Genomic DNA, 53,851 nt, shown 5'->3' with positions numbered 1-53,851 from the left:
AGCCAGTGTGTCAATTTCCAAAGTGTCTTGCCTAACGTCTCCTTTAAGAAATCCGAAGTCACGAGAACGAATCCGAATAAGTAGAGACTGATCGTTCCAAATGCATTCCAAAGCGGTTCATAGGAAGCTTGTCCGGGAATCAAGACCTCGAAGATCGTCAGTGGTGCGTACGTATCGACGATGATGAGTGTCGCATGGAGGACGATTGCGAGCAATCCTGCCCAACCACTATATAAGTGCACGTGATGCAATCGTGCTTTTTGCTTTTTGAGAGCCGGGTAGGAACCAAGCAATCCTGCTAGGACAGAAATCGTCATGAAGAAGTGTCCGCTTAAGCCACTCAAGCGAATCATCGTCCATGTCGAGAACAACCATTTCATCCAGTCCATATCTCACTCACTCCTTTCTGTTCGCTTCGCCATTCTCCTGTAGTGTCTAAAATCAGTAATCGTCCTTTTGGAAACCAACGAAACAATTTTTCTTGACGTTCTGTCTCTGTCATCTGAAAGGCAAGCTTTGTCATGACTTCCGCTTCATAGAGTTGTGGCGCAGACGCCGTCGCTTGCAGAATCGGACTCCTCGTCGGATGCCCTGTTCGTCCATCCAATAAATGATGATGCGTCTGTCCGTCCGTCTTCCACGATCGATAGACACGGTTCGATGTCGCGACCGCGCCTTGTCGTAATTGCACATCAGCGACGCGTTGTTCGGTCTCGGGATGCGTAATTGTGATATTCCATGGTTCCTCATCGGACCAGACGATGACGTCACCTCCCGCTTCAATCAGTCCACGATTCCAGCTTTTTCGTAGGCGTTGTGCTGCAATCATCGCAGCAGCTCCTTTTCCGATGCCACCTAGGTCGATAAAACCGCCTCCAACTCGAGTCACGTCACATCCTTCAATGATGAATGGAGCGATTTCTGGTGGAGCCGTTTCTTCATAAGCGATGGCTTGCGTGAACGGAAACGATTGCCGGTAACCATTAGCTTGTTGTTGCGCCAGCAGGAATGGGGAAAAATAATGTTCCGTCTGTTCGAAGTATCGTGTAGCGCGGGCCAGCAAGCGGGCTAACGGTAAGGACACCGATAACGTGTCGCCAATCCGTAAGCGATTCAATCGACTGACCTCACTTTGATCATCAAAGCGTGACCACTGTCGATCGACGTAATGAAAGAAACGGATGAGTTCCTCCCACTCGGCTTCATCGATCGGCTGATCCGTCACGAACCGCACCTGATTATGCATCGCATACAATTGTCGCTCCATTTTCCTCCTCCTTACCTCGAATGACTGGACTGACCGTCACTCGACCCACCGGGTTGACTGAATCCAGACGATTCGTCGCCCTGCCATTGACCATCATCATCTTCGTAATATCCATCATCTTCTACATATTCGTCTTCATCATCGCTATATTGATTTCCTTGGGATGGTAATGTCGTATCATTCGAATACGTATCGCCTGTCGAAACAGGTGTCGTCGAGGAATCGCTCGAACTGACACTCAACTGACCAATCGCAAGTCCGATGAAGACGGAACTACTAAGCCCGACGAGCCATTTCGCAAATGGTTTTGGTTTCATCTGTTTCCTCTCCCTTCTTGTTACGTTTACTGTATCGAAAAAAACTGACAACTAACTGACGGCAACTATGGGATAATGAGAAAAAAAGAGGAGCGATGTGCATGCGCGTTTTGGTAGCAGAAGATGATCAGCGTCTTGCGAAGATGTTACGCCTCCATTTGGAGCGGGCAGGATATCAGGTAGATGTTGCACGGGATGGAGTGGAGGCGCTCCTCCAATGTCAGACGTATCGCTATGACTTACTCGTTCTCGATTGGATGATGCCTCGCAAGAGCGGAGTCGAAGTCGCCGCTACCTTACGCCAAGAACAGTTTGAAGGCGGCATCTTGATGCTGACTGCTCGCGATACGGAAATTGATCTCGTCCATGGTCTTGATAGTGGAGCAGATGACTATCTCGTCAAACCGTTTCAATCAAATGAACTTTTGGCACGACTGCGCGCGCTCAGTCGTCGTCAACAAAAGGCATTCGTGTCGACGGTCACCTTCAATGGACTAGTCCTTGATCTGTCCTCACAAACGATTTCCTATGAACACTATCCGATTGATTTAACACGACGTGAATTCGAATTCCTTTCTTTGCTCCTAAGACGACCTGAACAGGTGATGAGTCGCGAATTAATCATCGAAGTCGTCTGGGGCATCGGTGCGGATATTACGGATAACGCGCTCGATGCGCTCGTCCGACTTGTTCGAAAAAAATTAGATGCGGTCGGTGCTCCTAATTTGATCCGGACAGTTCGCGGATTCGGTTATCGATTAGGTGATCCACATGCTTGACTCGATTCGAAAACGACTGACGTTATTATTCAGTGGTTCGTTCTTTCTTGTACTAGTCCTCATCCTGATCGGAGTGTATGTCACGAACGCTCAATTGCTGAATCGAATGGAATTGAATCAATTGAAGGGCATATCTGATCGAGATATCTTCGAACGGATCGAGCACGGAGAAGATCAATTCATCCAAAATCCGATCTACTTTCAGTTACTCGATGATTCAGGAAACGAACGCTATGAAAGTCTGCCGCCAGACGTCGAGTCCAAAACACTGCGTCGTTTTTTAAGGTCAGATGATACGACGAAACAAGTGGACTGGGATGATCGACACTTCTTACTGTATCAACGGGGTACCGAAGAAGGACGACTACTGCTGATGAAGGACATCTCTCCGACAGAAGATACCTTACAGCGATTGATTGCCGTTCTTGCGGGGATTGCGGTTCTCGCAACGATTGTCCTGACACTAGTCGGATACATTCTTGCTGGTCGAGCCGTCATTCCGGTGCAACAAGCATTCGATCGCCAACGTCGTTTTACGTCCGATGCTTCACATGAACTACGGACACCTCTGACAATCGTCTATAGCGGAATTGAATTGCTAGAAGCGGAATCACTTTCGAATGAAGGGCGTACGATTCTAGAGGACATTAAAGCAGAAACGGCAGGCATGCAGTATTTAGTCTCTGATTTATTATTACTTGCGCGAGAAGGACAAACTTCACCGAAACAGGAAGTTGATCTTAGTTCACTCGTCCAAAAGACTGTCGAACGTTTTCAGCATGCCTACTCGGATCGTGTCATCCATGCTTCGATTGCGCCTAACTTACGCATGAAAGGGGATGCCCATCAATTGAACCGCTTATTGACGGTCTTTCTTGAGAATGCTCTCGTCTACAGTGATGACGTCATTGATGTCTCCCTCGAAGAAACTACTACAGAACGCCAGTTGATGATACAGGACCGTGGAATCGGTATCGCTTCCGATCAACAAACTAAAATATTCGAGCGTTTTTACCGGGGGGATCATTCACGACACGGAACAGGTACGGGCCTCGGCTTATCGATTGCTCAATCGATTGTCGATCAACATAGCGGTACGATTTCTATTGATTCAACATTAGGTGAGGGCACACGGTTCATCATTCATTTCCCCACTCCTTAAAACGATGTCAGTTAACTGTCAGATAAGCAGGGTAAAGTGAAATTATGCTTTACCATACTTATCCAAGGAGGTTTTTGATATGTTGGGGAACGTACCGCTTCATCCACTTCTTGTCCATGCACCGATTGCACTTTTATTATTTGCGACGATCCTATTACTCATCAGTCTGAAGTGGACACAATTCAAACTGTTTGCCCTTTTTACGCTAGTCGTCGGTCTGATTTCTGGAGTTGCTGCCTATTTGTCTGGAGACGGGGCAGAGGAGTATGCGGAAGCGAACTTAAGCAGCGTTACCCATGCTGCCATCGAAAATCATGAGCATTTCGCGTTGTTCAGTCTTGTTGCCTTTGGTGTCTCGCTGTTATTTTTGTTATTGGGTTACCGCTCAAACAAAAAAATGTTTTTATTACTCAGTTTTGTCGTTGCCATCGTCGGTAGTGGATTACTTGCTTATACCGGTCATCTTGGTGGTCAGATGGTATATGCTAAATAAAAAAGAGCCGGTTCATTTTCTCTTTTTCAGAGAAAATGGACCGGCTCTTTTATCTTGTTTCTGTTTATTTACGATGTGCGCGTCCCGGGCGACGGTTATTCGAACGACGTGTGTTTCCACGTCCTTCTGTCGTCTTCCGTGATCCTTTACTCTGGTCGTGCTGTGCGCGAATCGCCTCTTCAGACAATTCGACGACGATTGGCGTGACCGAGATGTTCAATTCACGTTCCATATCACGGAACGTCCGACCATCTTTCGGCGTCACGATCGAGACGGCAATTCCATCGTTCCCAGCACGTCCTGTCCGACCGATCCGGTGAACATAACTTTCGGCATCGTCCGGTAAATCGTAGTTGAAGACGTGTGTCACACCTGTCACATCGAGTCCACGCGAAGCGACGTCTGTTGCAATCAGGAATTGTGTTTTTCCTTGATAGAACTTCGCCATTGCCTTTTCTCGTTTCCCTTGCGTCAACCCACCATGCAGTTCATCCGTCGGATACCCTTGCATCTGCATTTCTTCGTTTAATTTACTGACACGACGTTGCGTACGGCAGAAAATGATGGCTGCATATGGACGCATCTCGTCAAGCATCGTCCGTAGTGTCGCCTGCTTGCGACGATCCGTCGTCTCGACGACGAACTGCTCGATCGCTTCTACAGTGATGCTTTCCGCTTCTACCTGTACTTCGACTGGGTTACGCAAATACGTTTTCGCGAGTTCCTCTACTTTAGGTGGCATCGTTGCTGATAACATGACGAACTGGCGATCAACAGGTGCCGCCTCGATGATATCTTCAATTTCTGGCAAGAAACCGATTTGAAGCATTTGGTCCGCCTCATCTAAGACGAGTGTACGTAATTCGCTTAAGTCTAGTGTGCCGCGACCGACATGATCGAGAATCCGCCCTGGTGTTCCGATGATGATTTGTGGCATCCGTCCGAGTCGTTGAATCTGTTTAAAAACGTCTTGTCCGCCATATACTGCGAGAGCACGGTACTGTTCCGTATTGCGAATCAGCTTATGGGTCTCATCTGCGATTTGACGCGCGAGTTCGCGAGTCGGTGCGACGATCAATGCTTGGACCGTTTGCGATTCGACATCGATTTGCTCAAGAATCGGTAAGAGGAACGCTAGTGTCTTTCCTGTTCCGGTTTGCGCCTGTCCAATCAAGTCGCGTCCGTCAAGTAATGATGGAATCGCCTGTTCTTGAATCGGTGTCGGCTCCTTAATGCCTTGTTTTTGTAATTTTTTTATCCACAGATCACTGATGTGTAATGTTTCAAATGTTGACATAATATATCCTCCTAAAAATTATCCACAGAAAAAAGCTGTGGATAACCTGCTTCGCATAGACAAAAACAGTTATCCACAGCCGTGCTCTATTCAGTATACACAATTTACGCGTTTGTTGCTTCCTGTTTTAACTTCCGATCGAGTATGAACGTGCCGAACGGGATGAATGATGCGATGAACGCAATCCCCGCCTTGATGATCGACCAATCGTATTTGAATTTCACAACGGCGAGCCAGATCGCGTACATGACGAATAAGACACCGTGAAGTGCACCAACGACCGAAACTGCTTGTGGAATGTCCGCCATATATTTCAACGGCATCGCAATCAACAGTAAGACTAAAAACGAAATTCCTTCTAATATCGCAATCATCCGGAATTGCCCAAGCGTAGTTCTTAACATCCCGTCACTCCTTTTTCCTGATTCCTGCTCTTAGTATACGGGATGGACGATCCATCTGTGACCTGTGTCACAGGATTGTCAGATTTCGAGTGGTCGTAACCGAGCTTCGATGGCAGCTCGTTTTGGCTCAAGAAACGGAGGTAACGCAAGTGTCTCCCCTAATGTTTCAACCGACTCATCCGTCGCAAATCCTGGTGTATCTGTCGAGAGTTCAAATAAGATATGATTCGGTTCCCGGAAGTAAAGGGCTTGGAAATAGTGACGATCGACTTTACCGGAGTTCGGTAAGTGATAAGCATTCAGACGTTCGACCCACTTCTCGTACTCCTCACTATTCGGTACACGGAACGCGACATGGTGCACACCACCACGACCTAAACGTTCCCGATCAAGGTCTGGACGCGCTTCGACGTGGACTTCTGCTCCGATTCCCCCTTCTCCTGTCGCATAGACTTCGATTGGAGCAAAGTCACCTGCTAGTGAAGGATAGCGACCAACGTTCCGGAAACCCATCACTTCCGTCAGCACGCGGACCGTTAGTGTCGGATCGTTAACCGTCAATGTCACGGCTCCAAGTCCAACGATGGCATGTTCAGAAGGAATCTCTTCTTGCGGCCATGGGACACCGCCTGCGACACCTACTTCGCCATCTTCCGCGACAAGAATCAAACGCGTTCCTTCCTGATCACGAAACGCCAGTGTCTGTCGTCCAGCACGCTCAATGATTTCGTCATGCTCAACGTCCTTTTCCTCAAACCGTTTTTTCCAAAATTGAAGAGCGGCTGTTGTTTTGACACGAAGAGATGTCGAAGAAATACTCGATGCTCCTGGTACACCCGTTCCAAGATGTGGAATATCGAAAAACGTCAAATCTGTTCCAGGATTCCCTTCCGCATCTCCATAAAACAAATGATACGATGTCGTGTCATCTTGATTTACTGTCTTTTTAATCAAACGCATTCCGAGTACTTTCGTATAAAATTGATAATTTCGCTCTGCCATGCCTGTTAAGATTGATACATGATGAATTCCAAGTAGCTCCATCTTCGTCACTCCCTGTAAATGATTTGGTAATTGAAGTATAACGCACTAATATCTTGAATTCAAGATATTAGTCTAATAAAAAACCGCCCCTCCGAAAAGGGACGATTGAATAGTTGAAATTAAAGTTTTACGACGTTAGCAGCTTGTGCTCCACGTGCGCCTTCAGTGATTTCGAACTCAACTTCTTGACCTTCGTCAAGAGTTTTGAAGCCTTCACCAGTGATTGCTGAGAAATGTACGAATACGTCTTCTCCGCCTTCAACTTCGATGAAACCGAAACCTTTTTCTGCGTTAAACCATTTTACTTTACCTGTGTTCATGGGAACAACCTCCAAAAATAAATTACTTAATACATATGCTGGGCATATGAAAAGAATTCATTATTGTCCCGAAATACATGGAGCAACGAAAAGATTGTTCGTGACACGATGTGAATCCGTAATGACAATAACAATATTAAGCTAACGTAAGTATAGAATGGATGCGCTTTAAAAGTCAAGTTGTCAGACCAATGTTTTTCCAATTGATTCCACTTCTTCTACATAACTAAAATAAAAAAACAGGTTCAGCCGAAACTGAACCTGTTCTCCTGTTTTTAACGGTGGATCCAGACTGCTCCAGCAGAGTTGTCTTTCGCTTCACCGATGACTTGAATCTTCAGCCCGTTGTTCGGAAGCAATTTTCCTGCGTCCGGAATCAACTGGTTGATGTAAGATTTTGAATCATCAAACTTCGTCACACCTGGGAGACCTTTGTAGTCGTATGTTCCACGTGATGGCGAATCGATGAGCCATGCAGGTGCTTTATCGTAGCTGAACGCAGCATCTGCGATTTGGTAACGTGTGCTTCCTGTCGTGACCGGCTTACCGTTAAGTGTTCCAACGATTGCTTCAGGGTGCGAGTCAACGACTCCGAGGAATCCTTCACCTGGGTGTACACCAACCCAGTTATCGTTGAAGCTTGAATCACCATACCAGACGACAAGACCTGTGTTGTACTTAACGCCGCGTGCATGCTCGAGTGCTTTATCCGAGCCTGCATAGTTACGCCATTCGAGGTAATACGCGTTATCCGCATAAGAGAAACCGTCTGAAGCAACGAAACCATCTAGAGTGAACTTAGGAGTACCCTCTGCATCATCTTCAAAGACGACTTTACCGTCAACTGTCAACTTCGCGTTATCAAGTGCAAATCCGTCTAGTGCAAGTCCACCATCTGTCACGTATTCAAATTTCAACGTGACTTTTTTACCAGCAAATTCGCTCAGGTCATATGATTTATCGACCCATGCGCCTTTTGTTGATTCAGCACGTTGATCACCATCTGTATCTTGATCGCCAATCGTGTCAATGACTTTCGATTGACCGTCAGCAGTAGCTGTGACTGTCAAGTAATCGTAGTTGAATTCAACATCGTAAAAGGCTTTGAAGTCGAACTTCGCTTCTTTTGCATTCGTCAAATCGAACTCTGGTGAAGTCATTGACGTATGAAGATCATCACCTTTCGTACTGTAGTAATACTTCTTACCGTAAGCCGGCGTGATACCTTTCACCGGTTTTTTCGGTAGATTTACTTTGATGATTCCTGGATTTTTTGATTTCGTTACGCTTTGGTCGAGGTACGATGCCGTCCCCGCCTTAGTGAGCGAATCAAAATCAATCTGTTGGATGTTCGCCCAGTTTCCACCCATCACGTTTTGGAAGAACTCTTTGTTTTGTGGCGAGAAACTTGTTGGTTCTGTTCCAGCAACTTTACCATTCCAGCTACCACCACTCATGATGGACCATGAAGCGACCGGTTCACCTTGACCTGTGTACTGTGTATCGTACTCATCAGGAAGTCCAAGATCATGACCAAATTCGTGCGCGAAGACGCCGACTGCGCCATCTTCTGGTTGAACCGTGTAATCATAAGCAGCCATTTTTCCGCCCCAGTAATTGACGCTTGCCGTCGTATCCGCTACAGGATATACGCTACCAAGTGTCCAGCGGTGTGACCAGATCGCGTCGTCACCGAGCTTACCGCCACCTGCTTCTTGTCCTGTACCCGCATGAATGATCATCAAGTGATCGACGAGACCGTCTGGCTCATTCAAGTTGCCATCGCCGTCCATATCGTACTGGTCGAACTTATCGTAATCTGCTAAATTAATGCCGGCTTTAACAGCAGCATTCAGGGAATCCTTGACGAGACCACGTGGTCCTTTTGCGCCAGGAAGGTTATCATTCCCACTCACAGGACTGTCAGCACCATAATCTTTAGCTGTTCCTGGAACAGTCAACCAATTGGACACCGTACCATCTACCGAATAACTACCACCTGATTGTTCTTCATAGAACTGTTTGAACGTTTTTACTTTGTCTCCGTTGAAGAGTTCGAACTCTTGATCACCAAACATTAAGTCTTGATAATGTTTTTGGTTGAAGTCATTCGAATACATATATCCAGGCTCCTGCACGACGTTATTATGCTTGAAGTCGCTATATTCGACGAGAAGAACGAGGACTTTATCCGTCCGTGTTGCTCCGTTATAGGCAGCCTGTTTCGCTTTATCAACTTTGACGAAGCCATTCGGATTGCCTTTTTTATAGTTGTCATGCTTTTTCTTTAATTGTTTAGCCAATTGATCTTTCTGTTTCGATAAGAAATCTTTTGTTTTCTTATCGAATGCGGCTTCTTTACTTGATTCATGATGATCATGATCGGCTGCCGGTTTCCCATTCGCCTTTTTATCAAGATACTTTTGAACGGCTTGTTGCTTCGTCGCGGCTGAAGCTGCTTTTGAAATGACCCCACGTTTTTCAAGCACTTTGACTAAACGATCCTGATCGACCGTATTTAAGTCCATTGGTGCACCAGAGGCTGCTTTTTCTGCTGCTTGTACGGATTTTACCTGCCCACCAGGTAAGACCGGACCGACAGCAAAAGCAGCTGCCGTAATTCCAGACAGTACGGCTAAGCTAAGCTGTTTCTTTTTTCCCACGTGAATTGACCCCCTATGTAGTAGTGAAAAGTAAAAGATTAATATACTTTTCTGAATATTCAAATCTTAGTTTATTTTACTTCCTTAATCAATCTTTTCTAAGATAATTAGTGCTTTATGACCATACCTATTTTTGAGTATTAATTTCAAAAGTTTTTCAAAAGATTCTTTCACCTTTTTTTCAAAAAAACATCCTTCCACCGTTTTAGAAAACGGTACGCTGAAAGCACTCTAACTCACTAAAGGGAGGATATAATGAGCGCTTTACAACGTTTTGAACGCCACTTACTAAGAAACTATCTGCTCGGTTCATTCATCGCGGTGTTCGGCGTCGGGTGTCTGTTTATTTTTGAGACCCTTACCTTCACGAGGAATGAACAGTTGATTTTAATGGGTATCATGGGTTTATCTGTCAGTCTGATGTTCTTACTCGAATATATGATTTATTCTCGGCACATCGGTGCCTTACGACGCTTCTTCCAAAACGAGATTCCTTCACTCGCCTCTTTCCAAGAGGCTTATCAAACGACCCATTACTTTCCGGTTCTGACTGTTCAACGCATCATGGGACCACACTTCTTAGGTCTCTCAGTTCCCGCATCACTCCTGACAGCACTCGCAATCTCTCAAGAGTGGTTAAAGATGCCGTACTACTTGATTGGTCTCGCCTGTTTTGGTGCTGTTCTCGTCGCGATTTTACACGGTCTGATTGAATTTTTTCTAACCTACCGCGTTACGGAGCATATGCTCCTCACGTTAGAGAAGTATGCCTTCGAACATGGCTTTGATGTTCCAAGAAAAACGACGGTCGTCACGTTAAAGCAAAAAATGCTGATCAGCACATTGATTATCGGTGTTTTTCCGATCATGCTGTTCGTGCTCGCCTCAGCCGTTCAATTAACGGAAAATGAAAGCCTCCGCTCTTATTGGAGCTGGTCGACGCTTATTTTAATCGTCATCTTATCCGTCGCGACGTTTTGTAGTCTTCTTCTTTATGAGAACATTCGAAAACCGATTGCGATTCTTCAACAAGGCATTCAAGATGTTGAAAACAATCGTCTCGTCTCGTTACCGAATCCGTATTCTGATGAATTCTCGCACCTCGTCTCTGGTTTTAACCTGATGATGGAAGGAATCAAAAAACGCGATGAACAAAATGAGCAATTGCTGGACAGTCTGTTTACGTTATTTGCCGCAACACTTGATGCCCGCGATCCTTATACGGCAGGACACTCGCTTCGTGTCGCTGCTTATTCAGTGGAAATCGCTACGGCTGCCAACCTGCCGTATGAACAAATCGAGCTATTACGCAAATCAGCACTATTGCACGATATCGGAAAAATCGGCATTCGCGACGATGTGTTATTAAAAGAAGGTCGCCTGACTGACGAAGAATTCCAGATCATTCAGCAACACCCCGTCATCGGTGTGCATATTCTATCCCAAGTTCAGCTCCCAAAGACGTTACAACCAATTCTTCCTGGGGTAAAGTACCATCACGAACGCTATGACGGAAAGGGGTATCCGGAAGGACTCGCAGGAGAGGACATTCCACTCTTCGGTCGGATCATGGCGATTGCTGATGCCTATGATGCGATGACATCCGACCGTCCTTATCGTAAGGGAATGCCAGTGGAAAAAGCTTTATCCATCTTAGAAGAGGGCATGGGTACGCAATGGGACGCCACCTTTACGCATCTTTTTCTAGACTTGAAACGTTCGCCGATTGAAGACGTGTCGTAAATACGGAAAGGAGTTTCTCATGCATCCTAAAATCGTGGAACGTCATGAATTTTATTTTGTTGGTCTTGGACTGACATGTGAAGAAAACGAACTGCATACGTTGATGCCGGAACTCTGGCGTGAATTTTCAAGACGCTCACATGAGATTCCTGCAAAACCAGATAGCTATCCGCTCGATATCTCACTCGAACGAAACGGAACCAAATACTCGCAATGTGTCGGATATCCTGTCTCGTCACTTGACGATATTCCAAAAGGAATGAAAGGTCACCGGATTCCTGCTGCTCGTTATGTCTTTTGGAAACATGAAGGACCGGATATTGAAATTTGGAAGTCCTTCGAAAAAATTCAGCGCTTTGCCTCGAAACAAGGGATTGAACTTGATCCTAATGACTTTAAGATTGATGAGACTCGGGACGATGTCCACCATCTCTACCAACGGATTCGTTGAACCATTCGCTTGAATGGTTCTTTTTTTGCGTTGAAATATCTTTCATACTTAATAATTCAGTACAGGTACTACGGACTATATTCAGAAAATTCGATTTAATTCGAATGACTTATTCTCGCTTTTTTAATTCTTTGGCATAGTTAGACTCAACCCAAACAAGGAGGCGATTTATTTTGAAAAAGTTTCTCGCTACATCGCTTGTCGCAAGTGTACTTGTCGTTCCTACGGTCGTAGGTGCAGAAGGTCTTCAAGCTGGTAAACTCACGAAAGCTTCGTCAGAACCAGCTGCAACGATCGTTAAAGATTTCGTGAACAAAAAAGGTGACTTTGCTGTTCAGAACGTCGAAAAAGACGGATCTTCACAGATCGTACGTCTCCAACAAGAAGTGGATGGCGTCCCTGTCTTTGGTAGTGTCGTCGTCGGGAACGTCGCGAAAGACGGTACTTTGAAAGCAGTCGTAAACGATGCGATCAACGTCAAAGGAAAACCAGGTCTCGCGAAAAAAGCAACGCTCTCTGAAAAGAAAGCCATCAAACTTTATCAAAAAGCAATCAAGGCTTCTGAATTCGAAGTCGCTCCAAAAGCAGAACTCGTCATCTATCCAGTAAAAGATGATGCTGTCTATGCATACAAAGTGACATCGACGGTCCTCGCAGGCAAAGAGCCATCACGCTGGACATACTTCATCGATGCAAACTCAGGTAAAGTACTTAACAAGTTCGACCAACTCGCTCACGCAACAGGTACGACAGTACTTGGCACAAGCGCAACGTTCAACACGACGTTGAGTGCTGGGAAATACTATCTTCAAGATACGACGCGTGGAAAAGGTGTCTACACATACGACGCGAAAAACCGGACATCACTCCCGGGAACACTCTGGGCAGATGCAGATAACGTCTTCAACGCGACATATGACCGCGCTGCTGTCAGTGCACACGTCAACGCTGCAAAAACATATGACTTCTATAAGAACACATATGGTCGTAACAGTTACGACAACGCTGGTGCACGCTTGAACTCAACGGTCCACTATTCAACGAACTACAATAACGCATTCTGGGATGGCACGAAGATGGTCTATGGTGACGGAGATGGCACGACATTCGTCGCACTTTCAGGCGCACTTGACGTCGTCGCTCACGAATTGACACACGCTGTCACAGAATACACAGCTGGTCTCGTGTACCAAAACGAATCTGGTGCGATCAACGAAGCCGTCTCAGATATCATGGGTACAGTAGCTGAGTATACAGTCGGATCGAACTTCGACTGGCTCGTAGGAGAAGACATCTACACACCTGGAGTCAGTGGTGACGCACTCCGTTCGATGTCGAACCCAGCTGCTTACGGTGATCCAGATCACTACTCTAAACGTTACACAGGTACACAAGATAACGGTGGTGTCCACATCAACTCTGGTATCATCAACAAAGCCGCTTACCTCCTCGGTAACGGTGGAACGTTCTACAACGTATCTGTCACAGGAATCGGCGTGCCGAAACTCGGTGCGATCTACTACCGTGCTCTCAACGTGTACTTGACTCCGAACTCGAACTTCAGCTCACTCCGTGCAGCAGTCGTTCAATCGGCGAAAGACCTTTACGGTTCAACAAGTGCAGAAGCAACAGCTGCAGCGAAATCATTTGATGCAGTAGGCGTCTACTAAGAAAATCTCCTCCCAAAGGATTTTCATATTTCCTCCCGAGTGTCGGACTCGGGAGGTTTTTTGCGCAAAAAAAGACGAATTCGCTTGAAGCAAATCCGCCGTTCATTCATTCTTGTCCAGGATCACGCGCAAGACGTAAACGCATCTTTCCGTTATCCGGGAACACTTTTAGTTGTAAGGATTCTCCCTCGTACCACGTACCATAGCTCGTATCGACGACGGGTTCACCCAGTGTCGATAATCCACCAGTCGAAGCATTCGTCCAGTCAATCGCTTCAATGATTCCATCCGAGACGACGAGCAGATATCCAGCATTCGAGAAGTAATACGTATTGACCGCGTCCTGTTGCGTATTACCAACAGTACCATATTTTGCTTCGAAGTCAGCAATTGGTTTTCCGAGATACTGCTCCGGCTTATCAATCGGTTGGTTGGCAACTGCTTGCGAGAGTGCCGTAAGGACTGCTTTATCTGATGTTCCTTTTGGTGCTTCTAATCGGACATCGGTCTCAGGCAAATACCCTTCGATACTATCGTTGAGTTTCAAGTGGACCATTCCGTCTTTTGCATCCAATACCTCATAGACATCACCTAAATCTGCTTTATAGATGACACTACTTCGGCTTGCATCGCGATAGACGTTCGCGAACGGACGTGTCACCCAAGCTGCTTGCGCATACTCTGCCGCCTTTTTCTTTGATTTCTTCTTCTCTTTTTTCGCTTCTTTTGGATCCTTTGTCGAGGCTGTCTCTTTCTTCGACTTTTCGTTTTTCGTTGCTTGATCCGTCGTTTTCGGCTTCTCAAGCGTCGATGTTGCTTGAGAGGCATCGTTATTCGTCAACATATACAACCAGCCACCTACGATGAATAGCGTTGCTAAAATACCGCCAAACGCAATCCCTCGGCGATTGCGTTTCTGTTTCCGTCGTTCTTGTCGAGACTGTCGTTCCTGTTGGTGTTCACTCATGTATGGTTCCTCCTGAAAAGTCGACACAGTTTTTCCCCACTATACCACCAATGTTTACTCGAAATATTTAAATTTCGATGACAGTTCGACCACGGTGACGAGAAGTCAGCAGAGCTTCTGCGATTTTAGGTAAGTCGTTCAGTGTTTTGACGTCGACTTCTGGTTCAAGATCGACGCGCCACTCATCCGCCAGCCGTTGCCATAAGATCTCTCGATATGCAATTGGTGTTTGTACCGCATCGATTCCAATCAAACGAATGCCACGCAGGATGAAGGGATAGACTGTCAGCGTCATCTCTGCCCCACCGACGTTACCACACGTCGTCACGACACCACCATATTGCACGAAGCGAATGACGGACGCGAGCAATGGTCCCCCTACCGTATCAATGACACCTGCATACGTTCCTTTTTTTAATGGACGGTCTGTTTCTTCTAAGAACGTAATGCGGTCTAATACCTCCGCCACACCTTTTTTAAGTAATCGTTCTTGTTCTACTCGTTTCCCGGTTACGGCGTGTACTGTATAGCCTAATCGAATCAGTAAGGCGATCGCAATCGTACCGACACCTCCTGTCGCTCCAGTCACAAGGATGGGGCCTGTCTCCTTGGAGACAATTCGTGACAGTTCATCGACTGATTGCGCCGCTGTCAATCCTGCCGTTCCATGCCGCATCGCTTCTAATGGACGAATGGATTCTGGAAGTGGCGTCACCCAATCGGCTGGTACGCGTATGTATTCTTGAAATCCGCCCGAGGTATTCATTCCAAAATCAAAGCCATTGACGACGACCGCTTGACCGGTTTGAAACCGTGCATCTGTCGTTTGTTCGATATATCCTGCTGCGTCAACGCCTGGTGTGTGCGGATAGGATTTCGTCACCCCTCGATTACCCGACATCGATAAGGCATCCTTATAATTGACACAGGAATGCGTGACACGAATTAAGACGTCTCCTTCCGGTAAATCATCGACTTGTTTCGCCTCAACCTTCCCTTCATAGTTCCCATCCACCTCTCGTACGACGAATGCTGAAAAAGTGTGTTTCATGATGTCTCTCCTTTCTCTTGTGCTTCTCTATACCCTGTTGTTTCCATCGACACACTAAAAATCCCTGTCGTTTCTCAAAGAAACGACAGGGAGCGGGGACGGAAAAAACATCAGCGTTCCATAGGTGGTCAAAGGTAACAGGTCAGTCTGTCAATGGTTCATGGTCATCGGTTTGCCGTCGCCATCTCTTCTCCACAGAGGAAAATTGAGGTCCGTCCCCTCTCCTTGACGTGGAGTCTCACCACGTCAAGGAGTTACATATAACGTCCACCATCAAAGTCAATTGTCGTTTGATAGTTCGCGGCATTGATCGCATTCGATACTTTGTGTGCTTGCCGTTCCACTTCCTCCGCTTTTAAGCGATAGGCATCTGGATCGAATAAGGCATGACGAATGATCGTCGTCCCTTCAAATCCGTATTGGAACTCGCGTTTTGGTCGACTTGCGAGCATCTGATAATTTTGTGCCTTTGCCCGCAATTGGGTCGCCCACTCGATTGCTTCGACGAGCGGCATTTCTCCTTCATCCGTCACGATGACAGTTTCTAGATTCGCCGCGTAGACGAGACGATCCAAGACTCGCATATCATGACGCACGATGTCCATGGCGGATTCGACGTCGGTTAAGCTCCGGCCTTGTTGCGCGGGGAGTGCTTCTCCCTTTTCTAAATCAATGAACGCTACGCGCTCCATCTCTTCAATCAGCTGATCAAGCTGTTTCCTCAAAATACTCTTTAATTTCACGGCATCTGCTAGGTACATCATCAACTCCCCTTTCCTATTCCATTTACGTCATTCCTTTAAAAAGGTTTCAATCAAACTGATGGACGAAAGCTCCAAATTCCCCCTGAATCGTTTGCTTGTCCATCTCCGATATTGTAGTAGCTCTGTCTGTATAGCGTTCTAAGAGATAGGCTTTTATTAGGACATGTGACGGTTGGAATCCGATACGCACGCACCATTCCTGAAGTGTTTCTGTGTCATGTCGTCGTAAGCGGGTCGGGAGTATGTGATTGAACTGGATGAGTTGTTTACGAATCCAGGCATCTGGCACATCGATTTGTTTCTCGATCGAAATATAATCGTTGTCTGAAGACTGCAACGGGATATCAGTTCTTATCCATACTTCATCTTGTTTCTTAATCTTTCGGCGTTTCCACCAAACGATATAGCCTATTGCGATTAGAAGGAGAACAAGCAGAGGTGTAAATACCACCGACGAGGAGGATTTCCCCTTTTCATTCGTACCTCGCTTAGCGTTTTCAACCCCTACAACGATGAGCTTATTCTTTTTCTTTTTCGGTTTGAGGTCTTTCTGCTTCTTCGGCTTTTCATTCGTGTCCCAAACACGTAAATCTTCGTCATTCTTCGTCTGCTTTTTCGGCAACCACGAAAGAAACGGAATATTTAACAGCTTGCCGTTTCTATTGCAGTTTGGTTTACACGATCCGTTCGTTTCGACTCCTGACATCTTTATCGCTTGTGGCTTCAATGCTTGAACAGCCGCTTCCGTCAGCGGCTTACTGATCCCTAATAGCAGCAAAATCAGTCCGATACCCATTATGAGTCGTTTGCGAAGTGACATCAGAAGCCCCCTTTTCAACATCCATTATAATCCAACTGTATAGTTTTAGTGTATTTTTATGGATGTCATAAAACGAGGAATGATTGTGCAAGGAGAGGGGAAAAGGTAGACAGACCTATTCAGAGAGGGGAACCATTTCATGTTGAAACTCGATCACACGCATGATCCGTATCAAAATGCGGCGTTGATTCAGGAATACGTTGAAACGTCAACCAACGAACAAGCAGTTCGACAAGCGGAACAACTGCTACACGATAGTCCATTCGTCGCACCAAGACGCAATCCTAACCTCAGTCGAACACTTCGTTCGATGATTTCGCCATTATTTTTGACGAACCGTGATAAACATATTTTACCGCTGACACCAGCTTTCGTAACGCCACACGATGAGATTCGACCGAGTTGGTTCGGGCGTCTCAATCATGAGTTCGAACGTTTGATCAGTGAAGTCGAAATCGTTGATATCACTTCCTATGGTGCGGTCGGTGATGGACAGACAGATGATACACAAGCGTTCATCGAAGCGCTCGGTGATGGACATCGACAAGTCCATGTTCCAGCCGGTACGTACATCGTTCGAGGAATTCGTTTACCTAGTTATACGATTTTAACGGGAGCTGGCAAAGGGAAAACGATTATAAAGATGCACGATGACGCACCTAAAGGTCGACGTCTTGTGACGAACCAAAATTATCTCCTTGGCAATCATCACCTGCTTGTTGAGAAAATGACGCTTGATTGGAATATCAAACGAATCGGTGACGCAAAGAAAAGTAGCACATGGGGCAATCACTCCAGTTGTCTCACATACGCACATGTCACCTATGGTTGGGTCTTTGATGTCGAAGCTGTCAATCCAGGACTCCATTGTTTTGATATCTCGACACCGTATTACAATTACAACGGGGACGGTGCTCGAGCGAACTTAAGTAGTTCATTCATCTGGTTCGATGGATTAACCGGTTACGGGTTCGGAGACGACGGGATCACGACGCATCATAGTGACCATCTCTTCATCTCGAACTGCTTCATGCATGACCCAAGTGGACGTGCCCATGCAGAAGGCTTCTCTAATTCAAATGGAATCGAAATCGATGATGGATCACGCGATGTCTGGTTATTCAATAACGCAACAAGTCGTTGTTTCGGTGGACTCGAAATCAAAGCGCATGCGACCTCTTCTGCTGCCTCAACCGTTAAAATCGTTGGTCATTTATCAATTGATGACCACCGTGCCTTTAATTTTCGCCATATCGGGCATCATCAAGCAAGTGATCCAACGTCTCAGACGGCTTACAATATCATCGCAACACGCTTGATTGCTCAGACTCCTCAATATACGGAGCTATATACGAATTCAAAACCGCGCGCACTCGTCGTTTCCGCTTATCGTAATGTCGTCATTCATGATTTCACGGTGCTAGGTGATCCGTATTATGACTACCAAGAACAGCCAATGATCGGAATACAATATAAGGCGCGCAACGTTACGATCAGTCAGTTAAAAATGAGTGGATTTCGCCACGCAAAAACGGATATTCAAATCTTTGGTGGAGAAAACGGAGCTGAGGATGTACGCCTTCGGGATATCCGGATCGAGGATTCTGCCAAACACGGGATTACGATCGGTCCTGACATCAATCGCGTTAAGTTAACGAATGTGGCACTAAAAGGAGATGGGACGGTTGGCTTGAATGCTAAATCGGAACCGGAAATGGAACGGTTCATCGCGACCGGATTTAAAGTACCGATTCGTGCTCAGTCGACGCAAGCATGAACAAAACGACAGGATGGACTGTGGTCCATCCTGTCGTTTTCATTGGGATCGAATGTACGCGAGGACACGTGTATCAATCGCACGATCCGCTTGTTCGCGCATCTCAAAGTTTTCCGTATGAAGATATGTCCGGAGCGCTTCTTCGAAATCACCGCGATAGCCAAGTGTCAATAATTTATCCATCAACTCCGACTCTAACGCATCATCGATGGGCTTGATTTCTTCCGGCTTACTCGGTTGTAGGTAAAGTGTGTGCAATTGATAGATGCGTTCGAGTTCTTCAATTGGATTCGGGTGATCATCAACACGTAGATCAATATAGCGATCGTTGAATCCACCGTACCCGCCACCTTCCTTGACGACGAGCAGTGCTGCTGACTGCATTCCGCGTGAGTCCCCGCCTGCTGCTTGACCAGCTGCTAACGCACGCAACAAACGTTCTGCAAGCGGACCTTGCGTTGATTCAAAGACCCGTGCCATCTCTTTCACCGTATTACCGTCTACTAGGATATTTCCTTGCGCTGCAAAGTGTTTCCCGGCAATACCGCCTGCCCAGTCGTTACATCCCTCTCCCGTGAATGTCGCACTCTTGCCATTCGCATCGATGATCCCGACCTGGCGATCCGCTCGTCCTTCATCTGCTTCCGTCAATCGACGAAGCACTTCGTCCGCTGAAGCGCCTTGTTCGATCATCTGCAACCCTTCAGGACCATACGTCGTGTTTGCAAACGACTGTGTCGCTACCGCACCCACTCCTGCCTTCGCAAACGGAACAGCACTCCCGACCGCTAAAAACTTCGACTGAACGGCAACGCCCCATGCTTGTTCTTTTTCACAATACCCAACGATTGAATATGTCACTTCAGTTCCCCCTTTAGTCATTACCTATTCCGTTCGTGATAACGCTTCCCGATTCCTGCAACTGAAAAACCTTCCAGACACATGTCCGGAAGGTCGACTTCATTGAATACCAAGTGTCACAGCGAGTAATAAGGCAGCACATGCCAAGGCAATCCAAATCGCGAAAAGTTTCCAAACGAAGCGTAACCATTTCTCATACGGAATGCCTGCAATCGCGAGAAACGCCATCAAATGTGCGCTCGTCGGGAAAATCATGTTCGTCAATCCATCCCCATATTGGAATGCCAAGACAGCCACTTGACGCTCGATTCCTAATAAATCGGACAATGGTGCCATGATGGGCATCGTCGTCGCCGCTTGTCCACTTCCCGATGGAATGAAGAAATTCGTAATCAATTGCACGGCGTACATCCCGATGACGGCAAAGAACGTCGGTAAATGTCCTACGGCATTCGATAAGCCGTAAATGACCGTGTCAATGACACGACCTTCTTCAAGAATGACGACAATCGCACGAGCAAAGCCAACGATCAATGCACCGAACGTCACGGCTTTCGCCCCGTCAATCAAACTCTCGAACGTACCGTTCACACCAAGCGTAACGATTCCCGCAATCATCCCGATGATCAAGAAGGATGCGGTTAATTCCGTCAAATACCAGCCCCACTCAAAGATTCCGATCACATTGAGCGTGATCCCACCGATTAAAACCAGTAAGACGAAAGCATGACGTTTCGAAAAGCGCGAAATCGTCGTCGCTGCTTCTTCCGAACGACGTTGTTCGAGATCATAAACAAGACTGCGCGCCGGATCATGTTTGACTTTCCGTGCGTAGTTCATGACATAAAGAATTGTCACCGCTAAAAATACGATATACACAGCCGTTCGATACCCGAGACCACTAAAGAGCGGTACTTCCGCAATTGATTGAGCGACACCTACCGTAAACGGATTCAGCATCCCGCCAGCAAAACCAACCGCCGCTCCTAAACTAACGATTGCAGCTCCTGTCATCGCATCATATCCAAGGGCACGCGCTAACATGATCCCAATCGGCACGAAGATGATCGTTTCCTCTGCCATACCAATCGTTGCTCCGGCAATCGAAAAGACGAACATCGTCATCGGAATCATGATGTGCCCTTTTTGACCAAATCGACGGATTAATTGATTGATTCCCGCTTCAATAGCACCGGTTTGACGAATGATACCGAAGACACCGCCAACTAAGAAAATGTAAAAAATGATCGCAGCACCCGCTTCCATGCCTTGCGGAATTGCTTCAAATAAACCAAAGAGATTGACAGGCGCAGACTCTACCGCGCGATATGTACCATCGATGACGACAGTCTGTCCGTCTTGCTTTTCACGATCGAATTGTCCTGCTGGAAGTGTATACGTCAAGATGACTGAGATGATGAGAATTGCCATGATAATGGCGTAAGTATGAGGCATCTTGAAGAATGATCGCTTCGACCCTGGTGCATTCGTTCGTTCATTCATGATAAAAGCCTCCTTTTTGTGTCTTTATAAGAATAATGCCCTAATCAGGGAAAAACTAACAGTTTCAATGAAATGTCATATGATTGTAAAAGAAAAGTGGAATACTGCTAACTTAAAGTTTCGTTAAAAGTAGAGGCTTTGATCAACCGTGTCGCATGAAACAAAAAAGGAAGGTATTCTAGGCCATGAACCCCGAATACCTTCCTTATGTGTTACGTCAATCTCTTATGATTATGCTTGGAATGATTGAACATCCAATGGTTTAGCAAGAGCTGTTTGAGCAAATGCAACGAATTGTCCGAAATGAGCACTTGTGTTATGAGCTTCGATCGCAGCTTGGTCTTCCCATTTTTCAATCATCATGAAGACATTTTCGTCTTCTGTACTTTGGAACAGATCGTAGCTGATGTTTCCAGCTTCAGCACGCGATCCTGCTACTAATGTTTTAGTTGCTGCTAAAAATTCTTCTCGTTTTGCGGGTTGTACTTCTAACTTTGCTTCGATGGCGATCATCGGAAAGCCTCCTTTGTAATTTCGTTAACTTAAGCATCGTAGCACCTCCCGATTCGTTACGCCATAAAGATGCTCGGACGATTGATGATATATAATTACGGGTAATTACAGAGGGAATTATTACTTTGTACCACATCAGAGAAGGGAGCAACGAAGATGCGTGTTGAGGTATTTTACTTTGAGGATGACGGACATATTCCGAATAACCCTAATTTTCTGGTGTTGATTTATCGGCATGCATTTGAAGAACCGTCACGCATCGAACAGACTTTCCATTCACATGACTGGCGTAATAGCTGGGTGGATGGCATTTTTGATTTTCATCATTATCATAGTATCGCCCATGAAGTGATTGGTATTCTCGAAGGACATGCGACCGTCCAACTCGGTGGTCCACTCGGTAAGACCTTCACCTTGACGAGTGGAGACGTTCTCTTACTTCCTGCAGGCACAGGACACAAAGCACTTGATACAAGTCGACACTTCCGTGTGATCGGTGCCTATCCGAATGGTCAAGACTACGACACACTGACAGGTCAAACAAGTGAACGTCCGGAAAATCTTCAGCGTATCCGCCAGGTAATGCGTCCCAAAAAAGATCCCGTCCTCGGCGATCATGGTCCCTTATTTGAGCATTGGTGACGTCTCTTTCTCTTGAAGAAGACGTTTTTGTTCAGAGTTCGTGTGGTAAACCCTACTATTGTCTCTCTACTTAAAGGAGGAATTCGATGAACGCAACAGAAAAGACGCTAATACTCGCTGCATTAAAGCAAAAAACAGTGACGTTTCCCGATCAGACGCACGTTCGGGCACTTGGACAAGGCACATGGCGGATGGGAGAAGAATCGGAGAAACATGAAGCTGAAATCGAAGCACTCCGCGTCGGTCTCGACAGCGGGATGGAACTCATCGATACGGCAGAAATGTACGGGGAAGGTGCTTCTGAAGAATTAATTCGCGACGCGATCGCTGATCGACGAGAAGAAGTCTTTCTTGTCTCGAAAGTCTATCCTCATCATGCTGGTGGGGAAGCGTTAAAAAAAGCTTGTTCCAAATCGCTTGAACGTCTCGGTACGGATTATCTTGATCTCTATCTTCTTCACTGGCGTGGCGACATTCCACTAAAGGAAACCGTTGAAGGACTGGAAGCCTTAAAACAAGAGGGCAAGATTCGCCGTTGGGGTGTATCGAATTTTGACGTATCAGACATGAAAGAACTGTTGGCACTACCAAACGGTGACCAGTGTGCTGTCAATCAGGTACTTTATCACCTCGGCTCACGCGGAATCGAGTATGAACTGCTCCCGTTACTACGCGAACATGGTATTCCAGTAATGGCGTATTGCCCACTAGCTGAAGGTGGTTCACTGCGTGATCAACTCCTGAATCATCCGACCGTCGAGGAACTCGCTGAGACACATGGTGTTGAACCGGCACAGATCTTACTTGCTTGGGCGATGCGTGAAGGTGACGTCATCGCAATTCCTAAAGCAGGACAAGCACATCATGTCGAAGCCAACGGTCGCGCCGCACTTTTGAATTTAACAAAAGAAGAGCTAGCTGCACTTGATCAAGCGTTCCCAGCACCAACAAAAAAAGAACCACTCGATATCGTTTAAGGAGGTCATTTTCATGACAAAACATGTTCAACTCGGTCAATCTAATCTATTCGTTCACCCAATCGGTCTCGGTACGAATGCTGTCGGTGGACACAACTTGTATCCAAATCTCGATGAGCAAGCCGGACGCGATCTCGTTCGTGTCGCGTTACAGCAAGGGATCAATTTCCTCGACACAGCTTTCATCTATGGACCAGAACGTTCAGAGGAACTCGTCGGTGAAGTCTGGCACGACACGGTCGCTCGAGAAGATGTCGTCCTCGCGACGAAAGGTGCGCATCAGTTCGTTGACGGAAACGTCGTCATGAACAACTCACCTGACTTTCTCCGTCAATCGGTCGAAGATAGTTTAAAACGTCTTAAAACAGACTATATCGATTTATATTACATCCATTTCCCAGATGAATCGACACCGAAGGATGAAGCCATCGCTGCACTTGCTGAACTAAAAAAAGAAGGAAAGATTCGCGCGATTGGTGTCTCGAATTTTTCACTCGAACAACTGAAGGAAGCGAACAAGGACGGACATGTCGACGTCTATCAAGGAGAATACAATCTGTTTAAACGGGATGCGGAAAAAGAGTTACTTCCGTACATCGTTGAGAACGGTATGTCCTTCGTTCCGTACTTCCCACTCGCCGCTGGGTTATTGGCAGGGAAATATACGAAAGAGACGACGTTTGATGATTTACGAAAAAACGACCCGTTGTTCCAAAAAGACGTCTTTGAACAAAACCTCGCAAAAGTTGATCAATTGCGTCCGATCGCAGACGCACACGATGCGGAAGTCGCACACGTCGTACTCGCGTGGTATTTGGCACAAGATGGCATCGATGCCATCATTCCTGGTGCGAAACGCCCGGATCAGGTGACAGATACGTTGCGTACGTTAGACGTTCAGTTGTCGCAAGAGGATATCGAAAAAATCGACCAAATTTTTAGCTGATCGTTCTCTTCTTATGCAAATGAGCAGAATAGGCGAAAAATCATGCTGAACTTCGTATGATGGAGGCATGGAGGCGATTGATCATGAAGCACCATTTTCATTTAACTGCAGACTGGCCGGGAAATCGCAATGATGTCGGTCAGATCGAGACAGGTGAGTTAAAAACAAAAATTTCAATTCCGGACGCTATGGATGGTCCAGGGGTTGGCACGAATCCAGATGAGATGTTGCTTGGGGCAGCTGCTACATGCTATATCATCACGCTTGCCGCAATGCTTGAGCGTAGTAATATCCCAAAAGTTTCCTTAACGATGGAATCTGAAGGCATCGTTGATGTCACGAATGGCGTCTTCACATACGATGCGATCATTCATCGTCCGAAACTCTTATTACCAGCCGATCTGTCGGATCGTGATGTGGAGAAGGCGCAACGTCTCGCTGAAAAAGCAGAAGGTTCGTGTATGATTACGCGGGCACTGGCTGGTAATGTCAAAGTATCGCTTGAGGCTGTGGTAGAGAGAATCTCAAATTAACAAACAAAAATCATCGTTTAACTTTTTAGTTGAACGATGATTTTTTACTTTATTTGTCTAATTATTGGTATATTATTGATGATTTAATCATTCTAAATACCATTTACTATTATTCGGAGGATAACCATGTCTTATTATGAAACATTACGTTCTTCAACTGAAACTAACTCACAATCCGATGCAATAAGTGTATCTGTACCAGCACATGACTACACAACAGAATTACTTACACACCTCAATCAAGTACTGTATCAATCTTTAGACCATTTCCAAAAACAAGATAAACCTGATCAAATGGTTGAAACGGTCAATGAATGGCTCATGCATTTAAATCAACCTCTGATCGACTTGCCACTTCATCGTGAACTCACTACTAGCACAACACATGCTTTACCTACACAATATAAAAATTCTTTGCGTGCTTGGGAACTCATTGCTCCTGGCCAACTGGAACAAGAACAGTTATTGCATCATATTAGTCAAGAATTATGGACAGCATCTGCTGCCGATTGGATGGTGAGTTTTACACGTCATTCTGGAGTACAGACGCTTGTCCCAGCTTTGAAGGAAGCAGAAGCTCAAAGCAAATCAATCCGCATTTTGACTTCATTTTATATGAACATTACAGAAGCGAAGGCTATCCGACAGTTGATGGAATTCAGAAATATTGAAGTAAAAATTTATGAACCGATAAAAAAAAATCATGCGTTCCATCCGAAAGCCTATTTATTTTCTCGTCCTGATCAGTTGGATAGTGCTATTGTTGGGTCCTCTAATTTATCAAAGTCGGCTTTAACGCACGGTATGGAATGGAATATTCGTATACCTTCTACACCCGTCACAACATTAGTCACTCAAGCGAAAAACTTATTTGAACAACTTTGGAACAGCCCAGAAGCGACTATTTGTACAGAAGAATTATTACTTCAATACGAACAGTACCAACAAGAAACCCCACCTATAAAATCATTTTCTATCCGCGATACAATTGCCGAATCCGCTGTCGATTACAACGTTATTGAACCGAACCTCATGCAGATTCCGGCTTTAGAAGAACTGGATCGTTTACGCGAGCGAAAAGAAACAAAAGCAATGGTCATTGCGGCAACTGGAACTGGAAAAACGTATTTAGCAGCATTTGATGTCCGTCAAACTCAGGCTAAAAAAGTATTATTTGTTGCACATCGTGGAAAATTACTATCACAAGCTGAGCATACATTTAAACAAGTTTTTTCAAATGAAAATTATACATTTGGTAGATATTCAGGATCACAACAAATTCAAGATGCACAATTTACCTTTGCTACCGTTCAAACACTTTCAAAAGAGGTTCACCTTAATCAATTTTTACGGGATGCGTTTGACTACATCATTATTGATGAATTCCATCACGCTTCATCTGCTTCTTACCAAAACATTCTTGACTATTTTACGCCTCAATTTTTGCTTGGAGTAACAGCAACACCAGAGCGTATGGATGGTCAAAATATCTTCCGGCTTGTTGACTATAATATTGCTTACGAAGTTCGTCTGTATGATGCCTTAGCACAAGATTTACTTTCACCATTCCATTACTTTGGCATTCAAGATGATGAATCGATTGATTATTCTCTTATTCCTCAACAAAACGGCTTTTATGTAGAACAGGATCTGGTTGTTGCACTCGAACGCTCAACGCGAACAGATTATATTGTTGAAATGATTCGTAAATTTGGGTTCAGTGGTAATCAGGCGGTTGGATTAGGATTCTGTGTCAATATCAATCATGCAGAGTTTATGGAGAAGGAATTTAAACGACATCAGATTGAAGCAATGGCTGTTACAAGTAAACAGTCCGAAGAAGCACGCGAAGAAGCCATTCGCCGACTAGAGGATGATCAAGACCCACTGCAATATATTTTTACCGTTGACTTATTTAACGAAGGAGTCGATATTCCAAAAGTCAATCTAATGCTATTTTTACGTCCAACGGAATCCCCTACTATTTTTATTCAACAATTGGGTCGAGGCTTACGTAAACACAGCTCAAAAGAATTTGTTACGATTTTAGATTTTATCGGAAATAGTCAAAAAGCTTTTGTTGCACCACTTGTGTTATCTGGTCAACAATCGTTTCATTCTATTGATCGTTATAAAATTGCTACTGCTGTAAAACAACATTTTCCGATTCTACCCGAAGGATCTTTAGCTATTCTGGATTCAATTACAGAAAGATTTATTATTGAACAAATGAAAAAAATAGAGTTTTCAGCTAGCAAACAGCTTCGTGAAAGTTATCAACGATTGACACGTATGATCGGAAATCCTCCGAGTTTAAATGATTTAGTTACGCACAAAGACGCACCAGCTATTGAAAATATTGTTCAGCAGTGGAGAAGTACATTACGTCTTAAACAACTTGAAAAACATGCTACCGATGAAGAACTATGTTTACTGCAAGATGATACTACACGCAAAATTGTTGAACAGCTCGAAGGACTATTCCCAATTCGTGAGCCTTTCAGCTTACTGATTTTAAAACAGTTACTGCGTCATCCTTCTGCTTCAGTACAAGATATTGAACAAGAAGTTTTCAAAGAATTTGCCTTATCGACGAATCATTCTTTTTCAAAGCGCCCTATTATTCATCATCTATTTAAACGCTGGTCTACTGCGTTAAAAAATGATCGTATTCAATTACTAGATGCTGTATCAGAAGAGCACTATCGCTTTTCAAATACAGTCGTCCAAGCACTTCAACAATCAACTGAATTGCGTTCATATATGATGCATTTTATCCAAGCAGGTCTACTTGCATTTCATCAACTACCAGATCGAATTAATTGGTTGATCGAAGACCAGGCGTTTCTATTACATCAAACATACAATCGTTCCGTTATCCAACGTCTTCTATGTTCATCAAGTCAGGAAGGTTCTTGGCGTGAAGGTGTAGCTCAAGCTGGTAACGACTACATTTTATTTGTGAATTTACACAAAGATGAAGCCATTGATGAGCAACTGAAATATAACGATTATTTCTTAGATCAATATCGTTTCCATTGGCAGTCTCAAAGTAATGCAACTGCTACAGGTAAAGCGGGTACTTTATATCAAAACCATGAGAGCGAAGGAATTCGTATTCATTTGTTTATGCGTAAAGCAGATAAAGAACAAGGAAAAACGCTACCGTTCACATACTTTGGCCAGTTAAAGCATCTTCAAAGTACAGGTTCTAAACCGATTAGTGTGACTTGGTCACTTCATTCTCCACTATCAATTGAACTGTTTAAGGAGTGGCAAACTCTTTCTTGATGTACTCAACTGCAGGTATATCGGCAGGAGCCCATTCAAGCTGATCAAGGTCTGAAACAGCCACCCAGCGAAGCTCTGCATGTTCTACGGCAATCGGTTCTCCTGTTACGATTTCAGCTTCAAACGTATGCAATGTAACAATAATAGCATCGTACTCGTAAGTCGTTTTTTCGATTGGTTGCTTGACCTTAATATTACATTTTAATTCTTCATTGATTTCACGAACTAACGACTGTGATGGCGTTTCATGTAACTCAATTTTTCCACCAGGAAACTCCCATAAGTTGGGCAATGACATTTGGCTACTACGAAGTGCACACAATATTTCATTATGATCGTTGCGAATGACAGCACCTACGACTTGAACTTGTTTTTTCATTTTTTATGTTTCACTCCAAATCATTATAGATTTTTTAGTTCTCTGCTTATCATAACAAAAACTGTTCTTCCTTTGACTTATGCAAAGAATAGCGGTTTTATTTATATACCAGTTATCCACATGTGGATAACTCCATTTATGGTATACTTATGCCACTTATCCACAAGTAGAAATGAGGAAACTTACATGTCTCGTGAACTTTATCCGATCGTTGTCAAACCAGAATGGATTGAATCGATTCGAAGCGGGTATCCCGCGTTACGCAAGGAAATGTTCGAAGCCTTACAACATGTCAAAGAGGCAGGCGGACTGCTCCATCTGATGACAGAACATAAAGAATACCTCGCGACTGGTTATTTTGGCAAGCAAGAAAAAGGTGTCGGTTGGACTCTCTCCATGGACGAGCAAGAAGCGATTGATGTCGACTTCTTCAAACAACTTTTTGAACAAGCATTAGACAAACGAAACGAATTTTTTGAAGAGTATTCAGAAGCCTTCCGTATCTTTAACGGTGCAGGAGATGGTATCGGTGGTTTGACAATTGATTGTTACGATCATCATTACCTTATTACATTCGAAAATGAAGGCATCTATACATTCCGTCCACTGATTCTTGAAGCTCTTGAATCACTACTGAATTACAGAAGCATTTATGAAAAACGAGATTTCCTCGTCGATCTTCAACCCGTCAAAGGCGACGACTTTTTGAAAGGGGAACGAGGCGATTTTCCTGAAGTCGCACAAGAATACGGTGTGTTGTATGAGTATGACTTGGATGCTGGTATGCGGACTGGTTTTGACATTGCCCAACGTGAACTTCGCCGAATCCTTCTCGATTCCGTCGAACGAAAAACCGTACTTAATCTCTTTTCTGATACAGGAACATTAACGGTAGCTGCCCTTTATGGTGAGGCTGCTCAAACGACAAGCGTTGATTTCTCGACACGTAGTCGAAATAAGACAAAAGATAATCTTGTGTTGAACAGTTTTCCTCCTGAGAAACAGAAGATTTTAGTTCAGGATGCGTTCGACTACATCGAACAAGCCGATAAGAAGACTCGTTTTGACGTCGTCTTATTCCATCCACCCGTACAAGTCAATACACGAACACGTCAGTTTCGGACTGAACAGGATCTCGCTCTTTGGATCCAAAAAGTCATTCATTTGGCGAATCGCGGAGGACTGCTTGCGATTACGACAGACAGTCCCGCTCTTGATGCGTCACAATTGAAAAAAGCTGTGGAGCAGGCGTTCAACAAGTTGCGTCAAAAATTTGAAGTCGTATGGGAGCAGCCGGAGCAGAAAGATTTCCCGACTCCTCCTTCCATGCCACAACTCGCTCCAAAAAGTATTCTTGTTCGCCGTAAATGACGTGTTATCTAAAAAATCCGCTACTGAATTTTTCAGTAACGGATTTTTTATATTTTTAACAGGAAATGTAAAATGAATGGAGAATCATTTTTAATGGGTTGGATATACACTCACTTTACCAAAGTGTGATGTTCGATCAAATCGTTGATAGAGATCGTTTAACGCATCGCGTTCATAGGGAATCTGCTCTTCAATCCGTATTTCAATCATTCCTTCCTTCACTAAATGCATGAGTTCTGCTAAGTGACGTTGCTGTTGTTTCATCTCCTCTACTTTTCCTTTCAGCAACGGAAGCGCGACGAACACAGCTTCAAGTGACAAGACTTTACTATGCATCATCGTTAAATCTTGTGTCGTCCGTGTCGCGATCGAAATGATGCGTCCCCGCTCTTTTGCGAGTATGAACGATTCTTGTAAATGGTCACCGCCGACTGTATCAATGATGACGTCGAATCCATCCAGATCGAGTCGTTTGAGCAATGTTTCAGCTGATTCTTCCTTATACCGGTGAACGTGAATCCCTTTTGCTTCTAGCCAAGCTGCCTTCTCGTCAGAAGAGGCACTTGCTGTAACGTCACACCCATAATGACGAGCAAGTTGAACGGTAAGATGTCCTACTCCACCCGTTCCGCCTGCTACATATACGCGGATTCCTGGGGTAATCGCGATTCGCTCTTTTAAAATTTCCATTGCTGTCAATCCAATCACCGGTAAACAACCAGCAACCTCAGCCGATACCCCTTCCGGTCGTAAGACTGCCATTTGTTCAGGCACAAGCATTTCTTCCGCTAACGCACCGGCGCGTTTTCCAAGTCCACCGCCGAATGCGACGATGCGATCGCCGACAGAAAAAGACGTCACCCCCTCCCCGATTTCAATCACTTTCCCCGTTACATCACCCTGGAGAATTCCAGTCGTTGAAGCCGCCGCCACATGTCCGAAAAACATCTTCGTATCAAGTGGATTGATGCTTGACCCCTCGATTTGAACCCGTAATTCGTACTTCCCCGCTTTTTCGGGTGTGACGTCTTTTTCTGTAAGTGATGCATTTTTTCCGTACTGATCGACTACGAATGCTCTCATGAAGAATTCCCCCTTTTTCAATATTAGTCTATCATGATTCAGAATTCTCTCACATTAGTCGTTCATGCTATGATGAAGATATCTTATGACGAGAAGGGACGTTTTTGATTTGAAACAAGAATTGATTGATCGTCTAACTACATACGTGAAAGTCGATACACAGTCGAACTATGAGAGTATGACTGTTCCAACGACAGAAGGGCAATGGACACTAGCTCGTTTGCTCGTAGAAGAATTAAAGACAATTGGCATGGAAGAAGTCACCGTTGATGATAATGGTTATGTCATGGCGACATTACCTGCCAATACAGACGCAGACATTCCAACAATCGGTTTTCTCGCTCATCTCGATACAGCGACAGACTTCACAGGTACGAATGTCCGTCCACAACTCGTGGAAGCGTATGACGGACATCCCATCACGTTAAGTGAAGTGCCATCCGTCATTCTATCGCCAACTGATTTTCCTGCACTGCACAACTACGTCGGTCACACCTTGATGACGACAGATGGGACGACATTACTCGGAGCCGATAATAAAGCCGGAATCGCAGAAATCATGACAGCCATGCATCATTTGATTTCACATCCGGAAATTAAGCATGGTCGTATTCGTGTTGCCTTCACACCTGACGAAGAGATTGGTCGTGGACCACATCACTTTAATGTCGAAGCGTTCGATGCCACGTATGCTTATACGGTCGACGGCGGTCCGCTTGGTGAGCTTGAATACGAGAGCTTTAATGCGGCGGCGGCTAAAATCGTCTTCCACGGAACAAATGTCCATCCGGGAACAGCAAAAGATAAGATGGTCAATTCGCAGAAACATGCGATGGCGTTCCACGATCGTCTTCCCGGAGAAGAGTCTCCTGAATTCACGGATGGTTTTGAAGGATTCTTCCATCTGATTTCATTTGACGGTTCGGTCGAAAAAACGACGCTCGACTACATCATTCGTGATTTTGATCGTGAAGCCTTCGAGGGACGGAAACACTTCTTGTCTGCCCTTGTCGATGAGTGGAACAAAAAGTATGGTGCTGGTAGTGTGGAAATCGACTTACACGATCAGTACTACAACATGCGTGAAAAAATCGAGCCCCACATGCACATCGTCGATATCGCTCATGCAGCGATGGAGTCGCTTGACATCACACCGATCATTAAGCCGATCCGTGGTGGAACGGATGGCTCACAACTTTCATACATGGGTCTTCCGACACCGAACATCTTTACCGGTGGCGAGAACTACCACGGCAAGTTTGAATTCATTTCGGTCGATAATATGGTCAAAGCAACACAAGTGATCATTGCCATCGCTCAAGGATTTGAACAAGCTTCGCGCTAATCAAAAAGCAGATTCTCAGCGCTGAGAATCTGCTTTTTTTCATGTCTGGCGTTGTGGTCTTTATGCGGTTTATCTTAGACATATTTCAATTAGTTTTTTTCTTGTGTCGTACCGTCAGGAATCGGTAGTTGAACCATACTCCCTGATCCACTGACGAGTGGTGATTTCCCGTCCCACTTCTTGACGGCTTCATATTGAATCATTTCTTTCGTCAACGTCTTCTGTAATTCTTTTTGTGCTTTTGCCAATCCTTGAGCTTCGATCAAACGCGCATCGGCTGCTCCTTTTGCTTCTACGCGAAGACGTTCTGCCTCTGCTTTAGCGATTTCAAGATCCGTTTTCTTTTTATCGAGTTCCTGCGACGCTTTGACACGCGCATCGATTGCTTCCTGTGTCTTTTCATCTGGTTTTGGTGCACCGAGTGCGACATCCTCGATGATGAACCCGATGTCCTTGACGTCTTCTGCAAACTGCGTCTGAATGCTCGTCGAGACGTTTCCTGATTTTTCACCGAACAGTTCAAGGACGGTAACTTTCGAGATTTGCTCACGAGATGCATCATAGAGTCGTTGTTTCAAGTAACCTTTGGCAATCTCATCGATTTCGATTGGTCCGAACTTGTTGAAGACTTTTGTCACCTTATCCGGCGAAACGGAGAAGCTGTATGTAAAGTCGACGACGATGTTCTTTCCGTCTTTAGTCGCAAGCGTCATGTTATCAAGCGATTTCGTCTGTGTACGGATCGGATACTCCGTCACCCGTGTGATCGGTGAAACGACATGCCAGCCTTGCGATAACGTCTCATCTTTGACACCGCTTGACGGGGTATAAACGACACCAACTTGTCCGGGTTCGATTTGTTCGACGACGAACGGCGTTGTAGCCAGCAGGGCTAATACAAGTACACCGGCGATGATCATCGATGGACGAATTTTTTTCTTCGGTTTGATTTCTCTCATTCTGAATCTCCTTTATCAATCTTTTCTTGGATATAGCGATAGAGTTCCATGCCAAGCAAAACGATGAGGGCGAAAAACAATAACGTGAAAAAGATGGCCATCTAACCCCTCCTCTAGCGAATTCCTTACTTTCTTCTACGCATCCATCTGGAAAATGTTTCATTATTTTAAATGTCCGGTTGCTTATTTTTAATTTCTGTCCTAATATGGAAAGAACTTTGCCTGCTCTACGACAGATCACGATTTGTGGTACACTCGAATGAGCACATCACTTACTAGAAACGAGGGTTCATCTCTATATGATTACAGTACAAAACGTCGGTCTTCGCTTTGCGGACCGAAAATTATTCGAAGACGTCAACATCAAGTTCACGCCAGGTAACTGTTACGGTCTGATCGGTGCGAACGGCGCTGGTAAGTCGACATTCCTGAAAATTCTCGCTGGTGACATCGAAGCACAACAAGGCGATGTCATCATCACACCAGGCGAACGCTTAGGCGTCCTTCGCCAGAACCATTATGAATACGAAGAATTCCAAGTCATCGAAACAGTCATGATGGGACACAAACGTCTCTATGAAGTCATGAAAGAAAAAGATGCCATCTATATGAAAGAAGATTTCTCAGACGAGGACGGCATGCGTGCTGCTGAACTCGAAGGTGAATTCGCTGAGATGAACGGTTGGGAAGCGGAGTCGGAAGCAGCGATGCTTCTTCAAGGACTCGGCATCAAGGAAGACCTTCACTCGAAAACGATGGCTGAGCTGACAGGATCTGAAAAAGTTAAAGTCTTGCTTGCGCAAGCGTTGTTCGGTAAACCAGACATTCTCTTACTCGATGAGCCGACGAACGGACTCGACCTGAAAGCTGTCAAATGGCTTGAAGAATTCTTGATCGGATTCGAGAACACGGTCATCGTCATTTCCCACGACCGTCACTTCTTGAACAACGTCTGTACGCACATGGCGGATCTTGATTACGGTAAAATCCAACTGTATATCGGAAACTATGATTTCTGGTATGAATCAAGTCAGCTTGCTTCGCGTATGGCAAGTGACCAAAACAAGAAAAAAGAAGAGAAGATTAAAGAACTTCAAGCCTTCATCGCACGTTTCAGCTCAAACGCCTCAAAAGCGAAACAAGCGACGTCACGGAAGAAATTGCTTGATAAAATCACACTCGACGACATTCGTCCATCGTCACGCCGTTATCCGTTCGTCGGCTTCACACCGGAACGTGAAATCGGAAATGATCTCTTGATGGTCGACGGCATCTCGAAGACGATCGATGGCGTCAAAGTCCTTGATAACGTCCGCTTCTCGTTGAACAAGACGGATAAAGTCGCGTTCATCAGCCAAAGCGATATCGCGATCACGACACTATTCAAAATCCTTATGGGTGAGATGGAACCGGATAGCGGTACGTTCAAATGGGGCGTCACGACTTCCCAGTCATACTTGCCGAAAGATAACTCGGAATTCTTCGAAGGCTCGGATAAGACGATCCTCGATTGGCTCCGTCAGTATTCACCGGCAGATGAGAGTGATACGTTCCTCCGTGGATTCCTCGGTCGGATGCTCTTCTCTGGAGAAGAAGTCATGAAAAAAGCATCTGTCTTATCCGGGGGCGAAAAAGTCCGTTGTATGCTTTCAAAAGCGATGCTCAGTGGTGCTAACGTCCTTGTACTCGACGATCCAACGAACCACTTGGATCTCGAATCGATCACGGCACTCAACGATGGTTTGATCGCTTATAAAGGCGCAATGCTCTTCAGCTCGCATGACCACCAGTTCGTCGAAACGATCGCGAACCGCATCATCGAGTTGACGCCAAACGGTATCGTCGATAAAGAAACGACATACGATGAGTATTTGAACAACGATACGATTCAACAGCAATTAACAGCGTTATACGCACAATGATTTTAAAAGAGACCGGAACTGTCGTTTCGGTCTTTTTTTGAACATGTTGAAGGAGGAATGCGATATGCGACATCGGGTATGCGCTGCGTTGATTGAAGAGCAACAGATCCTAATGGTCGAATTACATACCCCTTCCCGGACATTTTGGACGTTACCCGGCGGAGGTGTCGCGAATGGTGAAACAAAAGAGCAAGCCATCATGCGAGAAGTGTTAGAAGAAACGCATCTTCACGTCACGGTCGAACGGAAACTTTACGAGATTTCAATGGATCAAGGAACAGAGACATGTTTTCTCGTTCGCCGTGCCTTAGATAGTCCTGGACCTCGACTCGGGATCGATCCTGAACTATCGCTTAATCAACAAGAATTACGAGCTGTTCGGTTTCGACCACTGAATGAGATGCAAAATGATTCACAGATTTCTCGTTTGCGTCTACTATCGTAACGATATAATCTTTGGATTAAATGAAAATTTAATAACCGTATTTATACTTAAAAATAGTAGTCGGTAACTAAGCATTTTGATAATCCAAAATCGCTCGATCCAGCGATAGAAAACGAGAACGTTATCAAGGTGTCGACTGCCTATCCGTTTTACCGAGTGATCATAAATCGTATACGAATCGATAAGATATGAAAAAACGGATTCCCCAGTGCGGGAATCCGTTTTTTCATGCATTGTTCTTCTTTTGTTTCGCTGCCTCTTCTTCGACACGTTGCAACAAGCCTTGAACAATTTTCTCGTTTTCTCGTTCGCCACCGAGTGACAAGAGACTTTTCCCAACGAAGTTCACTCCTTCATTTTTTCCTGTATAAATCAACAGACAACGATCGTGTCCAAGTGGTTTGAGCGTAAACGTCATCTCGATCTTGAATATTTTAGCCAATGTGAATCCAATCGTATTTTGCTTGAAGTCAGGCTCGTTCGTATAGGCTAAATCGGTCACGATATAGGTTTCGAGTCGATTACCCTGCATGTATGTTTGACGATACGTCGAACCGACGACACCCGGTTTTCGTTCAATCACCTCGTGCTGGACGACGTTTGGAATCAAACGCTGCAATCGCGTGTGATCAAACAAGTGCCATGCTTCCTCAATCAGGATGTCGAGCTGTCGTTCTTCTCTCCACGTAATCATAGATCCGCCCCCTTCTTTCTATAGAAATACCCCATCATCCGGTCTTGTAACGTCCGGTGACAGGGCGGAAGCCGATTCTTATTTTACTGTACTTGTTTCAAGTGCTGTTCCGAGGAACTTGGCCAGTTCGAGCATACCGTAGCGTCCTGCAGCTGCCTCAGCATCCGAATTGTAATTCGTATTCGTATTGACGTCATACGTATAGATCGTACCTGACGCATCCTTAATGAACTCGATGCCTGCGACCGCGATTTGGTTCGCTTGGAGGAATGCTTCATACTTTTGGATGATCGGGTCATCGAAGCCTTCAACGATTTGGAACTTCATCGGCGTTTGTGGCGCTTCTTCACCAACTGGGCAGAACAAGTCGTCGATCACACATGCATCCGCTGGGCAAAGCTCAAAACCTTCTGATGTATCGACTCGAACCGCGTAGACGAACTTTCCACCTACGAATTCACAGCGCGTGATGTACGGTTCTGGTGCTTGGATATACTCTTGAATCAATGTGATGCCATCGACTGGTTCGTCGAATGTCGGACCATCGAGGTAAGCTTCAAGTGCTTCAATCGAATGGAATAACTGGACGCCGAGACCTTTCCCGGCACGGTTGTGTTTCGTGATGAATGACGAAACACCGATCTCTTTTGCTGCTTGTACGATTTGATCGCGTCCGACGGCAGCCGTCGTCTTCGGTACACGAATCCCAGCCTTCCGCAACGCCGTGTATTGATTGACTTTGCTGACTTCAAGACGAAGCGCACGCGTTCCGTTAAAGACGGTCCGGTCATGCTCTTCTAACCAAGCGAGGACCCCTTCCGTCAACTCCGGCGCGTAACGATGCCCCCGCGTATGCGAAGACGCACTCATACGACTGTAAAAGACACCTTCTGGCGGCAGTTCATCTAACGGTACGATTCCTTCATTTAAGTGCCACTGCTCGTACGGCAACTTGAGTTCTTCGAGACGTTTGATGAGATGATCCGTCCATTCTTGGTTTTCGTGGAGAATATGAATTTTTGTCATGATTGTTGACCTACCTTTCGTTTCGCTTCGACCAGTGGCATTACGTCACGGGCAAAGCGTTCCATTTCTTCAAGTTGTGGTGAGAATTGTAACAAGAGCAACGTGACACCAACGGCTTCGAACGCTAGAATCCGTTCGGCAATCTGTTCTGGTGTTCCGATCAAGTTCGGTCGCAGACCACGGTTCGAGACGGAATAATCATTTCGTTCGACCTGTTGTTCGAGTTGCGATTTACTGATGAAATCTTGATAACCGGCATAACCGGCGCTGTCTTCCTTAACGTCCGTGATGCGTTGCCACTCAAGAAGCGCTTCTTCTTCCGTATCCCGACAAATGATGTAGGCAGCAAGACCGAAGCTCTCAAGCGGTGCGTGTCCCGTCGCTTCCCGGCGTACTTTCATATCATTAATTTTATGAGCTACTTCTTCAACAGTGCCTCCATGCATGACGTAGGCATCACAATGTTCGACGATCGTCCGTTTTCCGGCTTCACTCTCTCCACCAGCGTAGAGCTTAATCCCCGGACGCTGGACGGGTTTCGGATGGAGTTCTGCCTGTTCGATCGTGTAGTGATGACCGAAGAAGCTGTACGGTGACGCATCTGCCCATAGTCCTTTCATGACCGTGACGAACTCTTCCGTCCGGGCATAGCGCTCATCATGTGCAGTAAAAATACCGTTGTATTGTTTTGCTTCTTCTGCCCACCAGGCTGAGACGACATTGAGCGTAAATCGCCCTCCACTCAACTGATCGATGTTTGCCGCCATCTTCGCCGTCGTCGCTGGATTATGGAACCCGGGACGAACCGCTGTCATGATCTCAAGGCGTTCTGTTGTTGCAGCAATCGCCGCTGCCGTTGTCCATGCCTCAAGACTCGGTTCCTTGATGCCTTTGATATCGTTCAAGTTCAATTCCGCAATCAACGTCGTCGAGAAGCCGATGCGTTCAGCTGTTTGTGCGACTTGTTTCGCATAATCGAATGTTGCTGGCATCTGTTCATCCTCGACGTTACGTAACCATCCCCCAAAAATCGGTAACCAAAAACCATACTCCACTCCATCGTCCCCCTTATCATAAAAAAACGCTCTTTTCGAAGTTCGAAAAGAGCGACGGTATCTTGTCCTGTCCGCTCTTATCTTCAGAAGGTATTCCTTCCTGGAAGTAGCACCTTCCGCCATAGCGGGGTTGCTGAAGTGTCTTCGGGCCAGTCCCTCGACTTCTCTAGATAAGATGTGTTGCATTCATCGTACAGAATTCATTGAACTAAAGCAACCATTAAACCGTCTTTTCCTATCGGATTTATTTCAAAGAAAAATCCCGACGTAGTGTCGGGATTCCGGATTAATATGGTGCGACGAAATCTGATGTTGGCTCTGGTGCTTGTTCACCACGAACACGATCATAGAATTTGGCAAGCGTGACGCTGAAGTATGGTCCAACCCATAAGACAGCAAGACCAAGTGTAACGATTACAAGTAATGCCCAACCAATGAATGATAGGAAGAGTAAGAATGCTTCCATCTTATGACCATCCATGAGTTGGCGTGAACGCGTGATGGCCTCGAGGATACCGATCGATGGTTCATCTCGAAGGATGTAGAACGTCAACAAGTAAGAGAATGACTTGATGATACCAGGGATGATTAAGAGTAACGTCCAGAGCGCGATAAAGATGAACTGAACAATGGCCAGCCCCACCACTTTCAGGAACATACCATATGGCTCAAACAAATCCGTCACTTTCGTTTCTTCGCCACGAGCAATCGACATGGCAATCCATGTCCAACCGACTCCTACTGGAATCAATAAAATCGACACCAATGATACAACGAGATCTATACTACTAGACGGCTCATCGATATCCGATCCAAATAAATTAGGAACACCCTGAATAATACTAAACAGCAGAAAAGCTAGGACTGCAAATCCCCAACGACCCCTGAGCGACTCCTTCGCTGCTTTTTTTAATTGAGATGACATGAGTAAGGTCCTCCTTAAAAAATAAGTTCTCACCTTACTCTACGGCTTAAAATTTCTAATGTTTCACTCTTTTTTCAATAATTTCCCGTCTCGTTGCTGGTTGAGCCAAGCACGCTCAAGTTGTCGTCCACATGTTAGAACGAACGTTGAACATCGAAGCGCTTCATCGCAAACGAAATGTCATGTTTTTCGTCTATGTACGCTGATATATCTCCACAGCCGGATCCTGACGCTTGTATTTCGCGACGATGACGATCAAAACCGTGATGATCACAAGCAGGAACCAAGAAGACAATTTTCCAAGATCAACGACTGCCCAGCCTCCTTCCTGATGCGGATAGACCCAGCCTTTAAAGAACGTCACGATGTTCTCCGCAATCCAAATGAAAAAGGCAATCAGTAAAAAGGATAGGACGAGCGGCATCCGGTAGATCGTCTGCTCGATCGTAAAATGAACCCATGACTTATAGAAGACAAGGACGACGAGGACCATCAATAGCCAGCGTGCATCGAAGATCCAATGGTGGGTGAAGAAGTTGAGATAGACGAGACTGCCTACGCTGATCGCAAGCCAAGGCGGTGGAAATGCTGTGAAGCGTAAATGAAATCTTCGGAACGCTTGACAGACATAACTTGCGACACTTGCATACATGAATCCTGCATACAAGGGAACACCAGCCACTTTCGTTAGAGCCTGTTCCGGATAACTCCAAGACCCAACGTTCACTTTGAACAGTTCAAGTGCTAGACCAATCACGTGAAAGAGTAAGATCAGTTTGAACTCTTCCAGCGTTTCATAACGCGTGACAAGTAAGACGATTTGGACGAGAAGACACCATAGCAACAGGAGATCGTATCGCGCGATCGGTTCAGCAGGAAGATAACGTGAAAGAGCAAGCGCTGCGAAAATCATGACGGGAAAGACGCAACAGACGGCTTCTATGTATGTAAAACGAATCAGGTGCCGGATCGCTTTCATCCTGTCATCTCCTTTTTTCTTCAGTATACGTTTCTCTTTCGACCTTCCCCTCCTTCTTAAGATGGAAAAAACGGAAAATTTCGTCTTTCTTCTTCTACTTTCCTCATGATACAGTTAACGAATCAATTATTTTTAAGAAATGAGGTGTTAGACATGACGCGTCATCGTGCTTCCTGGTTATTACGCGCTACGTTAAAGTGGGGACTCTTCCTACTCGGTTTATTTTTACTCGCTCTCGGCTCATCGATGATGATCACGGCTGAACTCGGTGTCTCGACGTGGGATGTATTACATCTTGGTCTCCAAAAGAAGACGCCGCTATCCGTCGGAACGATCATCTTGCTTGTCGGTCTATTACTCGTTTTCGTGAAGTACGCGTTAGACCGCGTCACACCGCAAATCGGAACGCTCGTCAACGCGATTTTCGTCGGTGTCTTCATGAATCTTGTTCTTGGTTCTCATCTCTTACCTTCTTTTGAGTCGATCTGGTTGAATACGCTCTGGCTGATTTTCGGTATCTTCATCATTGGGATGGGCGCTGGTCTGTATGTCGCTGTTGGATACGGGGCCGGTCCACGTGATGGGTTGACGCTGACACTTGCAGAGCGCTTCGGAACGTCAATTCGTCTGATGCGGACGATCATGGAAGTCACGGCATGCGGCATCGGTTGGTTGCTTGGAGGACCTGTTTTCTTCGGTACGATCCTCTCGATTTTCCTGATCGGACCGTTCCTGCAATTTTGGTTGTTCTATTTCCGCCGGATCATTGCAGCGATTGATGCAAAAGGACTTCCAGCGTCTGAACGCCAAATTAGCTAAGTCGCCTGACTCGATATCATTCCGCGTGAATGATATCTTTTTTTATGTCAGAAGCAGATAAGTTGCGTCATCAAAATAAACACGTTATATTCGTTTACATATCAATCTTTGATACGTCAAAGGTTTCTTCGAACGAAGGGAAGGATGTGATGGATTGAGTATTTCCTGCACCGAAAAAGGACGTTTGATCTATGCACTCGTCTCCGTCAATAAGACGATTGCTCAAAAATTCGATCTCTGTACGGATGGTTTCAGTCAGACGCGAATGGACCTACTTGCTCAACTACAAGTCGATCAAACGATCAGTCAAAAAGAATTGCAAAAACGCGTCAATGTCGATCACGCGGCGGTGACCCGTCACCTCAAACACCTGGAATCGACAGGGATGATTGCTCGCGAGCGTTCAGCCGCTGACAATCGGGTGATTCTTGTTTCCTTAACGGAACAAGGGGCGACGCGCATTGCACGATTACGCGAACAAAAAGAGGAGTTCCTCGAGAACTTACTCGAAGGATTCTCTGCTGAAGAACAACGGACGTTAGCTGAGATGATTCAACGCATCGAAGCGAACGCCGAAACATTACCTAAATTAAAAGAGGAGTCGCTTTAATATGGCAACGCAAACTCAAACAGACTTCATGGAAATCGTCAAAGGACGCCGTTCGATTCGTAACTACGATACAGACGTGAAGATCTCAAAAGAAGAAATGACACAAATTCTTGAAGAAGCAACACTCGCACCTTCTTCTGTCAACATGCAACCATGGCGTTTCCTCGTCATCGATAGCGAAGAAGGCAAAGCGACACTTGCACCACTCGCGAAATTCAACCAAGTCCAAGTCGAAACATCTTCTGCTGTCATCGCCGTCTTCGGTGACATGAACGCTGTTGATCAACTCGAGAACATCTACGATACAGCTGTCGCAAAAGGGCTCATGCCACAAGAAGTACGCGATCGCCAAGTACCAGCGATCCAAGGGATGTACAGCAGCGTATCAGCAAACGACTTGAAAGACAGCATCTTGATTGACTCGGGTCTCGTCTCGATGCAATTGATGCTCGTCGCTCGTGCACACGGTTATGATACAAACCCAATCGGTGGTTACGAGAAAGATCAAATCGCGGAAGCATTCGGTCTTGAAAAAGATCGTTATGTACCGGTCATGTTGCTATCGATCGGTAAAGCGGTGGACGCTGGATATCCATCAGTTCGCCTACCAATCAACGACATCGCAGACTGGAAATAAGTTTTTTTACACTATAAAAAAAGAAAACACACACAAGGGAGATTGAATAATTATGACTACTCAAACAACAACGGACTTCATGGAAATCGTCAAAGGACGCCGCTCGATTCGTAACTACGACACGAACGTAAAAATTTCAAAAGAAGAAATGACACAAATCCTTGAAGAAGCAACACTTGCTCCATCTTCAGTTAACATGCAACCATGGCGTTTCCTCGTCATCGATAGCGAAGAAGGTAAAGCGACACTCGCACCACTCGCAAAATTCAACCAAGTTCAAGTCGAGACATCTTCTGCTGTCATCGCTGTCTTCGGTGACATGAACGCGGTCGACAGCATCGAGACAATCTACGACATGGCTGTTGAAAAAGGTCTTATGCCACAAGAAGTACGTGATCGCCAAGTACCAGCCATCAAAGGTTTCTACCGTCCAGAAGACGTTGAAACATTACGTGATAGCATCTTGATCGACTCAGGTCTCGTTTCAATGCAATTGATGCTCGTCGCTCGTGCACACGGTTACGATACAAACCCAATCGGTGGTTACGAAAAAGACCAAATCGCAGAAGCATTCGGTCTTGAAAAAGAGCGTTACCTCCCAGTCATGTTGCTTTCAATCGGTAAAGCCGTGGACGCAGGATACCCATCGGTTCGTCTACCAATCGCTGACATCGCAGAGTGGAAATAAGCGATCTCACTCAGTCCGGATTCCTTTCATAGGAATCCGGCTTTTTTGTATACTCAAAGAAAAGGAGGCGTCAGTAATGTATGATGTGACGATTATCGGAGCCGGTGTGGCAGGAATTTTCCTCGCCCATCAGCTTGTTGAAGACGGGCAACGCGTCTTACTGCTCGATGCCGGAAAACCAATCCGTGAACGAACGACAGAAGATGCGTATCTTGGATTCGCAGGGCTTGGCAAATCAGAAGGAAAGTTCAATTATGCGACAGGATTCGGCGGGGAACTCGTCTCAAAAATCGGTGAAGAGACGACACGACGACTGTTCCAAGAAGTCGATGATCTTTTATGTACATATGGTGGAGGTACAGTTGAGACCTACTCGACGCACTCCTCTACTGTAGCGTCTCGTGCCCGTCGCGCCGGTCTACATTCGGTCGAGACGACCGTCCGTCATTTAGGCACAGTACGGACAGCTGCTGTCTTCACGGCGTTTGAGGACGCCTTATTACCACGTCTCGGTACCCGGTTCGAAACGACAATCGAGCAGATCACGAAATCAGAGCCGTTTACGATCAAAACAGCGGACGAGATCTTCGTCAGTCAACGGATCGTGTTCGCGACAGGTCGTTCTGGTGCAGACTTTACGTTGCAACAGTTAGCGACGCTTGGTGTCACCCCACAGCGGACTCGACTTGATCTCGGGGTGCGGATTGAGACGGATGAGGCACTATTTCGGACTTTGTTACAGGAGACGTTCGAGACGAAGCTCGGTTACGACTCACCTTACGGTCAAGCCGTCACCTATTGCATGAATCCACGCGGACGGATCATCCGCAAATATCAAGAAGGACTCGTCATGCCGGACGGCCAAAACGTCCACGAGACGGCAGACGGCTCGACGAATCTGAACTTTACACTATTTCTCCCGCGTTATTTTTCGACGCTAGCGAAAGCGAATGCGTATGCCGCACGCATCATTGGCGGAATCAACCAAGGTGGTGATCGCATCCTCGTTCAGCGACTCAGTGATTTCCGAGCATCGCGAGCGACGGCAAACGATCAACTGAGTCGTAACACCATTGTCCCTTCCCTAACCGCGTCCCCCGGTAATTTGCATGCAGAAGTGCCTACAGAAGACCTGCTCGTCTTAGAAGGGTTTTTAGAGCGCCTTGAGCAACTCCTTGAAGTGGAACTTCCGGGAGATACGTTGCTTTACGGATTAGATGGCAAGTTTTACGCACCGATGCTTGAGACGTCAGAGACGTTTGAGACGACATGTCCCGGTGTCTATGCGATCGGGGATTGTTCCGGTGCCACACACTCGCTTGCCCAAGCAGCTGCTAGCGGACTCCATCTTGGACATGCCTTGACGCAAAACAGCCGGTCCCTCTTCGCTTAAGCGGAGAATGACCGGCTTGTCTTATTTCTTGAATGCTTCGTACACTTTCAATTGTTTCCCTTTGACCTTCGTCGTCTTCATCGCCCGGAGGACAAGCGGACCTTTCCCGTTGAGGATATCGACATACGTCAACGTATCCTGAATCGAGATGATGCCGATGTCGTCTGCTGTGACGCCTTCAATCTTCGCAATCGTTCCAACGAAGTCGACGGCACGGAGTTTTTTCTTCTTCCCACCGTTAAAGAACAATTTCATGATGTCCGCATCAAGCTGTTCCGTTTTCGAAGAACGCGTATCTTCCGTCGCCATTTTCTCTTCGAATGCATCCGCTGTTCGCATCAAGTCCTTTTCCGTTGGTGCTTGGCGACGTGTCAGTTTCCCGTGATACTGCTCGATTTCCTTTAGGCGACGTTCGTCTGCCGGTGTGACAAGACTGATTGCTTGTCCGGCTGCTCCTGCCCGCCCCGTCCGACCGGTCCGGTGAACGTAGCTTTCTCGTTCGACAGGGAGATCATACTGGATGACGTGCGTGATGTTCTCGATATCGATGCCGCGTGCTGCGACATCTGTTGCGACAAGAATTCGGAACTTCCCGGCACGGAAGGCTTTCATCGCATCGAGTCGATCGTCTTGTTCCATTCCACCGTGAATTGCTTCAACCGGATAGTCATGGGCGCGGAGACCATTTGCGACGAAATCGACATGTTCTTTCGTCCGACAGAAGATCATGCAGCGATCCGGGTTTTCAGCGACCAGGACATCTTTTAAAATGGCGAACTTCGTCTTGTCCGTCACCGGAATATAACTATGCGTAATCGTTGAGACGACGGTCTCGCCCGCTTCGATTCGTTTTGGTGCCTCCATGTAGCGGTCACTCAACTGTTCGATATCTTCTGGGAAGGTCGCAGAGAATAACAGTGTCATTCGCTCTTTTGGTAACTCGGACAAGATGGCATCGACTTGATCGAGGAAGCCCATATTCAGCATTTCATCCGCTTCATCTAAAACGACGTAACGTACTTTCTCAAGCGATAACGTGCCCCGCTCGATATGATCGCGTACACGTCCCGGTGTTCCGACGACGACGTGTGTCTTTTGTTTGAGCTCCGTGACTTGCCCGCGGAACGGTTGCTTGCCGAAGACGGCTGTCGCTTTGATCCGCTTATAGCGTCCGATGTTCATGATATCTTCTTTGACCTGCAAGGCAAGCTCACGTGTTGGCGTCAAGACTAAGACTTGTGGTTTATTTTCTTCCCACTCGACGAGTTCACACAGTGGAATCGCAAACGATGCCGTCTTTCCGCTTCCTGTCCGTGATTTGACGATGACGTCTTTTCCGGATAATACGACGGGGATGACCGATTGTTGGACTTCGGTTGGTGTCGTATAACCGAGTTGCTCGATCGAATCGAGAATCGGTGTGCTTAAGTTAAAATCATTGAATCGTGTACGTGTCATAGAATGTCCTCATTTCTTATCGTAAAAAAAGCTTCCCACCGAAACGATGAGAAGCCCAACGAATTATTTGGATGCTACTTTATCTTTTTTGATTTGCTTACTACGTAATTGACCACATGCCGCATCGATGTCTGTTCCGTGCTCGAGACGAACACCACAGTTCAAGCCGTTCTTTTTCAACGTATCGTAGAACGTCGTGATATCTTCAGACGTACTGCGCTGATATTGACCGTGCTCATCGACTGGATTGTACGGAATCAAGTTGACATACGTCAGGTGACGTTTGTCTTCGAACAGTTTTGCTAGTTCGACTGCGTGTTCTTTTTGGTCGTTGACGCCACGAAGCAAGATGTACTCGATCGTGATTTTACGGTTCGTCGTTTGAACGTAATAATCGATCGCTGGCATCAATTTCTCAAGCGGGATCGCCCGGTTGATTTTCATGATTTGCGTACGCAATTCATTGTTTGGTGCGTGAAGCGAGATGGCTAAGTTGACTTGGAGTTTCAAGTCAGCGAACTTGTAGATCTTGTCTGCCAAACCACTTGTTGAAACCGTGATGTGACGTGCACCGATCGCAAGACCATTGTGGTCCTTGATGACGTTCAAGAAGTCAACCATGTTGTCGAAGTTATCGAACGGTTCACCGATACCCATGACGACGACGTGGCTGACACGTTCTTCGTTACCGACTGCATCGAGGTGATGTTGGACGTTCATGATTTGCTCAACGATTTCGCCTGCTGACAAGTCGCGGCTCTTCTTGATCAGACCACTTGCACAGAAGCTACAGCCGATGTTACAGCCGACCTGTGTCGTAACACAGACAGAAAGACCGTACTTATGACGCATCAGAACCGTTTCAATCAAGTTGCCATCATATAATTTGAAAAGGAACTTGATTGTTCCGTCTGCTGATTCTTGCTTGACCGCTTCTGTCATCGAGTCAATCGTAAAACTCTGATCTAACAACTCAAGGCAATCCTTGTTGACATTCGTCATTTCCGCGAAAGTCGTGACACGTTTACGGTAGAGCCAATCCCATACTTGTTTGGCACGGAATGGTTTGTGCCCTTGATTCGATAACCATTCTGTCATCTGCTCAAGCGTTAATCCATAAATGGATGGTTTATTCATTTCGAAAGACCTCATTTCTTTTTCCAGAACTACAACATTCCTTTATCTTAGTAAAAATCAGCGCGTGACGCAACGTTCAAATCCTAAATGTTCACTTTCTGTAAAGTTTTTGCGCCACTTTCGATCAAATCGACAGACTCCGACGTCCGAATTGAACGACTGCTCCAGTCAAGAACACGAGGCAGAGGACAAGTAAAAGAATGGAATGAAGAAGAAAATGATTCGTTCCTTCTAGTAATTGCGTCGTATTGAATAAGGAGAAGACGGATAGATAACGGAGCCACTCCGTCTTGTCACTTAGCTCCGACAGAATCGTCAAGACGATCGATAGAACCAGCACACTACCGGCAAGCGAAAAAGCACGACGTTCTTCGTCAAATAACGTCGCAACGAATAACGTAAAGGCGCCGATCGCCAAGAGTAACAATAGCGCATTGAGCTGAATCCGCCATAAGATGACGTTATTGATCGAAATATCTGTCATCCACCAGTCGGATACCATCAAGACAAGTCCATTCAGTCCTACGAGAACCATACTTGCGATACCCATGACGATCGCGACAGCAAACGTATACGCATTCCGGGTGATCGGGGCTGCGAGATAGACGATCAGCTCTCCGTTGTCGATCGGTCGCGCAACGAGGCGCGCTGCTAATGAGAGCAAGAATAGACTCGCAATGACTTGAAAGATCAATCCATAATAGTTCCCTCCGAGCAGATCCAGTACATTATCGAATCCCGTCACCTTATCGTATTGAAATGCTTTTAAGACTTCTGGAGGTAACGCTTCTAGTTTTGTTTCTAGTAAACCAGTCTTCATCATCGATGGATAAAGCAACGCAAGCATCAATAAGTAGAGACTCGTTCCAATCGCATAAGCAAGCATGGGCTTTCTGACCTGCTTGAATAAAGAGCGGATCAACAATATCACGACGATTCCTCCTCTCCATAATAATGCAAGAAGACCTGTTCTAAATCATCTGCTGACGGACGAATCAGCCGTACATCGTACTGGGTTAAATAAGCGATCGCCTGATTCAAGCTCAGCGTCTCATCCGTTTGAAAACTGACTTCCAGCCGCTTCGGTTCAACACCGACTTGCATCGCGAACTGTGCTGCTTCCACCTCCGTTCGGAAGACGATCGTATACGTCTTTCGACTCGATCGAACCAACTCATGAATATCCGATTCGACGATGATGCGCCCTGCTTTGATTAAAGCCGCTCGATCGCACGATTTTTCCATCTCCGGAAAGTGGTGTGAACTCATCAGAATCGCTTTTCCAGCATGCTTCTCCTGTTCGATCCACTCTAAAAAACGCTCTTGCATCAAAGGATCAAGTCCACTGGTTGGCTCATCAAGTAGATAGACCGGTGCATCTTTCATGAAGCAACCGACAAGTGCCAGTTTTTGTTTCATCCCTTTTGACATCTTGCGGATTTTCGTCTTCGTCTCAAAAGGAAATCGTTTCAACAACAGTTGTCGCCGTGCCGGATTGCTACCGTGTAGTCGTTGCATCAAATCCAGCATGTCTGCTCCCGTCATGTCTCCAGGTAAACTAATCTCCCCCGGCAAATAACCGACCAACTGCTTCACCTCTTTACTTTGCTTCCAGCAATCAAAGCCACCGATCGTCGCCCTTCCATCGTCCGCAACCATTAGTCCCATCAAATGTCGGAGTGTCGTTGATTTTCCAGATCCGTTTGGTCCGATGAAACCGAATATCGTACCCGGATCAACTGTAAAACTGACATCGAATATTCCACGCCCCGGCGCAAATTCCTTCGTCACATGCTCCAAACGGATCATCATCCGACCTCCCTATTTTTTATTTCTTTCCTCACTGTATTCATACCCGTTTTGAAGCAGTTTGTTCGGATCAAAGCGATAGATGACGAACCGCTCGTCATGATTTTTTTCATAGAGGTCTCGTAATCGAATCTCATCGATTTGCTCGAATACGGTATGGCGCTCCAGGTACTCCCGGTATTCATCGGTCGGGTAATACAAGATGAGATCAACCGAACGCGGGGAACGTTCGACCGAACTTAAAATGTGATCGATCACTTTCATGAAAATTTGTGAAGAGAATGGATTAAAGAAATAAAACTTATTCGCCTCATCCGGAATGGTATACTGCTCGGCATACGTCTGTTCGAATCGCAAACTTCCGGAACGCCGCTTCCTTCGACTTTGGTATTTCGCCATATTCCGAAGTGCGTCCTCGTAAAATTGTCCATTCATCTCGATTCCGATGACGGAACAGTCGAATCGGTCATGTAAGTAAAAGTTTAAACGCCCTTTCCCACACCCGAAATCGATGACAGTATCCTCTTTTTGAAACGGATAGGTTTCGCATAATTCGCCGAGTGCCGCATAAGGCGTCGGTTCATAGCGATTGTAGTGACTAAACACACCATAAAGGTGTTGCATCTCAATGGTCTCAATTCGTAATCGTTGATCATATTCCTGTTCATTCATCTCTTTTGTTCCTTCTTTCCGGCATTCTTTCCCTCATCGTACTATACTGAAGAAGTACGTTGCTCGTTTTTTGAAAGGGGATTTTATGATGATCGTCGTTACGAACCGGATTAAAGTCAAAAAAGGGATGGCTGCAGCTCTCGCTCCTCGTTTTACGCGTCCAAGTGGACTCGATACGATGGACGGATTCATCCGCGTCGAGGTCTTATTGACGCAAAATATCGAAGAACACGATGAAATGAACGTCAACATGTACTGGGAAGACATGAAGAGTTTTCAAGCATGGCGGGAGAGTGACGATTTTAAAGCGTCACATAGTCGACCTGCGAGTAGTGAGGCAGGAGAATCGCCAATGCTCGGCAGCGAGATTCTGACTTATGAAGTCGCTTCGGTCAAAGAACGCGCATGATGCACGAAAAGGACTCGTATCGAGTCCTTTTTTATATACCTATATACAAATAGTGAAAGGGTCGAATTGTCACAAATGGTATTATTTGTTATCATAGTGCCATTACAGAGAGAGAGGGTCCTTCATGAATTCATTAACTATATTTGAACAAGCCATTCGTAGCTTACCTGACGATCGTACGTTACGACGTGATGAATTATGGACGGACGATTTTTTATTGCAACAGGAGAACGAGCTGAACGTCTATTACTCTCCGATTGGCGAATATGTCAATACTGAAGCAAAAGTCGTCATCATCGGGATCACACCAGGTTTTGAACAGATGCGAATCGCTTTCGAAGAAGCGACGGATGCCCTCCATCATGGTGTTTCATTAGAAGAGACGGCACGCCTCGTCAAATATACAGCAAGCTTTGCTGGAACGATGCGACGTAATCTCGTCCAGATGCTTGATACACTCGAGCTTCCAGCATTACTCGGAATTGAGACGGCTACTAGCTTATTCCATCAACATCAGAAATTATTGCATCCAACGTCACTGTTAAAGCAACCCGTCTTTTATCGCGAAAAAAATTACTCGGGTCATCAACCGAAGATCAATCGTAGCCCTTTATTGAGGCACTACGCGGAAGAACACTTCGTCGCTGAGATCAATCAGTTACAAAAAACAGCGTTATTAATTCCACTCGGTCGGGTCGTCGAGACGCAAGTCCGTGGATTGATTCATGATGGACGAATCGAACAGCATCAGCTTCTTTCCGGATTCCCCCACCCATCTGGCGCGAACGGTCATCGAAAAAAACAATTCGAGGAAAACCAAGCCTATTTGATGAAACAGCTCATTCAACATTTTGCTGAATAAACAACTTTATCTTAAATTATCAGAATATATGGTTGAATCGCTTCTGAAATACATGATAAAGTGTCCATAAGAACAGAATATGACTATTCTATCGATGAGGTAGAGGCGCGATTTCAATCAGTACTTGGTCCGAGGATGACAACGAAGACGACTACAGGAAAGGTGACATCGCCGAAATGACAGTATGTGTCGAGCATATCGTCGTTGGTCGATTCGGGAAACACCCGATCGATTGCCATACATAACAATTGTATGGAGCGCTCCAATTCGGCTAAGAAAGACGCATCCAGCGAGGGTGTCGGCTTTGTTGCCGGTGCCCTTGCTTTTTTTGTGCCGCGGGGTCTCATCTTTAAGCTATTTATTAAAGAGGAGGATATTTTTCATGGTCAACTATTCAGATTCCATCATTGCCCTTGTACCTGCTTTACTAGCTATCTTATTAGCCATCTTTACCCGAAAGGTCGTTCTTTCGTTAGGTGTCGGCATTCTCGTCGGTGCCCTGTTACTCCACCGTTTTAATCCGATCGATACGGTAACCTATCTCGGCAAGAACATCTTCAGTCTCTTTTGGGCAGACGGTGCCTTGAACGAGTGGAACGTCTTATTGCTTGTCTTCTTGTTATTGCTCGGCGTCCTTTCCACGCTCATTCAGACATCAGGTGGCGCTCGTGCCTTCGGTGAATGGGCTTCTACTCACGTCAAGACAGCGCGTGGTGCACGCTTAGTTGCCTTCGGACTCGGTATCTTGATTTTCATCGATGATTACTTCAACAGTCTCGCTGTCGGCAACGTCAGTCGTCCGTTAACGGATCGCCGTGGTGTCTCACGTGCGAAGCTTGCCTATCTGATTGACTCAACAGCTGCGCCTGTTTGTGTCATCAGTCCGCTTTCGAGTTGGGGCGCATTCATCATCTCCATCATCGCCGGTATCTTAACGACGCACTCGATTACGGATTACTCAGCGTTTAGTGCTTTCATGATGATCGTTCCAATGAACTTCTATGCGATTTTCGCGTTACTTTTAACACTTTACATCGCTTACTCTGGCGTCTCTGTCGGACCGATGAAACAGCATGAACGCCGTGCCGCGAATGGTGAACTTTTTGATGCGTCAAAAGGAACACCGATGGGGATGGCAAAAGAGGTCAACGAACATACGAACGGAAAAGTCCGGGATCTCGTCGTTCCGATCGTCGTTCTCGTCATTGCTACGATCAGTGCGTTGCTCGGAACAGGTGCTCAGGCACTTGCAGCCGACAATCGCCCGTTTACTTTAATTGGAGCATTTGAGGCAACAGACGTCACACGTTCACTCGTCGCAGGTGTCGTCATCAGTTTAATCGTTGCTTTCCTGATGCTGATCGGACGGAAAATTCCGGGCCGCGATTACCGTGCAAGCATCGTTGCTGGTATGCGTTCGATGTGGCCAGCAGTCGTGATTCTGTTATTTGCTTGGACGATCATCGCTGTTATCGGTGATATGAAAACAGGCGATTATCTCGCAAGCTTCATCAGCAACTCGATTTCTGCTTCGTACTTGCCGTTCTTATTATTCTTGATTGCCGGCTTGATGGCATTCTCGACAGGAACAAGTTGGGGCACATTCGGGATCATGTTGCCAATCGGTGCGGATCTCGTCATGGCTGTCGATGCTTCACTCTTGTTACCGACGCTTGCTGCTGTTCTTGCTGGATCTGTCTTCGGTGACCATTGTTCACCGATTTCCGATACGACGATCCTCAGTTCGACAGGGGCTGGATCCCATCATATCGATCACGTTACGACACAATTACCATATGCGCTAGTCGGTGCCGTCACTGCGGCAGTCGGTTATTTAGTCATCGGTTTCACGGAGTCTTCGGTCTTCGGTTTCATCGGAGCTCTTGTCACATTCGTACTCTTTGTCGTCGTCTTGAACGTTCTCTCGAAAAAAGGCGAAACCGCTTCGGATTTACAAACGGATTGATGAAACACTTTACGTAAAAAGGCATTGGATGCGCGCATCCAATGCCTTTTTTATATCTATTCGTTTCACACCATCAATAAACACACATCATTCGCGAACGCTACTGGATCCTCGAGTGGGAGTCCTTCGACAAGCAATGCTTGTTGATACATTAGTTTTGTATAGCGCTCGAATTTTGAACGATCGTTTTGATACGCCGTTTCAAGAGACTCGAACACTGCGTGTGACGGATTCAATTCAAGAATCTTGACCGCTTCTACCCCTTCATTATTCGGCATCGCCTTCAGAATTTTCTCCATCTCGATCGAGACAGCGCCGTCCGTCGCAAAGCAGACAGGATGCGATTTTAGACGTGTTGAGGCTTTGACTTCCTTGACTTGCCCACTTAGCACTTCCTGCATGGCTTGGAACATCTCTGCTTGTGCGTCCGTCGTCTCCGCTTCCTCCGCTTCAATCCCTAAATCGCTACTCGTGACCGACTTGAACGTCTTCTCGTTGTACGTCACGAGCATCTGGATCGCGAACTCATCGATCTCTTCCGTGAAGTACAAGATATCATACCCTTTATCACGGACGAGCTCGGATTGTGGTAATTTATCCAGACGATTCGTACTCTCACCAGCGGCGTAGTAAATATGTGCCTGATCTTCCGGCATCGCTGCGACGTATTCTGCGAGTGTGATCAACTTCTTTTCCTTCGCCGAGTAGAAGAGGACCAGATCCTGCACCTGTTCTTTATGCATGCCATAATCATTATACATACCGAACTTCAGCTGGCGTCCGAACGCTTGATAGAATGTTTCGTACTTCGTGCGATCCTCGCGCAGGAGGGCTTCGAGTTGTGTCTTGATCTTACTTTGGATATTTTTCGCGATCAATTTCAATTGACGATCGTGTTGCAGTAACTCGCGCGAGATGTTGAGCGATAAGTCTTCCGAGTCAACCATCCCTTT

General features: G+C 45.9%; 53 protein-coding genes and 2 riboswitches (1 of these 55 running past the window's edge). Of the genes, 24 read left to right on the top strand and 29 right to left on the bottom strand.

All coding sequences use genetic code 11. The features are described 5' to 3' along the window. The 3 genes from B3M90_RS06145 to B3M90_RS06135 form a co-directional block, all read right to left on the bottom strand. Positions 1-389, bottom strand: a 389-nt coding sequence (locus B3M90_RS06145; RefSeq protein WP_290782994.1) for a hypothetical protein, incomplete at its 3' end; no start/stop codon positions are given. Further along, entirely contained in the window at positions 377-1,267 is an 891-nt protein-coding gene (locus tag B3M90_RS06140) for an FAD:protein FMN transferase (protein WP_290782992.1), read from the bottom strand. The genes B3M90_RS06140 and B3M90_RS06145, both read right to left, overlap by 13 nt. A gap of 11 nt (positions 1,268-1,278) precedes the next feature. Continuing rightward, complete coding sequence (locus B3M90_RS06135; RefSeq protein ID WP_290782990.1) at positions 1,279-1,584, bottom strand: hypothetical protein; 306 nt, start codon at positions 1,582-1,584, stop codon at positions 1,279-1,281. A 101-nt stretch (positions 1,585-1,685) separates the two neighbouring features. Between B3M90_RS06135 and B3M90_RS06130 the strand changes: the two genes are divergently transcribed. From B3M90_RS06130 to B3M90_RS06120, 3 genes are all read left to right on the top strand, one after another. Continuing rightward, positions 1,686-2,363: a response regulator transcription factor gene (locus B3M90_RS06130; RefSeq protein WP_290782988.1), complete on the top strand. Its 678-nt coding sequence runs from the start codon at positions 1,686-1,688 to the stop codon at positions 2,361-2,363. Further along, positions 2,356-3,525, top strand: coding sequence for a sensor histidine kinase (locus B3M90_RS06125; protein WP_290782985.1), 1,170 nt, complete (start codon positions 2,356-2,358; stop codon positions 3,523-3,525). Before B3M90_RS06130 ends, B3M90_RS06125 begins: the two co-directional genes overlap by 8 nt. A 79-nt stretch (positions 3,526-3,604) precedes the next feature. Continuing rightward, entirely contained in the window at positions 3,605-4,018 is a 414-nt protein-coding gene (locus tag B3M90_RS06120; protein WP_023469748.1) for a DUF2231 domain-containing protein, read from the top strand. 64 nt (positions 4,019-4,082) lie between these two features. Here the strand turns inward: B3M90_RS06120 and B3M90_RS06115 are convergent, their stop codons facing one another. The 5 genes from B3M90_RS06115 to B3M90_RS06095 all read right to left on the bottom strand — a co-directional run bounded on the left by B3M90_RS06115 (position 4,083) and on the right by B3M90_RS06095 (position 9,746). Beyond that, on the bottom strand, positions 4,083-5,315 hold the full coding sequence (locus B3M90_RS06115) for a DEAD/DEAH box helicase (protein WP_023469749.1): 1,233 nt from the start codon (positions 5,313-5,315) through the stop codon (positions 4,083-4,085). 104 nt (positions 5,316-5,419) lie between these two features. Beyond that, positions 5,420-5,719 carry a DUF3817 domain-containing protein gene (locus B3M90_RS06110; protein ID WP_035411945.1) on the bottom strand — a complete coding sequence of 100 codons (300 nt, stop codon included), beginning with the start codon at positions 5,717-5,719 and terminating at the stop codon, positions 5,420-5,422. Positions 5,720-5,797: 78 nt separating this feature from the next. Further along, entirely contained in the window at positions 5,798-6,763 is a 966-nt protein-coding gene (locus B3M90_RS06105) for a ring-cleaving dioxygenase (protein WP_035411942.1), read from the bottom strand. A gap of 119 nt (positions 6,764-6,882) precedes the next feature. Further along, positions 6,883-7,083 carry a cold-shock protein gene (locus tag B3M90_RS06100; RefSeq protein WP_023469752.1) on the bottom strand — a complete coding sequence of 67 codons (201 nt, stop codon included), beginning with the start codon at positions 7,081-7,083 and terminating at the stop codon, positions 6,883-6,885. A gap of 275 nt (positions 7,084-7,358) precedes the next feature. Then, positions 7,359-9,746, bottom strand: coding sequence for an immune inhibitor A domain-containing protein (locus B3M90_RS06095; protein WP_290782983.1), 2,388 nt, complete (start codon positions 9,744-9,746; stop codon positions 7,359-7,361). A gap of 255 nt (positions 9,747-10,001) precedes the next feature. Here B3M90_RS06095 and B3M90_RS06090 point away from each other — a divergent pair, with 255 nt between their 5' ends. From B3M90_RS06090 to B3M90_RS06080, 3 genes are all read left to right on the top strand, one after another. Further along, positions 10,002-11,489, top strand: a complete 1,488-nt coding sequence (locus B3M90_RS06090) for an HD domain-containing phosphohydrolase (protein WP_290782981.1) — start codon at positions 10,002-10,004, stop codon at positions 11,487-11,489. A gap of 19 nt (positions 11,490-11,508) precedes the next feature. After that, positions 11,509-11,940 (top strand): GyrI-like domain-containing protein, encoded by a 432-nt coding sequence (locus B3M90_RS06085; protein ID WP_214856605.1) that lies wholly within the window; start codon positions 11,509-11,511, stop codon positions 11,938-11,940. A 173-nt stretch (positions 11,941-12,113) separates the two neighbouring features. Next, a complete protein-coding gene (locus B3M90_RS06080; protein ID WP_290782979.1) occupies positions 12,114-13,610 on the top strand; it encodes a M4 family metallopeptidase in 1,497 nt (498 codons plus the stop codon). 106 nt (positions 13,611-13,716) lie between these two features. Here the strand turns inward: B3M90_RS06080 and B3M90_RS06075 are convergent, their stop codons facing one another. From B3M90_RS06075 to B3M90_RS06060, 4 genes are all read right to left on the bottom strand, one after another. Continuing rightward, on the bottom strand, positions 13,717-14,577 hold the full coding sequence (locus tag B3M90_RS06075; RefSeq protein WP_290782978.1) for a hypothetical protein: 861 nt from the start codon (positions 14,575-14,577) through the stop codon (positions 13,717-13,719). A 67-nt stretch (positions 14,578-14,644) separates the two neighbouring features. Next, a complete protein-coding gene (locus tag B3M90_RS06070) occupies positions 14,645-15,628 on the bottom strand; it encodes a YhdH/YhfP family quinone oxidoreductase (RefSeq protein ID WP_290782977.1) in 984 nt (327 codons plus the stop codon). Between the two features lie 254 nt (positions 15,629-15,882). Then, positions 15,883-16,389, bottom strand: coding sequence for a hypothetical protein (locus B3M90_RS06065; RefSeq protein WP_214856617.1), 507 nt, complete (start codon positions 16,387-16,389; stop codon positions 15,883-15,885). A 49-nt stretch (positions 16,390-16,438) separates the two neighbouring features. Then, the gene (locus B3M90_RS06060; protein ID WP_290782976.1) at positions 16,439-17,212 is read right to left on the bottom strand and encodes a hypothetical protein; all 774 of its coding nucleotides are present in this window, start codon (positions 17,210-17,212) and stop codon (positions 16,439-16,441) included. 139 nt (positions 17,213-17,351) lie between these two features. Between B3M90_RS06060 and B3M90_RS06055 the strand changes: the two genes are divergently transcribed. Beyond that, complete coding sequence (locus B3M90_RS06055; protein WP_290782975.1) at positions 17,352-18,989, top strand: glycosyl hydrolase family 28-related protein; 1,638 nt, start codon at positions 17,352-17,354, stop codon at positions 18,987-18,989. Between the two features lie 39 nt (positions 18,990-19,028). Here B3M90_RS06055 and B3M90_RS06050 read toward each other — a convergent pair whose 3' ends face one another. The 3 genes from B3M90_RS06050 to B3M90_RS06040 form a co-directional block, all read right to left on the bottom strand. Beyond that, on the bottom strand, positions 19,029-19,850 hold the full coding sequence (locus tag B3M90_RS06050; RefSeq protein WP_290782974.1) for a DUF1028 domain-containing protein: 822 nt from the start codon (positions 19,848-19,850) through the stop codon (positions 19,029-19,031). 99 nt (positions 19,851-19,949) lie between these two features. Beyond that, positions 19,950-21,353, bottom strand: coding sequence for a YfcC family protein (locus tag B3M90_RS06045; protein WP_069940101.1), 1,404 nt, complete (start codon positions 21,351-21,353; stop codon positions 19,950-19,952). Positions 21,354-21,584: 231 nt separating this feature from the next. Continuing rightward, positions 21,585-21,866 carry a putative quinol monooxygenase gene (locus B3M90_RS06040; RefSeq protein WP_023469763.1) on the bottom strand — a complete coding sequence of 94 codons (282 nt, stop codon included), beginning with the start codon at positions 21,864-21,866 and terminating at the stop codon, positions 21,585-21,587. A 156-nt stretch (positions 21,867-22,022) separates the two neighbouring features. Here B3M90_RS06040 and B3M90_RS06035 point away from each other — a divergent pair, with 156 nt between their 5' ends. The 5 genes from B3M90_RS06035 (at position 22,023) to B3M90_RS06015 (ending at position 28,255) form a co-directional block, all read left to right on the top strand. Next, the gene (locus B3M90_RS06035) at positions 22,023-22,508 is read left to right on the top strand and encodes a cupin domain-containing protein (RefSeq protein ID WP_290782973.1); all 486 of its coding nucleotides are present in this window, start codon (positions 22,023-22,025) and stop codon (positions 22,506-22,508) included. Positions 22,509-22,594: 86 nt separating this feature from the next. After that, a complete protein-coding gene (locus B3M90_RS06030; protein WP_214856595.1) occupies positions 22,595-23,485 on the top strand; it encodes an aldo/keto reductase in 891 nt (296 codons plus the stop codon). Positions 23,486-23,498: 13 nt separating this feature from the next. Next, positions 23,499-24,431: an aldo/keto reductase gene (locus B3M90_RS06025; protein WP_290782972.1), complete on the top strand. Its 933-nt coding sequence runs from the start codon at positions 23,499-23,501 to the stop codon at positions 24,429-24,431. A gap of 80 nt (positions 24,432-24,511) precedes the next feature. Continuing rightward, complete coding sequence (locus B3M90_RS06020) at positions 24,512-24,964, top strand: OsmC family protein (RefSeq protein WP_155960205.1); 453 nt, start codon at positions 24,512-24,514, stop codon at positions 24,962-24,964. A 126-nt stretch (positions 24,965-25,090) separates the two neighbouring features. Continuing rightward, positions 25,091-28,255, top strand: a complete 3,165-nt coding sequence (locus B3M90_RS06015; protein ID WP_290782971.1) for a DUF3427 domain-containing protein — start codon at positions 25,091-25,093, stop codon at positions 28,253-28,255. Here the strand turns inward: B3M90_RS06015 and B3M90_RS06010 are convergent. Then, complete coding sequence (locus B3M90_RS06010; protein WP_035411892.1) at positions 28,230-28,634, bottom strand: (deoxy)nucleoside triphosphate pyrophosphohydrolase; 405 nt, start codon at positions 28,632-28,634, stop codon at positions 28,230-28,232. The two genes, B3M90_RS06015 and B3M90_RS06010, sit on opposite strands and share 26 nt — an antisense overlap. Before the next feature lie 186 nt (positions 28,635-28,820). Here B3M90_RS06010 and B3M90_RS06005 point away from each other — a divergent pair, with 186 nt between their 5' ends. Continuing rightward, a complete protein-coding gene (locus B3M90_RS06005; protein ID WP_290782970.1) occupies positions 28,821-30,005 on the top strand; it encodes a class I SAM-dependent rRNA methyltransferase in 1,185 nt (394 codons plus the stop codon). Positions 30,006-30,095: 90 nt separating this feature from the next. Here B3M90_RS06005 and B3M90_RS06000 read toward each other — a convergent pair whose 3' ends face one another. Continuing rightward, on the bottom strand, positions 30,096-31,088 hold the full coding sequence (locus B3M90_RS06000) for a zinc-binding dehydrogenase (protein ID WP_290782969.1): 993 nt from the start codon (positions 31,086-31,088) through the stop codon (positions 30,096-30,098). A gap of 109 nt (positions 31,089-31,197) precedes the next feature. Here B3M90_RS06000 and pepT point away from each other — a divergent pair, with 109 nt between their 5' ends. Continuing rightward, positions 31,198-32,433, top strand: a complete 1,236-nt coding sequence (gene pepT, locus B3M90_RS05995; RefSeq protein ID WP_214856589.1) for a peptidase T — start codon at positions 31,198-31,200, stop codon at positions 32,431-32,433. An 89-nt stretch (positions 32,434-32,522) separates the two neighbouring features. On the opposite strand, the gene B3M90_RS05990 is transcribed toward pepT, so the two are convergent. Beyond that, positions 32,523-33,392, bottom strand: coding sequence for a prohibitin family protein (locus B3M90_RS05990; protein WP_058713675.1), 870 nt, complete (start codon positions 33,390-33,392; stop codon positions 32,523-32,525). A gap of 299 nt (positions 33,393-33,691) precedes the next feature. Between B3M90_RS05990 and B3M90_RS05985 the strand changes: the two genes are divergently transcribed. Continuing rightward, complete coding sequence (locus B3M90_RS05985) at positions 33,692-35,314, top strand: ABC-F family ATP-binding cassette domain-containing protein (protein ID WP_023469778.1); 1,623 nt, start codon at positions 33,692-33,694, stop codon at positions 35,312-35,314. 64 nt (positions 35,315-35,378) lie between these two features. Beyond that, entirely contained in the window at positions 35,379-35,759 is a 381-nt protein-coding gene (locus tag B3M90_RS05980) for an NUDIX domain-containing protein (protein ID WP_214748834.1), read from the top strand. Between the two features lie 226 nt (positions 35,760-35,985). Here B3M90_RS05980 and B3M90_RS05975 read toward each other — a convergent pair whose 3' ends face one another. The 5 genes from B3M90_RS05975 to B3M90_RS05955 form a co-directional block, all read right to left on the bottom strand. Continuing rightward, the gene (locus tag B3M90_RS05975) at positions 35,986-36,453 is read right to left on the bottom strand and encodes a hypothetical protein (RefSeq protein WP_290782968.1); all 468 of its coding nucleotides are present in this window, start codon (positions 36,451-36,453) and stop codon (positions 35,986-35,988) included. A 78-nt stretch (positions 36,454-36,531) separates the two neighbouring features. Continuing rightward, entirely contained in the window at positions 36,532-37,479 is a 948-nt protein-coding gene (locus B3M90_RS05970) for an ATP-grasp domain-containing protein (protein ID WP_290782967.1), read from the bottom strand. Then, positions 37,476-38,534, bottom strand: a complete 1,059-nt coding sequence (locus tag B3M90_RS05965) for an LLM class flavin-dependent oxidoreductase (protein WP_290756042.1) — start codon at positions 38,532-38,534, stop codon at positions 37,476-37,478. Before B3M90_RS05965 ends, B3M90_RS05970 begins: the two co-directional genes overlap by 4 nt. A 74-nt stretch (positions 38,535-38,608) precedes the next feature. Then, a riboswitch (SAM riboswitch) is annotated at positions 38,609-38,711 on the bottom strand. A gap of 109 nt (positions 38,712-38,820) precedes the next feature. Beyond that, on the bottom strand, positions 38,821-39,459 hold the full coding sequence (locus B3M90_RS05960; protein ID WP_290782965.1) for a DUF975 family protein: 639 nt from the start codon (positions 39,457-39,459) through the stop codon (positions 38,821-38,823). Positions 39,460-39,652: 193 nt separating this feature from the next. Continuing rightward, positions 39,653-40,438: a DUF817 domain-containing protein gene (locus B3M90_RS05955; protein ID WP_214856585.1), complete on the bottom strand. Its 786-nt coding sequence runs from the start codon at positions 40,436-40,438 to the stop codon at positions 39,653-39,655. Between the two features lie 153 nt (positions 40,439-40,591). Between B3M90_RS05955 and B3M90_RS05950 the strand changes: the two genes are divergently transcribed. The 5 genes from B3M90_RS05950 (at position 40,592) to B3M90_RS05930 (ending at position 44,585) form a co-directional block, all read left to right on the top strand. After that, positions 40,592-41,257 (top strand): YczE/YyaS/YitT family protein, encoded by a 666-nt coding sequence (locus B3M90_RS05950; protein ID WP_058265637.1) that lies wholly within the window; start codon positions 40,592-40,594, stop codon positions 41,255-41,257. Positions 41,258-41,411: 154 nt separating this feature from the next. Continuing rightward, entirely contained in the window at positions 41,412-41,867 is a 456-nt protein-coding gene (locus B3M90_RS05945) for a MarR family winged helix-turn-helix transcriptional regulator (protein ID WP_214856583.1), read from the top strand. A gap of 1 nt (position 41,868) precedes the next feature. After that, a complete protein-coding gene (locus B3M90_RS05940) occupies positions 41,869-42,504 on the top strand; it encodes a nitroreductase family protein (RefSeq protein ID WP_023469789.1) in 636 nt (211 codons plus the stop codon). Between the two features lie 52 nt (positions 42,505-42,556). Continuing rightward, positions 42,557-43,192, top strand: a complete 636-nt coding sequence (locus B3M90_RS05935) for a nitroreductase family protein (protein ID WP_023469790.1) — start codon at positions 42,557-42,559, stop codon at positions 43,190-43,192. 76 nt (positions 43,193-43,268) lie between these two features. After that, positions 43,269-44,585, top strand: coding sequence for an NAD(P)/FAD-dependent oxidoreductase (locus B3M90_RS05930; RefSeq protein WP_290782964.1), 1,317 nt, complete (start codon positions 43,269-43,271; stop codon positions 44,583-44,585). A 21-nt stretch (positions 44,586-44,606) separates the two neighbouring features. On the opposite strand, the gene B3M90_RS05925 is transcribed toward B3M90_RS05930, so the two are convergent. The 5 genes from B3M90_RS05925 to B3M90_RS05905 all read right to left on the bottom strand — a co-directional run bounded on the left by B3M90_RS05925 (position 44,607) and on the right by B3M90_RS05905 (position 49,661). Continuing rightward, complete coding sequence (locus B3M90_RS05925; RefSeq protein ID WP_195866052.1) at positions 44,607-46,043, bottom strand: DEAD/DEAH box helicase; 1,437 nt, start codon at positions 46,041-46,043, stop codon at positions 44,607-44,609. Positions 46,044-46,106: 63 nt separating this feature from the next. Continuing rightward, positions 46,107-47,180: a 23S rRNA (adenine(2503)-C(2))-methyltransferase RlmN gene (rlmN, locus tag B3M90_RS05920; RefSeq protein WP_023469793.1), complete on the bottom strand. Its 1,074-nt coding sequence runs from the start codon at positions 47,178-47,180 to the stop codon at positions 46,107-46,109. Between the two features lie 124 nt (positions 47,181-47,304). Then, positions 47,305-48,111, bottom strand: a complete 807-nt coding sequence (locus B3M90_RS05915; RefSeq protein ID WP_290782963.1) for an ABC transporter permease subunit — start codon at positions 48,109-48,111, stop codon at positions 47,305-47,307. After that, positions 48,108-48,989 (bottom strand): ABC transporter ATP-binding protein, encoded by an 882-nt coding sequence (locus tag B3M90_RS05910; protein ID WP_290780660.1) that lies wholly within the window; start codon positions 48,987-48,989, stop codon positions 48,108-48,110. Before B3M90_RS05910 ends, B3M90_RS05915 begins: the two co-directional genes overlap by 4 nt. A 12-nt stretch (positions 48,990-49,001) precedes the next feature. Continuing rightward, positions 49,002-49,661, bottom strand: a complete 660-nt coding sequence (locus B3M90_RS05905) for a methyltransferase (protein WP_290782962.1) — start codon at positions 49,659-49,661, stop codon at positions 49,002-49,004. Between the two features lie 88 nt (positions 49,662-49,749). Here B3M90_RS05905 and B3M90_RS05900 point away from each other — a divergent pair, with 88 nt between their 5' ends. The 3 genes from B3M90_RS05900 (at position 49,750) to B3M90_RS05890 (ending at position 52,898) form a co-directional block, all read left to right on the top strand. Continuing rightward, entirely contained in the window at positions 49,750-50,070 is a 321-nt protein-coding gene (locus B3M90_RS05900; protein ID WP_023469797.1) for a heme oxygenase, read from the top strand. 124 nt (positions 50,071-50,194) lie between these two features. Then, positions 50,195-50,932, top strand: a complete 738-nt coding sequence (locus B3M90_RS05895; protein ID WP_290782960.1) for a hypothetical protein — start codon at positions 50,195-50,197, stop codon at positions 50,930-50,932. 92 nt (positions 50,933-51,024) lie between these two features. After that, a riboswitch (Lysine riboswitch) is annotated at positions 51,025-51,203 on the top strand. Positions 51,204-51,314: 111 nt separating this feature from the next. Continuing rightward, positions 51,315-52,898, top strand: coding sequence for a Na+/H+ antiporter NhaC family protein (locus B3M90_RS05890; RefSeq protein ID WP_035395513.1), 1,584 nt, complete (start codon positions 51,315-51,317; stop codon positions 52,896-52,898). A 65-nt stretch (positions 52,899-52,963) separates the two neighbouring features. Here the strand turns inward: B3M90_RS05890 and htpG are convergent, their stop codons facing one another. After that, on the bottom strand, positions 52,964-53,851 hold the 3' end of the coding sequence (htpG, locus tag B3M90_RS05885) for a molecular chaperone HtpG (RefSeq protein WP_133208455.1). It continues 975 nt past the right edge of the window; 888 of the gene's 1,863 nt are visible here — the last part of the coding sequence; the start codon falls outside the window, past its right edge — the gene reads right to left on this strand; the stop codon is at positions 52,964-52,966.

The sequence above is a fragment of the Exiguobacterium sp. UBA6309 genome (genome assembly GCF_002439205.1).
In the GTDB taxonomy this organism is placed as follows: Bacteria; Bacillota; Bacilli; order Exiguobacteriales; family Exiguobacteriaceae; genus Exiguobacterium_A.
The sequence above is the reverse complement of the archived record's forward strand: the minus strand, read 5'-3'. Positions and strand labels throughout refer to the sequence as shown.

What these genes read in the sequence shown, in the direction of transcription:
- B3M90_RS06060 (WP_290782976.1), bottom strand. Translation starts at nt 17,212, where the DNA reads ATGTCACTTCGCAAACGACTCATAATGGGTATCGGACTGATTTTGCTG.
- B3M90_RS06115 (WP_023469749.1), bottom strand. Translation starts at nt 5,315, where the DNA reads ATGTCAACATTTGAAACATTACACATCAGTGATCTGTGGATAAAAAAA.
- B3M90_RS06035 (WP_290782973.1), top strand. Translation starts at nt 22,023, where the DNA reads ATGCGTGTTGAGGTATTTTACTTTGAGGATGACGGACATATTCCGAAT.
- B3M90_RS06135 (WP_290782990.1), bottom strand. Translation starts at nt 1,584, where the DNA reads ATGAAACCAAAACCATTTGCGAAATGGCTCGTCGGGCTTAGTAGTTCC.
- B3M90_RS05980 (WP_214748834.1), top strand. Translation starts at nt 35,379, where the DNA reads ATGCGACATCGGGTATGCGCTGCGTTGATTGAAGAGCAACAGATCCTA.
- B3M90_RS06120 (WP_023469748.1), top strand. Translation starts at nt 3,605, where the DNA reads ATGTTGGGGAACGTACCGCTTCATCCACTTCTTGTCCATGCACCGATT.
- B3M90_RS06055 (WP_290782975.1), top strand. Translation starts at nt 17,352, where the DNA reads ATGTTGAAACTCGATCACACGCATGATCCGTATCAAAATGCGGCGTTG.
- B3M90_RS05900 (WP_023469797.1), top strand. Translation starts at nt 49,750, where the DNA reads ATGATCGTCGTTACGAACCGGATTAAAGTCAAAAAAGGGATGGCTGCA.
- B3M90_RS06045 (WP_069940101.1), bottom strand. Translation starts at nt 21,353, where the DNA reads ATGAATGAACGAACGAATGCACCAGGGTCGAAGCGATCATTCTTCAAG.
- B3M90_RS05970 (WP_290782967.1), bottom strand. Translation starts at nt 37,479, where the DNA reads ATGACAAAAATTCATATTCTCCACGAAAACCAAGAATGGACGGATCAT.
- B3M90_RS06005 (WP_290782970.1), top strand. Translation starts at nt 28,821, where the DNA reads ATGTCTCGTGAACTTTATCCGATCGTTGTCAAACCAGAATGGATTGAA.
- B3M90_RS06030 (WP_214856595.1), top strand. Translation starts at nt 22,595, where the DNA reads ATGAACGCAACAGAAAAGACGCTAATACTCGCTGCATTAAAGCAAAAA.
- B3M90_RS06110 (WP_035411945.1), bottom strand. Translation starts at nt 5,719, where the DNA reads ATGTTAAGAACTACGCTTGGGCAATTCCGGATGATTGCGATATTAGAA.
- B3M90_RS06140 (WP_290782992.1), bottom strand. Translation starts at nt 1,267, where the DNA reads ATGGAGCGACAATTGTATGCGATGCATAATCAGGTGCGGTTCGTGACG.
- B3M90_RS06130 (WP_290782988.1), top strand. Translation starts at nt 1,686, where the DNA reads ATGCGCGTTTTGGTAGCAGAAGATGATCAGCGTCTTGCGAAGATGTTA.
- B3M90_RS06075 (WP_290782978.1), bottom strand. Translation starts at nt 14,577, where the DNA reads ATGAGTGAACACCAACAGGAACGACAGTCTCGACAAGAACGACGGAAA.
- B3M90_RS06105 (WP_035411942.1), bottom strand. Translation starts at nt 6,763, where the DNA reads ATGGAGCTACTTGGAATTCATCATGTATCAATCTTAACAGGCATGGCA.
- B3M90_RS06015 (WP_290782971.1), top strand. Translation starts at nt 25,091, where the DNA reads ATGTCTTATTATGAAACATTACGTTCTTCAACTGAAACTAACTCACAA.
- B3M90_RS05940 (WP_023469789.1), top strand. Translation starts at nt 41,869, where the DNA reads ATGGCAACGCAAACTCAAACAGACTTCATGGAAATCGTCAAAGGACGC.
- B3M90_RS06100 (WP_023469752.1), bottom strand. Translation starts at nt 7,083, where the DNA reads ATGAACACAGGTAAAGTAAAATGGTTTAACGCAGAAAAAGGTTTCGGT.
- B3M90_RS05925 (WP_195866052.1), bottom strand. Translation starts at nt 46,043, where the DNA reads ATGACACGTACACGATTCAATGATTTTAACTTAAGCACACCGATTCTC.
- B3M90_RS05975 (WP_290782968.1), bottom strand. Translation starts at nt 36,453, where the DNA reads ATGATTACGTGGAGAGAAGAACGACAGCTCGACATCCTGATTGAGGAA.
- B3M90_RS05910 (WP_290780660.1), bottom strand. Translation starts at nt 48,989, where the DNA reads ATGATCCGTTTGGAGCATGTGACGAAGGAATTTGCGCCGGGGCGTGGA.
- B3M90_RS06065 (WP_214856617.1), bottom strand. Translation starts at nt 16,389, where the DNA reads ATGTACCTAGCAGATGCCGTGAAATTAAAGAGTATTTTGAGGAAACAG.
- B3M90_RS05890 (WP_035395513.1), top strand. Translation starts at nt 51,315, where the DNA reads ATGGTCAACTATTCAGATTCCATCATTGCCCTTGTACCTGCTTTACTA.
- B3M90_RS06040 (WP_023469763.1), bottom strand. Translation starts at nt 21,866, where the DNA reads ATGATCGCCATCGAAGCAAAGTTAGAAGTACAACCCGCAAAACGAGAA.
- B3M90_RS06070 (WP_290782977.1), bottom strand. Translation starts at nt 15,628, where the DNA reads ATGAAACACACTTTTTCAGCATTCGTCGTACGAGAGGTGGATGGGAAC.
- B3M90_RS05930 (WP_290782964.1), top strand. Translation starts at nt 43,269, where the DNA reads ATGTATGATGTGACGATTATCGGAGCCGGTGTGGCAGGAATTTTCCTC.
- B3M90_RS05960 (WP_290782965.1), bottom strand. Translation starts at nt 39,459, where the DNA reads ATGTCATCTCAATTAAAAAAAGCAGCGAAGGAGTCGCTCAGGGGTCGT.
- B3M90_RS05950 (WP_058265637.1), top strand. Translation starts at nt 40,592, where the DNA reads ATGACGCGTCATCGTGCTTCCTGGTTATTACGCGCTACGTTAAAGTGG.
- B3M90_RS06000 (WP_290782969.1), bottom strand. Translation starts at nt 31,088, where the DNA reads ATGAGAGCATTCGTAGTCGATCAGTACGGAAAAAATGCATCACTTACA.
- B3M90_RS06025 (WP_290782972.1), top strand. Translation starts at nt 23,499, where the DNA reads ATGACAAAACATGTTCAACTCGGTCAATCTAATCTATTCGTTCACCCA.
- B3M90_RS06090 (WP_290782981.1), top strand. Translation starts at nt 10,002, where the DNA reads ATGAGCGCTTTACAACGTTTTGAACGCCACTTACTAAGAAACTATCTG.
- rlmN (WP_023469793.1), bottom strand. Translation starts at nt 47,180, where the DNA reads ATGAATAAACCATCCATTTATGGATTAACGCTTGAGCAGATGACAGAA.
- B3M90_RS05895 (WP_290782960.1), top strand. Translation starts at nt 50,195, where the DNA reads ATGAATTCATTAACTATATTTGAACAAGCCATTCGTAGCTTACCTGAC.
- B3M90_RS06010 (WP_035411892.1), bottom strand. Translation starts at nt 28,634, where the DNA reads ATGAAAAAACAAGTTCAAGTCGTAGGTGCTGTCATTCGCAACGATCAT.
- B3M90_RS05955 (WP_214856585.1), bottom strand. Translation starts at nt 40,438, where the DNA reads ATGAAAGCGATCCGGCACCTGATTCGTTTTACATACATAGAAGCCGTC.
- B3M90_RS05935 (WP_023469790.1), top strand. Translation starts at nt 42,557, where the DNA reads ATGACTACTCAAACAACAACGGACTTCATGGAAATCGTCAAAGGACGC.
- B3M90_RS05990 (WP_058713675.1), bottom strand. Translation starts at nt 33,392, where the DNA reads ATGAGAGAAATCAAACCGAAGAAAAAAATTCGTCCATCGATGATCATC.
- B3M90_RS06085 (WP_214856605.1), top strand. Translation starts at nt 11,509, where the DNA reads ATGCATCCTAAAATCGTGGAACGTCATGAATTTTATTTTGTTGGTCTT.
- B3M90_RS05985 (WP_023469778.1), top strand. Translation starts at nt 33,692, where the DNA reads ATGATTACAGTACAAAACGTCGGTCTTCGCTTTGCGGACCGAAAATTA.
- B3M90_RS06125 (WP_290782985.1), top strand. Translation starts at nt 2,356, where the DNA reads ATGCTTGACTCGATTCGAAAACGACTGACGTTATTATTCAGTGGTTCG.
- B3M90_RS05905 (WP_290782962.1), bottom strand. Translation starts at nt 49,661, where the DNA reads ATGAATGAACAGGAATATGATCAACGATTACGAATTGAGACCATTGAG.